General features: G+C 73.9%; 42 protein-coding genes and 1 tRNA gene. 26 read left to right on the plus strand and 17 right to left on the minus strand.

Annotated elements, in window-relative coordinates; genetic code table 11:
- From AB0K92_RS27510 to AB0K92_RS27520, 3 genes are all read left to right on the plus strand, one after another.
- On the plus strand, positions 1–1,441 hold a 1,441-nt coding region (locus AB0K92_RS27510; RefSeq protein ID WP_365927156.1), incomplete at its 5' end, for a CHAT domain-containing protein.
- Positions 1,442–1,619: 178 nt separating this feature from the next.
- A complete protein-coding gene (locus AB0K92_RS27515; protein WP_365927158.1) occupies positions 1,620–2,324 on the plus strand; it encodes a tRNA-dependent cyclodipeptide synthase in 705 nt (234 codons plus the stop codon).
- The gene (locus AB0K92_RS27520) at positions 2,321–3,511 is read left to right on the plus strand and encodes a cytochrome P450 (protein WP_365927160.1); all 1,191 of its coding nucleotides are present in this window, start codon (positions 2,321–2,323) and stop codon (positions 3,509–3,511) included. Before AB0K92_RS27515 ends, AB0K92_RS27520 begins: the two co-directional genes overlap by 4 nt.
- Positions 3,512–3,572: 61 nt before the next feature.
- Here AB0K92_RS27520 and AB0K92_RS27525 read toward each other — a convergent pair whose 3' ends face one another.
- Positions 3,573–6,275, minus strand: coding sequence for a LuxR C-terminal-related transcriptional regulator (locus tag AB0K92_RS27525; protein WP_365927162.1), 2,703 nt, complete (start codon positions 6,273–6,275; stop codon positions 3,573–3,575).
- A 98-nt stretch (positions 6,276–6,373) separates the two neighbouring features.
- On the opposite strand from AB0K92_RS27525, the gene AB0K92_RS27530 reads away from it, so the two are divergent.
- Positions 6,374–7,459: a M12 family metallopeptidase gene (locus tag AB0K92_RS27530; RefSeq protein ID WP_365927164.1), complete on the plus strand. Its 1,086-nt coding sequence runs from the start codon at positions 6,374–6,376 to the stop codon at positions 7,457–7,459.
- Between the two features lie 310 nt (positions 7,460–7,769).
- On the opposite strand, the gene AB0K92_RS27535 is transcribed toward AB0K92_RS27530, so the two are convergent.
- Positions 7,770–7,843 (minus strand) — tRNA-Pro (locus tag AB0K92_RS27535).
- Positions 7,844–8,049: 206 nt separating this feature from the next.
- A complete protein-coding gene (locus AB0K92_RS27540; protein WP_365927166.1) occupies positions 8,050–8,904 on the minus strand; it encodes a LysR family transcriptional regulator in 855 nt (284 codons plus the stop codon).
- Between the two features lie 69 nt (positions 8,905–8,973).
- Between AB0K92_RS27540 and AB0K92_RS27545 the strand changes: the two genes are divergently transcribed.
- Positions 8,974–9,882, plus strand: coding sequence for an EamA family transporter (locus tag AB0K92_RS27545; protein WP_365927168.1), 909 nt, complete (start codon positions 8,974–8,976; stop codon positions 9,880–9,882).
- Between the two features lie 835 nt (positions 9,883–10,717).
- Positions 10,718–11,062 (plus strand): cupin domain-containing protein, encoded by a 345-nt coding sequence (locus tag AB0K92_RS27550; RefSeq protein WP_365927170.1) that lies wholly within the window; start codon positions 10,718–10,720, stop codon positions 11,060–11,062.
- Here the strand turns inward: AB0K92_RS27550 and AB0K92_RS27555 are convergent.
- Entirely contained in the window at positions 11,052–12,056 is a 1,005-nt protein-coding gene (locus AB0K92_RS27555; protein WP_365927172.1) for a LacI family DNA-binding transcriptional regulator, read from the minus strand. The two genes, AB0K92_RS27550 and AB0K92_RS27555, sit on opposite strands and share 11 nt — an antisense overlap.
- Positions 12,057–12,167: 111 nt before the next feature.
- Here AB0K92_RS27555 and AB0K92_RS27560 point away from each other — a divergent pair, with 111 nt between their 5' ends.
- A complete protein-coding gene (locus AB0K92_RS27560) occupies positions 12,168–13,325 on the plus strand; it encodes a Gfo/Idh/MocA family oxidoreductase (protein WP_365927174.1) in 1,158 nt (385 codons plus the stop codon).
- 11 nt (positions 13,326–13,336) lie between these two features.
- Here the strand turns inward: AB0K92_RS27560 and AB0K92_RS27565 are convergent, their stop codons facing one another.
- Positions 13,337–14,371: a LacI family DNA-binding transcriptional regulator gene (locus AB0K92_RS27565; protein ID WP_365927176.1), complete on the minus strand. Its 1,035-nt coding sequence runs from the start codon at positions 14,369–14,371 to the stop codon at positions 13,337–13,339.
- A gap of 123 nt (positions 14,372–14,494) precedes the next feature.
- On the opposite strand from AB0K92_RS27565, the gene AB0K92_RS27570 reads away from it, so the two are divergent.
- From AB0K92_RS27570 to AB0K92_RS27580, 3 genes are all read left to right on the plus strand, one after another.
- Complete coding sequence (locus tag AB0K92_RS27570; protein WP_365927178.1) at positions 14,495–15,655, plus strand: phytanoyl-CoA dioxygenase family protein; 1,161 nt, start codon at positions 14,495–14,497, stop codon at positions 15,653–15,655.
- 15 nt (positions 15,656–15,670) lie between these two features.
- Positions 15,671–16,438, plus strand: a complete 768-nt coding sequence (locus tag AB0K92_RS27575; RefSeq protein WP_365927180.1) for an SDR family oxidoreductase — start codon at positions 15,671–15,673, stop codon at positions 16,436–16,438.
- A 97-nt stretch (positions 16,439–16,535) separates the two neighbouring features.
- The gene (locus AB0K92_RS27580; protein WP_365927182.1) at positions 16,536–17,540 is read left to right on the plus strand and encodes a Gfo/Idh/MocA family oxidoreductase; all 1,005 of its coding nucleotides are present in this window, start codon (positions 16,536–16,538) and stop codon (positions 17,538–17,540) included.
- 168 nt (positions 17,541–17,708) lie between these two features.
- On the opposite strand, the gene AB0K92_RS27585 is transcribed toward AB0K92_RS27580, so the two are convergent.
- Together AB0K92_RS27585 and AB0K92_RS27590 are read right to left on the minus strand one after the other, a co-directional pair.
- The gene (locus AB0K92_RS27585; RefSeq protein ID WP_365927184.1) at positions 17,709–18,743 is read right to left on the minus strand and encodes a GNAT family N-acetyltransferase; all 1,035 of its coding nucleotides are present in this window, start codon (positions 18,741–18,743) and stop codon (positions 17,709–17,711) included.
- Entirely contained in the window at positions 18,740–19,669 is a 930-nt protein-coding gene (locus AB0K92_RS27590; protein ID WP_365927186.1) for an alpha/beta hydrolase, read from the minus strand. The genes AB0K92_RS27585 and AB0K92_RS27590 overlap by 4 nt, the downstream gene beginning before the upstream one ends.
- 59 nt (positions 19,670–19,728) lie before the next feature.
- Here AB0K92_RS27590 and AB0K92_RS27595 point away from each other — a divergent pair, with 59 nt between their 5' ends.
- Both AB0K92_RS27595 and AB0K92_RS27600 read left to right on the plus strand, forming a co-directional pair.
- The gene (locus AB0K92_RS27595) at positions 19,729–20,409 is read left to right on the plus strand and encodes a CGNR zinc finger domain-containing protein (protein WP_365927187.1); all 681 of its coding nucleotides are present in this window, start codon (positions 19,729–19,731) and stop codon (positions 20,407–20,409) included.
- A 153-nt stretch (positions 20,410–20,562) separates the two neighbouring features.
- Positions 20,563–21,525, plus strand: coding sequence for a DUF3068 domain-containing protein (locus AB0K92_RS27600; protein ID WP_365927189.1), 963 nt, complete (start codon positions 20,563–20,565; stop codon positions 21,523–21,525).
- Positions 21,526–21,595: 70 nt separating this feature from the next.
- On the opposite strand, the gene AB0K92_RS27605 is transcribed toward AB0K92_RS27600, so the two are convergent.
- From AB0K92_RS27605 to AB0K92_RS27620, 4 genes are read right to left on the minus strand one after another with little or no spacing between them, the layout of a single operon-like run.
- Positions 21,596–22,498 carry a sugar phosphate isomerase/epimerase gene (locus tag AB0K92_RS27605; protein ID WP_365927191.1) on the minus strand — a complete coding sequence of 301 codons (903 nt, stop codon included), beginning with the start codon at positions 22,496–22,498 and terminating at the stop codon, positions 21,596–21,598.
- A gap of 1 nt (position 22,499) precedes the next feature.
- A complete protein-coding gene (locus AB0K92_RS27610) occupies positions 22,500–23,378 on the minus strand; it encodes an ATP-binding cassette domain-containing protein (protein WP_365927193.1) in 879 nt (292 codons plus the stop codon).
- A gap of 6 nt (positions 23,379–23,384) precedes the next feature.
- Positions 23,385–24,461, minus strand: coding sequence for an ABC transporter permease (locus AB0K92_RS27615; RefSeq protein WP_365927195.1), 1,077 nt, complete (start codon positions 24,459–24,461; stop codon positions 23,385–23,387).
- Positions 24,461–25,498, minus strand: a complete 1,038-nt coding sequence (locus AB0K92_RS27620) for a sugar ABC transporter substrate-binding protein (RefSeq protein ID WP_365927197.1) — start codon at positions 25,496–25,498, stop codon at positions 24,461–24,463. The genes AB0K92_RS27615 and AB0K92_RS27620 overlap by 1 nt, the downstream gene beginning before the upstream one ends.
- A gap of 233 nt (positions 25,499–25,731) precedes the next feature.
- Here AB0K92_RS27620 and AB0K92_RS27625 point away from each other — a divergent pair, with 233 nt between their 5' ends.
- A complete protein-coding gene (locus AB0K92_RS27625; RefSeq protein ID WP_365927199.1) occupies positions 25,732–26,493 on the plus strand; it encodes a GntR family transcriptional regulator in 762 nt (253 codons plus the stop codon).
- A gap of 31 nt (positions 26,494–26,524) precedes the next feature.
- Here the strand turns inward: AB0K92_RS27625 and AB0K92_RS27630 are convergent, their stop codons facing one another.
- From AB0K92_RS27630 to AB0K92_RS27645, 4 genes are all read right to left on the minus strand, one after another.
- Positions 26,525–27,163: a ScbR family autoregulator-binding transcription factor gene (locus AB0K92_RS27630; RefSeq protein ID WP_365927201.1), complete on the minus strand. Its 639-nt coding sequence runs from the start codon at positions 27,161–27,163 to the stop codon at positions 26,525–26,527.
- Between the two features lie 143 nt (positions 27,164–27,306).
- Complete coding sequence (locus AB0K92_RS27635) at positions 27,307–28,071, minus strand: glucose 1-dehydrogenase (protein WP_365927203.1); 765 nt, start codon at positions 28,069–28,071, stop codon at positions 27,307–27,309.
- Positions 28,061–31,486: a carboxylic acid reductase gene (gene car / locus AB0K92_RS27640; protein ID WP_365927205.1), complete on the minus strand. Its 3,426-nt coding sequence runs from the start codon at positions 31,484–31,486 to the stop codon at positions 28,061–28,063. The genes AB0K92_RS27635 and car overlap by 11 nt, the downstream gene beginning before the upstream one ends.
- A 381-nt stretch (positions 31,487–31,867) precedes the next feature.
- The gene (locus AB0K92_RS27645) at positions 31,868–32,776 is read right to left on the minus strand and encodes a zinc-binding dehydrogenase (protein ID WP_365927207.1); all 909 of its coding nucleotides are present in this window, start codon (positions 32,774–32,776) and stop codon (positions 31,868–31,870) included.
- A 204-nt stretch (positions 32,777–32,980) separates the two neighbouring features.
- On the opposite strand from AB0K92_RS27645, the gene AB0K92_RS27650 reads away from it, so the two are divergent.
- Positions 32,981–33,724 carry a ScbR family autoregulator-binding transcription factor gene (locus tag AB0K92_RS27650; protein WP_365927209.1) on the plus strand — a complete coding sequence of 248 codons (744 nt, stop codon included), beginning with the start codon at positions 32,981–32,983 and terminating at the stop codon, positions 33,722–33,724.
- Between the two features lie 153 nt (positions 33,725–33,877).
- Here the strand turns inward: AB0K92_RS27650 and AB0K92_RS27655 are convergent, their stop codons facing one another.
- Together AB0K92_RS27655 and AB0K92_RS27660 are read right to left on the minus strand one after the other, a co-directional pair.
- The gene (locus tag AB0K92_RS27655; RefSeq protein WP_365927211.1) at positions 33,878–34,690 is read right to left on the minus strand and encodes an aminotransferase class IV family protein; all 813 of its coding nucleotides are present in this window, start codon (positions 34,688–34,690) and stop codon (positions 33,878–33,880) included.
- A 66-nt stretch (positions 34,691–34,756) separates the two neighbouring features.
- Positions 34,757–35,383: a helix-turn-helix domain-containing protein gene (locus tag AB0K92_RS27660; protein WP_365927213.1), complete on the minus strand. Its 627-nt coding sequence runs from the start codon at positions 35,381–35,383 to the stop codon at positions 34,757–34,759.
- 294 nt (positions 35,384–35,677) lie between these two features.
- Between AB0K92_RS27660 and AB0K92_RS27665 the strand changes: the two genes are divergently transcribed.
- The 12 genes from AB0K92_RS27665 to AB0K92_RS27720 all read left to right on the plus strand — a co-directional run.
- The gene (locus AB0K92_RS27665; protein ID WP_365927237.1) at positions 35,678–37,087 is read left to right on the plus strand and encodes an MFS transporter; all 1,410 of its coding nucleotides are present in this window, start codon (positions 35,678–35,680) and stop codon (positions 37,085–37,087) included.
- A gap of 243 nt (positions 37,088–37,330) precedes the next feature.
- The gene (locus AB0K92_RS27670; protein ID WP_365927215.1) at positions 37,331–37,954 is read left to right on the plus strand and encodes a ScbR family autoregulator-binding transcription factor; all 624 of its coding nucleotides are present in this window, start codon (positions 37,331–37,333) and stop codon (positions 37,952–37,954) included.
- Positions 37,955–38,061: 107 nt separating this feature from the next.
- Entirely contained in the window at positions 38,062–39,273 is a 1,212-nt protein-coding gene (locus tag AB0K92_RS27675) for a transposase (protein WP_365927217.1), read from the plus strand.
- A gap of 125 nt (positions 39,274–39,398) precedes the next feature.
- On the plus strand, positions 39,399–40,592 hold the full coding sequence (locus AB0K92_RS27680) for a transposase (RefSeq protein WP_365927219.1): 1,194 nt from the start codon (positions 39,399–39,401) through the stop codon (positions 40,590–40,592).
- A 333-nt stretch (positions 40,593–40,925) separates the two neighbouring features.
- Positions 40,926–42,128, plus strand: a complete 1,203-nt coding sequence (locus tag AB0K92_RS27685; protein ID WP_365927221.1) for a 3-deoxy-7-phosphoheptulonate synthase — start codon at positions 40,926–40,928, stop codon at positions 42,126–42,128.
- A gap of 282 nt (positions 42,129–42,410) precedes the next feature.
- Complete coding sequence (locus tag AB0K92_RS27690; RefSeq protein ID WP_365927223.1) at positions 42,411–43,070, plus strand: isochorismatase family protein; 660 nt, start codon at positions 42,411–42,413, stop codon at positions 43,068–43,070.
- Positions 43,067–44,977: an anthranilate synthase family protein gene (locus tag AB0K92_RS27695; protein WP_365927225.1), complete on the plus strand. Its 1,911-nt coding sequence runs from the start codon at positions 43,067–43,069 to the stop codon at positions 44,975–44,977. Before AB0K92_RS27690 ends, AB0K92_RS27695 begins: the two co-directional genes overlap by 4 nt.
- A gap of 194 nt (positions 44,978–45,171) precedes the next feature.
- The gene (aroA, locus tag AB0K92_RS27700) at positions 45,172–46,473 is read left to right on the plus strand and encodes a 3-phosphoshikimate 1-carboxyvinyltransferase (protein WP_365927227.1); all 1,302 of its coding nucleotides are present in this window, start codon (positions 45,172–45,174) and stop codon (positions 46,471–46,473) included.
- Positions 46,470–47,654 carry a chorismate synthase gene (gene aroC, locus AB0K92_RS27705; protein ID WP_365927229.1) on the plus strand — a complete coding sequence of 395 codons (1,185 nt, stop codon included), beginning with the start codon at positions 46,470–46,472 and terminating at the stop codon, positions 47,652–47,654. The genes aroA and aroC overlap by 4 nt, the downstream gene beginning before the upstream one ends.
- Entirely contained in the window at positions 47,651–48,166 is a 516-nt protein-coding gene (locus tag AB0K92_RS27710) for a shikimate kinase (RefSeq protein ID WP_365927231.1), read from the plus strand. Before aroC ends, AB0K92_RS27710 begins: the two co-directional genes overlap by 4 nt.
- 243 nt (positions 48,167–48,409) lie before the next feature.
- Positions 48,410–49,159, plus strand: coding sequence for an FCD domain-containing protein (locus tag AB0K92_RS27715; protein ID WP_365927233.1), 750 nt, complete (start codon positions 48,410–48,412; stop codon positions 49,157–49,159).
- Positions 49,160–49,247: 88 nt separating this feature from the next.
- Positions 49,248–52,100 (plus strand): BREX system ATP-binding domain-containing protein (locus AB0K92_RS27720; RefSeq protein WP_365927235.1); only part of this gene is annotated, 2,853 nt, incomplete at its 3' end.

The following is a 52,100-nucleotide window of genomic DNA, read 5'->3' on the forward strand; positions in this document are numbered from 1 at the left end:
GCCGCCGCTGGCGCGGATGACGGGGTGGGCGGCGCAGGCGCTGCGGGCGCGGGCGGCGGGTTCGGCGCGCGGGGTGCTGGAGGCGTGCCGGCGCGGTCTGGACGTGCTGGACGACCACCGGATGACGCTGGGCGCGTCGGAGCTGCGGGCGCGGGCCACCGCGCAGGGCGCCGAACTGGCCGCGCTCGCACAGCGGGTGAGCCTGGACGGGGGCGGGCCGCGGCGGCTGCTGGAGTGGAGTGAGCGCTGGCGGGCGACGGTGCTGTCGGCGCCGCCGACCCGGCCGCCCGCCGATCCGGCGCTGATGAGCGGGCTGACCGCGTTCCGGGAGATCGCGGCCCGCGCGGAGGCGGCCCGCTGGGAGGGCCGTCCGATCCCGGCGCTGGAGCGGGAGCAGCGGCGGCTGGAGCGGGAGGTGCGGTCGCGGACGCTGCACATGCGGGGCGACGCGCCGGGTGACGGGCACCGGTTCGACGTGGGCCGGCTGCTGGACCGGCTGGGCGGGACGCGGCTGGTGGAGCTGGCGGTGCTGGACGGGCGGGTGCAGGTGCTGCTGTGCGGGCGGGGCCGGGTGCGGCGGTTCGAGGCGGGGCTGCTGGCGGAGGCGGAGGTCGAGGCCGAGCACGTGCAGGCCGGGCTGCGGCGGCTGGCCCATCCGGGGGCCGAGGGGCGGCTGCCGGTGGTGGAGGCGGCGGGCCGGCGGCTGGAGGAGCTGCTGCTCGGTCCGGCAGCCGCCCACCTGGGCGCCGGGCCGCTGGTGATCGTGCCGCCCGCGCGGCTGCACCGGGTGCCGTGGGCGCTGCTGCCGTCGCTGCGGGAGCGGGTGGTGAGCGTGTCGCCGTCGGCGAGCAGCTGGCTGCGGGCCCGCGAGACCGAGCCGCCGCCGGGCGGGCGCCAGGTGCTGGTGCGCGGGCCGGGCCTGGCGACCGGCGGCGCGGAGGTGCCGGAGGTCGCCGACCGGTACGCCGAGGCGCGGGTGCTGGAGGACGAGGAGGCGCGGGTGCCGCGTGTCCTCCAGGAGCTGGACGGGGCGGCGCTGGCCCATATCGCCGCGCACGGCACGTTCCGCGCGGACAGCCCGATGTTCTCGTCGCTGCGGATGGCGGACGGGCCGCTGATCGTCCACGACTTCGAGCGCCTGGCCCGCAGCCCGTACCGGATCATCCTGTCCAGCTGTGACACCGCCCGGCTGGCGTCGGTCGGCGCGGACGAACTGCTGGGTGTGGTCACCGCGTTGCTGCCGCTGGGCACGGCGGGGGTGGTGGCGAGCAGCGCGCCGGTGAACGACGCCGCGGTGGTGCCGTTGATGCTGGCCCTGCACAAGGGCCTCGGGGCGGGTCTGTCGCTGGCGGAGGCGCTGCGCGACGCGCGTGCCGCCCTGCCGGGGGACGCGCTGCACCGGGCGACGGGGTGGGCGTTCACGGCGTTCGGGGCGGCGTGAACGGGGGCCGCGCCCCTTGGCCGAAACTGTGCGGAGTTCAACCGTCCATATCTACCGCTGAGTTACTTGCCGATCATGCTGCGTCACGCCCGGAGCTGGGCTACGTTCTCCCCCTGAGCCGCCACACCTGGGGCACGGGGCCCCATGGGACTAGTGGCTCGATAAGGGAATCGTCCTCTTGACGACCATCGCGACCCACATATTCACCGTGCGGCCGTACACCTCTCACTGCCGGGTCATCGAACAGGAAGCGCGGCACGCCGTGATCGGCGTCTCGCCCGGCAACAGCTTCTTCACCGCGGAGACCGTGACCGGCCTGGCCCACTGGGCCGCCGAACGGTTCGCCCGCGTCGACATCGTCTACACGGACCTGTACATCGCCGACCTGTACGAGGCCCTCGGCTACGCGCCGGACGACGCGCGACGCAAGGCGGTCAAGAACCTGCGCGGGGTACGCGCCAAAGTCTCCAACGCCGCCCTGGCCGTCGACCCCGACGGGGTCCGGGTACGGGCGCTGCCCGTCTCCGCGCTCACCGGCAGGCCCGAGTACCAGCGCCTCGGCCGTCACGTCGAGACGCTGTTGACCGACGACGCCGCGCTGGCGGCCACGGTCTCCGGCCTGGTCGACCGGTTCCTGCGGGACAAGGTCACCGGCCGGGACGCCACGGACCGGCAGCGTGAGGTGTGCACCCGCTACATCCTGTCCGAACTGCCCCTCTTCATCGACTCCCCGGCGATCTTCGGTGTCGCCTCCTCGCTCAACTGCTACCACCAGGTGCTGCCCTTGGCGGACCTCCTCTACGGGCCGGGGCACGGACTGCGCGCCTCCCGTAACCAGGGCCACGGCATCATCGCTCTCACCGCTTTGGAGGACGCCCAGTGACCACCGCCACCGACACCGGCCTGCCCTGCTTCCCGTTCACGCCGCGCGGTGACCGCCTCCCGGACGAGGTGCCCGCCCTGCTGCGCGACCGCCCGGTGACCCGGGTGCGCACCATCGCCGGGGACGTCGCCTGGCTGGTGTCCTCGCACGCCCTGTGCAAGCGGGTGCTGGAGGACGACCGGTTCAGCCTCAAGAAGACCTCCGCCCCCGGGGTGCCGCGCCAGTACGCGCTGACCATTCCGCCGGAGGTCGTCGACAACATGGGCAACATCACCGGCGCCGGGCTGCGCCGGGCGGTGATGCGCGCCCTCAACCCCAAGGCGCACGCCGACTGGCTGGAGCGGTACGCCGGACGGCTGGCCGACCGTATGCTCGCCGACGGCCCGCCCGCCGACCTGCGGCGGGACTTCACGGTGCCCTACTCCACCGGGCTGCACTGCCGCCTGCTCGGCATCCCCGTGGCGGACGCGGACCGCCTCTACCGCAGCCTGCACGTGGCCTTCATGAACAGCCCCCGCCCGATCCCCGCCGCCGCGCTCAACTGGGACCGCGACATCGCGTACATGAAGGAACGCCTGGACGACCCGGACACCACCGGGCTGATGGGCGAACTCGCCGGGCTGCGCGGCACCCCGGAGTACGCGCACGTGTCGGACGAGATGTTCGCCACCGTCGGCGTGACCATGTTCGGCGCCGGGGTGATCTCGGTCATGGGCGCGCTGACGATGATGTGCGTGACGCTGCTGCTCGACCCGGAGGTCCGGGACTGGCTGGCCGCCGACCCCGGCCTGGTCCCTACCGCCGTCGACGAGCTCCTGCGCGTCAACCTGTCCATCGCCGACGGGCTGCCGCGGATCGCGCTCGACGACGTACGGCTCGGTGACGTCACCGTGCGCCGGGGCGAGCTGGTCCTGGTCCTGGTCGAGGCCGCCAACCACGACCCGGCCCAGTACGACGACCCGCACGCGATCCGCCTGGACCGGCCCAACGCGGGCACGCACCTGTCGTTCGGCGCCGGCGGCCACTACTGCCCCGCGACCGCGCTCGGCAAGAAGCACGCCGAGGTCGCGCTGCGCGTCCTGCTGGAGCGCGTGCCGCGGCTGGACCTGGCCGTGCCCGTCGAGCAACTGGTGTGGCGGACCGGGTTCATGAAGCGCGTCCCGGAGCGGCTGCCCGTGCGGTGGTGACGCGCCGGCCGTGACGCGCCGGACCCCGGGGTGGTGCCACGCCCCGGGGTCCGGCGCGCGGTCACGCGGACCGGGCCTCGGGCAGCTGCACGAGCCACGGCAGCGCGCCGCGGTCGCTCGCGCCGAGGCGGGCGTAGGCGCTGTAGAGGTGGTTGCCGACGGTGCGGACGGACAGGGTGAGCCGTTCGGCGATCTGCCGGTTGCTCAGTCCGGCGGCGGCCAGGGTCACGATCTGCCGCTGCCGTGCGGTCAGTTCACCGAGCACCAGTCCCGAGAGCGCGGGCGTGCGCGCGCCGGGGCAGCGGCGGGCCAGGCCGACGGCCCGGGTGCGGGCGGTGCGGGCGGCGCTCGGGTCGCGGTGCGCGGAGACGGCCTGGGCGTACGCCTCGGCGGCGAACAGCAGCAGGCCGCGCTCCTCCAGACGGGCGGCCACCCGGTCAAGGGCGGGCCCGTCGCGGCGGGCGAGGGCGGCGGCGTGCTCGGCGAACACACTCCCGGCGGGCAGCCGGCCCAGCACCGGCCCGGGGTCACCGCGCCGGACGGCTTCGTACAGGGCGAGGACGTCGTCACCGGGGATGCCGCCGCTGGGGGCATTGCCGCCGGGGGCGCGGTCGCTGGGGGCATCGTCGCGGGGGACGCCGCCGGGGACGCCCCTGCCAGGGGCATCGTCGCCGAGGACGCGGTCGCCGGGAGCGCCGCCGCTGGGGACGCCGCCACCGGGGGCACCGTCGCCGAGAACACCGTCGCCGGGAGCGCCGCCGCTGGGGACACCGCCGCCGAGGGCGCCGTCGCTGGAGGCACCGTCGCCGGGGAATCCACCGCCGAGGGCACCGCCGCCGGGAGCGCCGCCGCTGGGGACACCGCCGCCGAGGGCGCCGTCGTTGGAGGCACCGTCGCCGGGGAATCCACCGCCGAGGGCACCGTCGCCGAGGACGCCCCCGCCGGGGACGCCCCCGCCGGGGACGCTTCCGCCGGGGACACCGCTGCTGGGGACAGCGTCGCGGAGGACCCCGCCACCAGTAACCTCGCCACGGAGGGCGCCATCGCCTGGGACGCCGCGACCTGAGACTCCGCCACCAGAGACGCCATCACGGAGGAGCCCACCACCAGGGACTCTGTCGCCGGGAACGCCGTCACGGAGGACGTCACCACCAGGGAGACCGGCACCGGGAACGCCGCCACCAGGGACGCCACCGCCCCGGGCACCGCCACCGGCGACTCCGCCACCAGAGACGCCATCACGGAGGAGCCCACCACCAGGGACTCTGTCGCCGGGAACGCCGTCACGGAGGACGTCACCACCAGGGAGACCGGCACCGGGAACGCCGCCACCAGGGACGCCACCGCCCCGCGCACCCCCACCGGCGACTCCGCCACCAGAGACGCCATCACGGAGGACCCCGCCACCGGGAGCACCGTCACCGAGCACACCGTCACCGGTGACGTCCCACCCCGCGTCCGCTGTCTCCTCCAGGCCGCTCGCCGCCGCCGGACCCGCCGACACCGGGCCGGGTGCCGTACGCCCGCCGGCAGCGTTCCGCGCCGCCGCGGGGTCGCCCGACTGGGCCAGGGCCAGGGCGAGTTCGCCGCGGCAGGCGGGGTCGTCCGCGGCGGTCCGCAGGCCCTCGCGGGCCCACGCCGCGGCCTCCGTCAGCTCGCCGCGCAGCCGGGCGTAGCGGGCGCGCACGGCGGCGTAGCCGGGCGGCACCGGGTGGTTCTCCGCCGCCAGCCACTCCCCCACGGGGGCGGGCAGCGCCCGGACGTCCGCGGCGGCGATCCGGCGGGTCAGCGTGGCCGCCTCGGCGGCGAGCGCGGCGGCGTACCGGTCGGGGGTGCCGGCCAGCCTGCGGGCCCGCAGCCGGCCGGCCGTGGCCCGCAGTACCGGGCCGTGGAGGGGGTGGGCGAGCCGGACGTGGTGGCGCTCGTCGAGGTGGATGAGGCCCGCCGCCTCCAGGCGTTCGAGGACGCGCAGGTCGAACGTGCCGGAGTCGGCCGCCAGGGGCTCGGCGAAGGCCAGCCGGTCGAGGGTCTCCCGCTCGTCGGGGTCCGTGCGGTCCAGGACCGGGGCGGTGTGCTCGCGGACGGCCGGGGTGACCGGCACCGGGCCGCGCCACGCCCAGGTGCCGCTGTCCGGTACGGGGCTGAGCAGTCCGCCGTCGCGCACCGCGTCCAGCAGTTCGCGCAGCAGCCGCAGATCGCCCCGGCACAGCCGGTGCAGCCGGCGCACGGTGAGCGGTTCCAGCGCCCGGCCCGCGCCCGCGGCGACCAGCTGCGCGGTCTCCTCGGCGGGCAGCGGTGCCAGGCCGAGCCGGGGCAGCAGCTCGCCGGTCCGCAGCCGGGCGATCGCGGCGGGCGCCGGGGCGCCGTCGGTGACGACGACCACCAGCCGGGTGCGGCCGTGCACGGCGAGCTGGTGGACGAGGGCGGCGGAGGCGTCGTCCAGCAGATGGGCGTCGTCGACCACCAGCAGCCGTACGCCGGAGAGCAGGCGCACCGCGCGGTGCAGCGTGACGGACTCGGGCAGCAGGTGCGCGAACGCGGCGAAGGGGATGCCACGGGACTCGGGGGTGCCGGTGGCGCGGGCACAGTCGGTACCGCGTACGGCCTCGGTGACCAGCCGGGTCTTGCCCACGCCCGCCGGTCCGGTGACCACGATGCCGGGCCGGCCGGCCGCCTGGGAGCGGCGGACCAGTTCCAGTTCCTCGTCCCGGCCGGTGAACGGCCAGGGCAGCCGAAGGGTCTTCGCGTGCTGTTCGTAAGTCATCACGTCAACAGGAGCGCCCCTACTCAGTCCTGATACAGGGGCACTTGAGTAGACCCCGACTCAGGCGCCCGGGGCAGGTGCGACGGCACTCTGAGTCCATGACCGCACGCTACTGCTCCCTCGCGCAGCAGCCCGCCCCCGCCTTCGCGCCGGGGCTGGCCGCCGAGCGGATCGGTGCGCTCGTCCGGGGCCACCGGATGTGGGTCAACAACACGGTGCTGCACTACTGCTTCTTCACCGACGACACCGACGGCTCCGTGATTCCCGTGCCGGGGACCGGGGAGACCCGGCGGGTGCCGTGGGCGGGCACCAAGGAACAGCAGGACGTGGTCCGGGAGTGCTTCGACGAGTGGCAGGGCCTCGAGATCGGGCTGACCTTCACGGAGGTGACCGACCGGTCGGAGGCCGAGCTGCGCATCGGTTTCCAGCCCGGCGGCGGCTCCTGGTCGCTCGTGGGGCGGGACGCCCTGCGGGCCGGGCTGCACGAGCGCACCATGAACTTCGGCTGGGACCTGACCGCGCCCGGGGAGCGCGCGACGGTCCTGCACGAGATCGGGCACGCGCTGGGCATGACGCACGAGCATCAGAACCCGGGCGCCGGCCTCCACTGGGACGACGAGGCCGTGTACGAGGAACTGGCCGGTCCGCCCAACTTCTGGAGCCGGGACCGGACGTACGTCAACATTCTGCGCAAGCTGGACCGGGACGAGGTGAACGGCGCGGTCTGGGACCCGCAGTCGATCATGGAGTATCCGTTCCCGCCGGGGCTGATCCTGGAGCCGGAGCAGTACCGCGCGGGCCTGCATCCGCCGGGCACGCTGTCCGCCGCCGACCAGGAGTTCGCGCGGCGCTGGTATCCGCCGGCCGCCACTGGGGACCCGCCCGCGCTGGTGCCCTTCCGTTCGGCGGCGCTGCGTCTGGCGCCCGGCGGGCAGGCCGACTTCACCGTCGAGCCGCCGGAGACCCGTGAGTACCGCGTGGGGGTCTTCGGCGCCGCCGACACCGTCGTCGTGGTCTTCGAGGAACGCGACGGCGAACCGCGCTATCTCACCGCCCACGACGACGGCGGCACCCCCGCCAACGCCACCGTCCGGGCCCGGCTCGTCAAGGGCCGCCGCTACTTCGTCCGCGTGCGCCTGTACTCCGCGTGGGGTTCGGGAGAGACGGCCGTCATGTGCTGGTGACGGTCCGTGCCCGCGCACACGGACGGCAAGACCGCAGTCCGGCACCGGGGGAGCGGTCGAGCACGTCACCCCTTCGGGGGAGGGGTGACGTGTTCGACCGCGTCAGGTCACGGGGGAACGGCCGGGGGAAGGGCACGGGGGAACGACACGGGGAAGAGCACGGGGGAAGACGGGGGGTGACGGGAAAGGGGGCACGGGGGAAAGCGGGGGAACGCGGGGAAGCACCACGGGGGGAAGTAACACGGGGGGAAGCACCACGGGGGAATGGAAAGGGCCCTCACAGGTTCGCCTGTGAGGGCCCTTCGCCGTGTCGGGACGACAGGATTTGAACCTGCGACCCCTTGACCCCCAGTCAAGTGCGCTACCAAGCTGCGCCACGTCCCGGCGGCCGACACGCGGTCTCCGCGTGATCGTGCAGGTCAAGCCTACCTCATGCGCGACAGGGGGCCGGTTCCGGGGCAGCGGGTCAGTGACCGGCGGCCAGGGACGGCCGGGGACGGCCGGGTGTGGCCCGCCGGCCGCCGCGCAGCGCGGCGGCGCCGATGAAGACGGTGGAGCAGATTGTCCCTTTGGTTGATTGGCTCACCACCTCATTGCCCGCGGTACAGCCCGGTGAGCAGTTCCAGGACCGCCTGGCCGGCCGGGTGCGGATCGTCCCGCCACCACGCCAGGCGTACGGCGACCGGCTCGGCGTCGCGCACCGGGCGGTAGACCACGCCGGGCCGCCGGTACTGGTTCGCGGTGGACTCGGCGGTCACGCCGATGCAGCGGCCGGTGGCGATGACGGTGAGCCAGTCGTCCACGTCGTGGATCTCCTCGGTCGCCGGACGGGCGTCCGGCGGCCACAGCTCCGGGGTGGTCGTGCCGGTACGGCGGTCCACCAGCAGCACCCGCGCGGCCAGATCGGCCAGCCGCACCGAGCGGCGCCGGGCCAGCGGGTCGTCGGCGGCCAGCGCGCACAGCCGCCGCTCCAGGCCGACGATCGCGGAGTCGAAACGCCGGTCGTCCAGCGGCCGGCGCACCACCGCGAGGTCGCACATGCCCTCCAGCAGCCCGGCGGTGGGCGAGTTGACGCGCACCAGGTGCAGCCCGGTCTCCGGGTGGGCGGCGCCCCAGCGGCGCTGGAAGGGCAGGGTGTGGCGGCCGAGCGCCGCCCAGGCGTAGCCGATCCGCAGCTCGTCCCGGCCGGTCGTGGTGTCCCGGACCAGGTCGTCCACCTCGGCCAGCACCCGCCGGGCGTGCGCCAGCACCCGCTGCCCGGCCGCCGTCGGCGTCACCGCGCGGGACGTACGGCGCAGCAGCCGCACGCCGAGGGCGCGCTCCAGCGCGGCGAGCGTCCGCGAGACCGCGGCCTGGGAGACGCCGAGCGTGAGCGCGGCGTCGGTGAAGGTGCCCTCGTCGGCGATGGCGACGAGGCAGCGCAGATGACGCAGTTCCACATCCATGCGTCCAGCGTATGGATCGCGCGTCCCATGCATTTTGCGCAAGTCCCGGTCGCGCGCACGATGCGGTGCATGCGCACAGCTTCCGCGTCGCGTCGGTACGGCGTGTCCCCCGACGCCCCCGACGCCCCCGACGCCCTCTCCTCCGGGCGCCGGCGACTGGCCGGCGTCGCCGCCATGCTCGGCAGCGGTCTGTCCAACCAGACCGGCGCCGCCGTGGGCGCCCTCGCGTTCCCCGTCCTCGGCCCGGTCGGGGTGGTCGCGGTACGGCAGTACGTCGCCGCCGCCGTCCTGCTGCCGCTCGCCCGGCCCCGGCTGCGGGAGTTCACCTGGCGGCAGTGGTGGCCGGTGCTGCTGCTGGCCGTGGTGTTCGGCACGATGAACCTCAGTCTCTACAGCGCCGTCGACCGGATCGGCCTCGGGCTGGCGGTGACCCTGGAGTTCCTGGGCCCGCTGACCATCGCGCTGGCCGCCGTACGCCGCCGGCTGGACGCCTGCTGCGCGGTGCTCGCGGCGGCGGGGGTGGTGGTGCTGATGCGCCCGCGGCCCTCCGCCGACTACCTCGGGATGGGGCTGGGACTGCTGGCGGCTGCCTGCTGGGCGTCGTACATCCTGCTCAACCGGACGATCGGCACCCGGCTGCCCGGCGCGCAGGGGGCGGCCGCCGCGGCCGGGGTCTCGGCCGTACTGTTCCTGCCGGTCGGGCTGCTGGTGGTCGCGCACCGGCCGCCGGGCGCGGCGGCGGTGGGCTGCGCGGTGGCCGCCGGGGTGCTGTCCTCCGCCGTGCCCTACCTCGCCGACCTGCTGACCCTGCGGCACGTCCCCGCCCAGACCTTCGGCCTCTTCATGAGCGTCAACCCGGTATTGGCCGCCCTGGTCGGCTGGCTCGTCCTCGGCGAGGCCCTCGGTGGCTGGGAGTACGCCGGAATCGGCGCGGTGGTCACCGCCAACGCGGTGAGCATGGTGTGGCGGCGGGGGTGAGCGGTGTCGGGTCGGGGGGTGTGTTCGGGGTGGGGCGCGGGTTGGTGGGGCGGGGGTGACGGGTCGGGGCGCGGCAGGGAGTCGTGAGGCGCGGGTGACGGGGCGCCCGTCCGGCGCGCGTGAGAGGGCGCCTGTCCGACGCGCGTGAGAGGGTGCCCGTCCGGCGCGCTTGGCGGGGCGCCCGACGGGCCGCGGGACGGGGAGCCCATACGGCCCGCGGGGCAGGGAGCCCATACGGCCCGCGGGACGGGCTGCCCGCTCGGTCCGCGGGACGGGAGCCCGCACGGCCGGCGCGACGTTGCCCGGCCACCACACGGCGGCGCCCTCCCGGCGCGGGCACGGTCCCCGACCGGCACGGCTGAGGTGCCCGCCGCGCGCCACGAGTCGCCCTTTCGGCGCCTGCCCAGGCCCGTCCGCGCGCGCAAGAGTCCCGCCCGCCGCGCGACCGGCGTCACCCACCGCAGGCCAAGCACCCCGCCTACCGCGTCGCAGGCGTCATCCACCGCGCGCCGGGGAGTGTCCTCCGCGTGGCGACGTGGGCGTGCGCCGTGTGGCGAGGTGGCGTCCGCCGCGTGGCGACGTGGGCGTGCGCCGTGTGGCGAGGTGGCGTCCGCCGCGTGGCGACGTGGGCGTGCGCCGCGTGGCGAGGTGGCGTCCGCCGCGTGGCGACGTGGGCGTGCGCCGCGTGGCGAGGTGGCGTCCGCCGCGTGGCGACGTGGGCATCCACCGCGTGGCGAGGTGGGCATCCGCCGCGACGGAGTGTCCGTTCGTGGGGGCCGATCTCGCACACTCTGTCGGCGTCGGGGCGGGGTGGGGGCTGGCTAGGGTCGGTCGTATGAGCGACAGTTTCGTTGTCCGCATTCCCGACGCCGTGCTCGAACCCGAGCCGCTGACCCCCGACCAGATCGTCTCGGGGACGCCCGAGGTGACCGGGAAGGTGGTGTGGGAGTCGGCGGACGGCCGTCAGGTGCGCGGCATCTGGCAGATCACGCCGGGCGTGGTGACCGACACCGAGGCGGACGAGCTGTTCGTGGTGATCAGCGGGTCCGCGACGATCGAGGTCGAGGGCGGGCCGACGCTGACGGTCGGGCCGGGCGACATGGCGGTGCTGCGCGAGGGCGACCGTACGACGTGGACGGTGCACGAGACGCTGCGCAAGGCGTACGCGATCACTCTGTGAGCGGTGGGGCGGTCGTGCCCCTGATCTCGAGTGCCGGCCCGGCCAGGTGGGTGCGGCCCGCGCCGCCCGGCCGCTCGAAGCGGTCCAGCAGGCAGCGCGCCGCACGGCGGCCGACCTCGTGGCTGGTGTCGTCGACCGTGGTGAGCCAGACGTGTCGCAGCCGGGCGATGCTCGTGTTGTCGTAGCCGGCGACGGACACGTCGCGCGGGACGCGCAGACCGAGTTCCGCGGCCGCCGACAACGCGCCGATCGCGGTGATGTCGTTGACGGCGAAGACGGCGGTGGGCCGCTCCGGGCGGCTCAGCAGCCGGACGGTGCCGCGGTAGCCGCCCTCCTCGGTCATGTCGCCGGGCTCCACCACCGCCCGCTCCGCGAGGCCGTGCTCGCGCATCACCGCCTCGAAGCCGCGCCGGCGCAGCTCACCCACGGCGCCGTAGCCCGCGATGTGGGCGATGCGGCGGTGCCCGAGACCGATGAGGTGCTCGGTGACCAGGCGGGCGCCGTGCTCGTCGTCGCCCGCCACGACGTCGACGCCGGCCGGCACCGGTTCGCGGGCGCCGGCCACGACCACCGGGATCCGCTCGGCCGCCGCCCCGAGCGCGGCCGGGTCGGGCAGCGTGCCGACCACGACCAGGCCGTCGACGCGCAGGTCGAGCAGGGGACCGGCCGGGTCCTGGCCGGCCCGGCGGTTGAGGCGGGCGTCGGCCAGCAGCATGTGCAGGCCGTGGTCGTGCAGCAGCGAGTTGAGGCCGTCGAGCAGGTCGACGAACCAGGGGTTGCGCAGGTCGTTCAGGAGGACGCCCACCGTGCGGGTGCGCCGTTCGCTGAGGCTGCGCGCGGCGGCGTTGGGGCGGTAGCCGAGCTCCCGGGCGGCCCGCAGGACGGCTTCCCGCTTCTCGGGCCGCACCTGCTCGGAGCCGCGCAGCACCAGGGAGACCAGCGACTTGGAGACACCGGCCCGGTCGGCCACGTCGCGGATCGTCGGCGGTCGCATGGGATGGACCGTTCCATGACGCGACACACTCTGTCAAAGGGTTGACAGTCGGCCGACATGCCGCCCAGGGTGGGCCGCCAGGGAAATGGACCGGTCCAAAGAGGGGTTCCCATGGTCGACTCGCTCGGTGTCGCCGTCGTCGGTTTCGGCTGGATGGGCCGGGTGCACACCCAGGCGTACGCGCGCGTGCCGCACCACTATCCGCGACTGCCCCTGCGTCCGCGGCTGGTGACGGTCGCCGAGGACGTGCCGGGCCGGGCGGAGGAGGCCGCCGCGCGGTTCGGGTTCGCCTCGACGACCCGTGACTGGCGCGAGGTGGCCGCCGATCCGCGCGTGCGGGCCGTCAGCATCACCGCCCCCAACTTCCTGCACCGCGAGATCGGCGTGGCGATGGCGGAGGCCGGCAAGCACATCTGGATCGAGAAGCCGGTGGGTCTGACGGCCGCGGACGCCCGGGCGGTCGCCGACGCCGTCGCCAGGGCCGGCGTGCAGGGCGCGGTCGGCTTCAACTACCGCAACGCGCCCGCCGTCGAGACGGCCCGCGACCTGATCGCCGCCGGCGAGATCGGCACGGTCACGCACGCCCGCGTCCGCCTCTTCAGCGACTACGCCGCCCACCCCGAGTCCGCCCTGACCTGGCGCTACGAGAGGGAGCGCGGCGGCAGCGGCGTGCTGGGCGACCTCGCCTCGCACGGCGCCGACCTCGCCCGCTTCCTGCTCGGCGACATCGCCTCCCTGACCGCCGACACGGCCGTCTTCATCCCCGAGCGGGCCCGCCCCGCCGGCGCAACCGCCGGCCACGCCCGTGCCGCCGGCGGCGAGCTCGGGCCGGTCGAGAACGAGGACTACGTCAGCTGCCTGCTGCGCTTCGCCTCCGGCGCGCGCGGAGTCCTGGAGGCCTGCCGGGTCTCGGTCGGCGAGCAGAACAACTACGGCTTCGAGGTGCACGGCACCAAGGGCGCGGTGTTCTGGGACTTCCGCCGGATGAACGAGCTGGGCGTCAGCCGCGGTACGGCCTACCAGGACCAGCCCGTCAGCACGGTGTACGCCGGCCCCGGCGACGGCGAGTTCGGTGCCTTCCAGCCCGGCGCGGCCAACGCGATGGGCTACGACGACCTGAAGGTCATCGAGGCGTACCGCTTCCTGCGCTCCATCGCCGAGGACAGGCCGTACGGCGCCACCCTGACGGACGCGGTGCACAGCGCGGCGGCGCTGGACGCGATGAGCGCGTCGGCACGCGGCGGGGGCTGGGTGCCGGTGCGGGCGTGAGTCCGCCCGGCTCAGCCCGTCGCCGGCCGCGGCGGCATGTTGTACGGGGTGACCACCTGGATGGGGGACGGCAGGGGCGGGGCGGCGGGGGGCAGGGCGCCGTGGGCCCGCATGATCAGGTGGCAGGCCTCGCGCAGGTCGTGGCGCAGGTCGTGGTGGAGGACGGCGGACAGGCGGTGCTCGCGCAGCAGGCGGGTGTTGTCGTGGTCCAGGTCGTGCGCGATGAAGACGGCGCACTCGCGGCCGAGGTCGTGGAAGGCGCGGAGCGTGGCGACGTTGCCGCCGCCGATCGAGTAGACCGCGCGGATTGCGGGGTCGCGTTCGAGGGCGGCGCGGACGAGGTCGTACTGGGTGGCGTCGAGGCCCTGGCCCTCGGTGATCTCGACGAGGGTGCGGTCCGGGCGGCGGGCGCGCAGGGTGGCGCGGAAGCCCATCTCGCGCTCCTCCTCGTTGCGGAAGAAGCCGCTGCTGAGGCTGGTGAGGACGTGTGCCGGACGGTCGCCCAGCCACTGGTCCATGAGGTAGGCGGCGGTGGCGCCGGCCGCGCGGTTGTCGATGCCGACGTAGCCGACGCGGGCGCTGGCGGGCAGGTCGGTGGCGAGGGTGACCACGGGGACGCCCGCGGCGGACAGCCGGGCGACCGCCGCGGTGACCTCGGGGACGTCCGGCGCCTTGAGGATCACCCCCTGCGAGCCGCGCCGGGCGATCCGGTCCAGTGTGCCGAGTTGTTCCCCGACGGGGCCGGTCTCGCGGAAGTGGAAGCGGCAGCGCACCACCGCCGGGTGCAGTCCGGGCAGTTCGGCCTCCAGCGCGGTCCGCACGGCGGTGGTGAACCGCTCCGGCGCCTGCATCACGATGTCGATCATGAAGGTGCGGCCGACGAGCCGGACCTGGGTGCGCTGCCGGTCCAGATCCGCGATGGCCCGGTGCACCTCCTGCGCCGTACTCGGGCGCACCCCGCCGCGCCCGTTGAGCACGCGGTCGACGGTGGCCTCGCTCAGCCCCGCCTGACGTGCGATCTCCCGGAGGGGGAAGGGGTGGCCCACGCGCGGCTCCTCGGGTTCGGCTTGAGGGGTTTTTGATGGCTTCCTGCTGGTTGTTCGAGGGGTTTGTCAGGACAAGAATGACAGCACTTCCCCGGCCGTGTCACCGGCACCGAAAGGACGACGATGGCCGCTGCCCCCTGGCTGTCCGCGCGTGACTGCGACCTCGGCGCGTTCCGCGCGCTGGTCGAGCGGACCACCGATCCCGCCGACGTGCCGCACGCCGCCGCCGTGGAGCACAACGTGCCGGTGTACGACGCCGGCCGCCTCCGTGACCGCCCTGACCGGCCCGCCCGTCGCGCCCTGCAGGCCGAGCTGGTCCGGGTGCTCGCCGACGGTCCCGGAATGGTGGTGTTCCGCGGGGCCTTCCCGGACCGGGCGGTCGTGGGCCGGGTCGGCGAGGTGTTCGACGCGCTGATCGCCGGGCAGCGCGCCGCGGGCACCGCGGCCGGGGACCACTTCGCCGCGCCGGGCGCCAACGACCGGGTGTGGAACGCGCTGGAGAAGACGGCGCTGTACGACCCGGAGGCGTTCGCCGACTACTACGCCAACGACGTGCTCGCCCTGGTCGCCGAGGCCTGGCTCGGACCCGGCTACCAGGTCACCTCCCAGGTCAACGTGGTCAACCCCGGCGGCGCGGCGCAGACCCCGCACCGCGACTACCACCTGGGCTTCCTCTCCGACGAGGCCGCGGCCGCCTACCCGGCGCACGTCCACCGCCTCTCCCCCGTGCTCACCCTGCAGGGCGCCGTTGCGCACCGCGACATGCCCGTGGAGTCCGGGCCGACGATGTACCTGCCGTACTCGCAGCGCTACGAGCCGGGCTATCTGGCCTGGCGGCGCCCGGAGTTCCAGGAGTACTTCGCCGCGCACCACGTGCAGCTGCCGCTCGCCGAGGGCGACGCCGTCTTCTTCAGCCCGGCCCTGCTCCACGCCGCCGGAAGCAACCGCTCCGCCGGGATCCGGCGCATGGCCAACCTCCTCCAGATCTCGTCCGCGTTCGGGCGGGCCATGGAGACGGTCGACCGTGAGGCGGTCGTGAACGCCGTCTATCCGGTGCTGCTGAGGCGGCGCGCCGAGGGGGCGGACGAGGCGTGGCTGGACCGCGTGATCGCCGCGAGCGCCGAGGGCTACCCCTTCCCCACCGACCTCGACCGCGACCCGCCGGTCGCCGGACTCGCCCCGCCCGCGCAGGCGGACGTCGTCCGGCGAGCGCTGCGCGAGACCTGGACGCCCGAGGCGCTGCGGGACGCGCTGCGGGCCTGCGCCGAGCGGCGCCAGAGCTGAAAGGACCCCGTACGTATGGGACTTCTCGACGACAAGGCCGTCCTGGTCAACGGCGGCAGCCAGGGTGTCGGCGCGGCCGTCGCGCGGGCCGCCGTCCGCGAGGGCGCGGCCGTGGCCGTCACCGGGCGGCGCGCCGGTCCCGGCGAGGCGCTGGTGGCGGAGCTGGGCGGCGGGGCGAGGTTCATCCGGGCGGACCTGGCCGACGCCGAGCGGGCGAGGTCGGTCGTGGCGGAGGTCGTCGACGCGTACGGCCGGATCGACTGCCTGGTGAACGCCGCGGGCCTCACCGACCGCGGCACCCTGCTCGACACCACGCCCGAGCTGTTCGACCGGCACATCGCCGTCAATCTCAGGGCGCCGTTCTTCGCGATGCAGGCGGCCGTCGCGGACATGGTGGCGCGCGGAGCGCCCGGCACGATCGTCAACGTCATCACGTCGTCGGCGCACGGCGGCCAGCCGTTCCTCGCGCCGTACGTCGCCGCGAAGGCCGGTCTCGCCGGTCTCACCCGGAACGCGGCGCACGCGCACCGCTGGGACCGCATCCGGATCAACGGCCTGAACATCGGCTGGACGGCGACCGAGGGCGAGGACGCGACGCAGCGGGCCTTCCACGGCGCCGGGGACGACTGGCGGGAGCGGGCCGCCGCCCGGCTCCCGATGGGCCGGCTGGGGCAGCCCGACCAGATCGCCGACTTCGTGGTGTTCCTGCTGTCCGACCGGTCCGGCGTGGTCACCGGATCGGTGATCGACTGGGACCAGAACGTCCTCGGCGCCCTCGACTGAGGACCCGCGCCCGACACCCCGCACCCCGCGCCCGACAACCGCTCATCCTCCTCATCAAGACCTCGCACCCCCGCACCCCCCGCAAGGAGCAGTCCCCATGCGTATCGGAATCCTCGGCCTCGGCCGCATCGGCGCCTTCCACGCCGAGACCCTCGCCGGACTCGACGCGGTCGAGTCGCTGGTGCTGACCGACCCGTTCGCGGACGCCGCGAAGAGTGCCGCGGAGCGGCTGGGCGGCGAGGTCGTGGACTCGCCGGAGGCCCTGTTCGCCGCCGGTGTGGACGGCATCGTGATCGCGGCCGCGACGGACGCCCACCCGGCGCTGATCCGGGCCGGGGCCGCGGCCGGCGTCCCGGTGTTCTGCGAGAAGCCCGTCGCCCGGACGATGCGTGAGGGCGTCGAGGTGCTGGAGGCCGTGCAGGACAGCGGCGTGCCGGTGCAGATCGGCTACAACCGCCGTTTCGACGCCGGTTTCGCCGCCGCCCGCGCCGCCGTGCGTGGCGGCGAGCTGGGCCGGCTGCACACGGTGCGGTCGACCACCCTGGACCCGGCGCCGCCGCCCGCCGCGTACATCGCCGCCTCCGGCGGCATCTTCCGTGACTGCTCCGTGCACGACTTCGACATCATCCGCTGGGTGACGGGCCGTGAGGTGACCGAGGTGTACGCCGCCGGCGGCAACCGGGGCGCCGGCTACATCCGGGAGGCGGGCGACGCGGACACCACCGGCGCCGTCCTCACCCTGGACGACGGCACGCTCGCGGTCGTCTCCAACTCCCGCCACAATGGCCGGGGTTACGACGTCCGGATGGAGCTGCACGGCTTCGAGGACTCCATCGCGGTCGGTCTGGAGGACAAGCTGCCGCTGCGCTCGGTGGAGCCAGGGACGGTCTTCCCGGCCGGTCCCCCGCACGACTTCTTCATGGACCGCTTCGCCGCCGCCTACCGCGCCGAACTCACCGCGTTCACCGAGGTCGTGGCCGGTAGCCGGCCCTCGCCGTGCACGATCGGGGACGCCCTGGAGGCGGGCTGGATCGCCGAGGCGTGCACGCGGTCGCTGCACGAGCACCGGCCGGTGACGGTCGACGAGGTCCGCGCCGCCTGACCCGGTGGCGGGCGGCGGGTGAGGGAGGCCGGGGGCGAGCACCCGAGCAGCACTTTTGTGGGGGACAGCGAGCCCGCACCCGGCCTCCTCAGTCCGCAATCTTCCACACCGGCCGCCCGGCCGCCCGCCGAGCGCGTCCGGACGGCGGTCACCCGCGCGGGGTTGCGCTCAGGGCGCCGAGAGCACCAGGCGGCGGGCGAAGTTGCGGTAGCCGAGACGGGTGAACGCGGCGGCCATCGGGGTGTTCGCGAGATCGGTGTCGGCGCGTACGACGTGCGCTCCGGCCTCCTCGGCGAGGAAGCGGGTGATCTCGGCGAGGAGGTCGTCCGCGTAGCCCCGGCCGCGGTGCTCGGGCAGGACGCCGAGGTAGCCGACGACGTGGACGCTGGGGTTGCGGGAGGGCAGCGCGAAGCCGACCGGCCGGCCCCGCGGGGTCTCGGCGATCCGCCACCAGGCGCGGTCGCCGGCCATCTCGTCGCGGTAGAAGGCGACGTCCTTGCGGGCCTGCCGCTCGGCGCCCAGAGCCGCGGCGCCGGAGCCGGACCCGGCGTCGAGGGTGCCTTCCAGGACCCGGCGGAACAGGTCGACGAAGACCTCGTCGTCCGGTTCGGCCCGGAATTGCAGCCGGCCGGAGGTCCGGGGGACGCCGGTCTCGGGGGTCCACTCGAAGCGCAGCCGTTCGAGGGAGGCGGTGAGCCCGGCGCGGCGGGCGGCCTCCCGGCGCCAGCCGAGGGCGGCGACCGCCTCGGGACGCTCACGCCAGTCGCCCGGAAGCAGCACGTGGTAGTCCGGCGGACCGTCCAGCCCGGCCTCGGCGAAGGCGGAGTGCGCGGCGGTGAGCAGGCGGACCGCCAGGTCCGTACGGCTGTCGTCACCGGTCCCGGTGTCACGACGGTCCTCCGGGGCGCGGAGGTCCGCCGGAGCTGGGGCATCGTCCGGGGCGCCGGAGTCCTCCGCGTCGCGGACGTTCAGTACGTCGAGGGCGGCGGGCAGGGGGTCGTCCGGGCCGCCCCACCAGGTGGCGAGGGCGTACGGCTCGCCGCTGTCCTCGTGCTCCGCGAGCCAGGTCCACTCGGGCCGGTACTCGCCGGTGGCGAGCCGTGCGCGGAAGGCGTCGGCGTCGGCCCAGACGCCGATCCGGCCGGCGGGCAGCAGCGGCAGGACGCGCTCGACGTCGGCGTCGGTCAGGGTGCGGATGATCACGAGGCCTCCCGGCCGGCCGGGGCGGCGGACCCGTGCCCGACCCGGTCGAGGAAGCCGGCGATCAGCGGGGCGATCTCGGGCAGGTGGTCCTCGAGGGCGAAGTGGCCGGTGTCGAACAGGTGGAGTTCGGCGTCGGGCAGGTCGCGCAGATAGGCGCGGGCGCCGTCGGGGGTGAAGAAGGGGTCACGGGTGCCCCAGACGATGAGGGCCGGCGGGCGGTGGGCGCGCAGCCAGGCCTGCCAGTCCGGGTAGGCGGCGAGGTTGCTCCGGTAGTCGTAGGCGAGGGCGAGCTGGGCCTGCTTGCGGCCCGGCTGGTCGAGGAAGTACTGGTCGAGCAGCCAGCCCTCGGGGGCGACGAGCGCCGGGTCGGCCGTGCCGCCCTCGTACTGGGCGCGGGTGGCGGAGAGGGTGAACAGGTCCAGGACGGTCTGCTCGGCGCCGGGGGTGTCCGGGGTGAGGGCGGTGAACGCGCGGGCGGCTTCGGAGACTCCGTCGAGGTAGGCGTTGCCGTTCTGCACGACGAGGCCGGCGACCCGCTCGGGGTGCCGCCGCGCGAGGCGCAGGCCGACCGGGGCGCCGAAGTCGAAGAGGTACAGGGCGTACCGGGTCAGGCCGAGCCGTTCGGTGAAGCCCTCGACGACGTCGGTGAGGCGGTCGAAGGAGTAGGTGAACCCGTCGGGGGCGCGGGTGTGGCCGAAGCCGGGGTAGTCCGGGGCGATCAGCCGGTAGTGGCTGCCCAGGGTGTCGATGAGCCGCCGGAACTGGTGGGAGGCGGACGGGAATCCGTGCAGGAGCAGCAGCACGGGGGCGTCGGGGCGGTCGGGCAGGGACTCGCGGTAGAAGACGTCGACCCCGTCGACGTCCAGGTGCCGGTGTGCGGTGCGGGCGGGTGGGCTGATGCGCGGCGTGGTCACCGAGGCTGTCATGCGTCAGTCATACGCCGACGCCTTCTAATGCGTCAATCGCTTTATGTAGCATTAGAGTTGTGTACGCCAGCGAACCGCCGATTGGCGAGCCCCTGCCCCTCGACCTCGTCAACACCCGTTTCGGGACCGGCGCGAGCCATACGGACCTGCTCGCGACGCCCGACGGACTGGCCGCCTGGCTGACCCGGCAGGCGGACCGGCTGGGCCGGGAAGCGCTCGCCCCCGCCTCCCCCGAGGCCGGGCTTCCCCCCTCCCCCACCGAAGCGGACCGGCCCCTCTCCCCCACCGAAGCCGGCCTGCCCCTCGCTCCCGCCGAGACCGACCTGCCCCTCCACGTCACCGAGGCCGACCTCCCCCTGGTGCACGCCGTGCGCGACCACACCGAGGCGGCGCTGCGCGCCCTGATGGCGGGGCGGCGACCGCCCGGGGCCGCGCTGCGCGGACTCGCCGACGCCCAGCGCGCCGCACCGGCGGTGCGCGTACCGGTCTGGGACGGGACGGCGGTCGTCGCGCCGCCGCGCCGTACCGGACCGCTCGGCGTCCGGCTGGCCGCGCTGCTCGCGGAGTCCGCCGTCACCCTGCTGGCCGATCCGGCGGTCGCCCGGGTCAGGCAGTGCGCGGCCGACGACTGCGTCCTGCTGTTCCTGCCCGCGCATCCGCGCCGCCGCTGGTGCTCCCCCACCCGCTGCGGCAACCGGGTCCGCGTCGCGCGGCACTACCGGCGGCGGAAGGAGGCGTGACAGCTCCCCGGCGCTGAGGGCCCTGCGTCACCGGCACCCCCGTCAGGGCGCCCTTTTGTCACGCGGATGCGTAGACGTGCCGTACCGCCGCTCGTACGGTCTGCGCAACCGTGGGGCCGCCCCGCCCCGGAGCCCTGGAGTGCCGGAGTGCCGATGCGCCGTCGCAGTTCGTCCCTCTCCCTGGTCCTGCTGGGCCTGGGTGTCTTCCTGCTGGTTCTCGCGCCGATGCTGGTGTGGTACGTGAAGCCGCGCGCGGCGGTGAACCCGGTCGACATCGACGTCACGGCCGTCTACACCGGCACCGGCAGCTACTTCGACGTCGGTGCGGCCGAGACGGTCCACGACCGGCGGATCACCGTCACCCAGCGGGTGCGCGGCGACGTGGCGGACAGCGAGCGCAGCGGACGCGCGGTGTGGGACATCGTGACCACCGTCGACACGGACGCGTCGCTGCCCGCCGCCGACCCGCACGACGCGCTGGACTTCTCCACCGACCGCTGGGTCACCGACCGCACCACCAACCGGCCCGCCCACTGCTGCGACGAGCAGCCGTACCACGAGGGCGAGGCGTACCTGAAGTTCCCGTTCGGCGTGGAGAAGCGCCCCTACAGCTGGTGGGACAGCCAGCTGGGCTCGACGGTCACCCTCTCCTACCGGGGCACCGAGGAGATCCACGGCCACCGCGGCTACGTCTTCACCGGAACCGTCCCGCCGACGAAGGTCGGCACCCGCCAGGTGCCGGGCGCGCTGGTCGGCCGGCCGGGCGCCGAACAGGTGCTCGCCGAGGAGTGGTACGCCAACCACGGCATCCGGCTGGTCGTCGACCAGGTCACCGGCCGCACCCTGTACGCCCGGCTCGGCCCGCGCCGCACGCTGCGCGCCCCGGGCGGCGGCAAGGACGCCGTGGTGCTGCTCGACGTCCCGAAGCTCACCCACACCGAGGCCACCCAGGAGTTCGCGGTGAGCCGCGCGAAGGAGGACAACGCGCGGCTGCGCGCGGTGGGGTGGACCGTGCCGGTGGCATCGGCCGCCACGGGGAGCGTGCTCGCGGCGGGCGGCGGGCTGCTGCTGGCCAGGGGCGGACGTCGGCGCCCGGAGGCGCACGACGGCGCCTGAGCGCCGCCCGGCGGGCGACATCCGCCGAACCGGTGACGGCGGTCCACGCCGCGCTGCCACAATCGGGCGGTCAGGCGCCGCAGGAGCGCAGGAAGCGGCGGGTGCGGATCGCGATGGGCAGCGGCTTGTCCGGTTCGCAGGGGTACATGTCCTGCTCGACGATCGCGAACAGTTCCACGCCGAGGCCCTGGGCGGCCGTCAGCACCGGTTCCAGCTCCGGCACCCCGGAGGGCGGCTCGCACATCACACCGCGCCGCACGGCGGGCCCGAACGGGATCTCGTGGGCGACGACGTCGGCCAGGATCTCCGGGTCGACCTGCTTGAGGTGGAGGTAGCCGATGCGCTCGCCGTACGTCTCGATCAGCTTGACGCTGTCGCCGCCGCAGTAGGCGTAGTGCCCGGTGTCCAGGCACAGGTTGACGAGGTCGGCGTCGGTGGAGTCGAGGAAGCGCTCGACGTGCGCCTCGGTGTCGATGTGGGTGTCGGCGTGCGGGTGGACGACGATGTCCAGGCCGTAGGTCTCCTTGACCTCGTGGCCGAGGCGTTCCATGCCCTTGGTCAGGTACGCCCACTGCTCGCCGGTCAGCTCCGGCGGCTCCAGGATCTCGGCGGTCTTGTCGTCCCGCCAGAAGGAGGGGATCACGACGAGGTGCCTGGCGCCCATCGCCTGGGTGAGGGCGGCGACCTGGGCGACGTGCTCCCAGGTGGCGTCCCAGACGGCGGGGCCGCGGTGCAGGCCGGTGAAGACGGTGCCCGCGGAGACCTTCAGGTTCCGCTTGGCCACCTCGTCGGTGAGGCGGGCCGGGTCGGTCGGGAGATAGCCGTACGGGCCGAGTTCGATCCAGGAGTAGCCGGCCTCGGCGACCTCGTCGAGGAAGCGTTCCCAGGGCACCTGGCGCGGGTCGTCGGCGAACCAGACGCCCCAGGAGTCGGGGGCGGAGCCGACCCGGATGCGGTCGAGCACAGGGGCCATGTCAGGTGTTTCCTTCCGGACGGGACGCGGGGGCGGACGCGGGGGCGCCCTCGGGACCGGGCTCGTCGGGGAGTTCGCCGACGTCGACGCCGCGGACCTGGGCGAGTTCGTGCTTGAGGGCGGCGAGTTCGGCTCCGCCGGCCATGTGGTTGGTCAGCTCCTCCAGGGTGACCTGGCTGCGGTCGGCGGACAGTTCCAGGGTGCCGAGGCGGAGCACGCTGAAGTGGTCGCCGACCAGGTAGGCGTGGTGGGGGTTGTGGGTGATGAAGATGACGCCGAGGCCGCGGTCGCGGGCGGCGGCGATGTACTTCAGCACCACCCCGGACTGCTTGACGCCGAGGGCGGCGGTGGGCTCGTCGAGGATGAGGACGCGGGCGCCGAAGTGGACGGCGCGGGCGATGGCGACGCACTGGCGCTGGCCGCCGGAGAGGGTGCCGATGGGCTGTTCGAGGTCGTCGAGGACGATGCCCATGGCGCGCAGTTCCTCGTCGGCGGTCCGTTTCATCGTCTCGATGTCGAGGCGGCGGACCGGCCAGGGCCCCTTGGTGATCTCGGAGCCGAGGAAGAAGTTCCGCCACACCGGCATCAGCGGGACGGTCGCGAGGTCCTGGTAGACGGTGGCGATGCCCCGGTCGAGGGCCTCGCGCGGGGTGGAGAAGCGGACCGGTTCGCCGTCGACCAGGAACTCGCCCTCGGTGTGCTGGTGCAGCCCGGACACGATCTTGATGAGGGTGGACTTGCCGGCCCCGTTATCGCCGAGCACGCACGTCACCCTGCCCGGCCGGACGGTCAGGTCGACGCCGTGCAGGGCGCGGATGTTGCCGTACGACTTGCCGGCCGCGCGCAGTTCGACGAGGGGGGTCTCGGTCGCGGTGGTCATGGGTGGCTACCTCCGGGTCGCGGTCCTGCGGACCCACAGATTGATCAGGGTGGCGCCGAGCAGCATCACGCCGAGGAAGGCCTTGAACCAGTCGGGGTTCCAGCCGGCGTAGACGATGCCCTGCTGCACCATGCCGAACATGAAAGCACCGAAGACCGGGCCGATCGCGGAGCCGTAGCCACCGGTGAGGAGGCAGCCGCCGATCACCGCCGCGGCGATGTAGATCAGCTCCTGGCCGACGCCCTCGCCGGACTGCACGGTGTTGAAGGAGAACAGCTGGTGCATGCCGACGAACCAGGCGCCGAAGCCGACCAGCATGAACAGCGAGATCTTGGTGAAGGTGACCGGCACGCCGACGGCGCGGGCGCTGTCCTTGTTGCCGCCGACGGCGAAGATCCAGTTGCCGTACTTGGTGCGCAGCAGGACCCAGGTGGCGAGGGCGGCGAAGACCAGCCACCACACCACGGTGATCTTCACCTGGACGCCGCCGACGTCGAAGGAGGAGGCGAAGAGCGCCTTGGCCTGGCCGAAGCCGTCCATGTCGCTGATGTCGTCGGTGGCGACGTTGCCGGTGATCAGCTTGGTGACGGCGAGGTTGACGCCCTGGAGGATCAGGAAGGTGCCGAGGGTGACGAGGAAGCTCGGCAGCCCGGTCCTGACCAGCATCCAGCCGTTGAACAGGCCGATCGCGAGGGAGGCGACGAGGGCGGCGATCACGCCGGCCCAGACGTTCATGGTCAGCTGATAGCTGATCATGCTGGCGGTGAGCGCGGAGGTGATGACCGCGACGCCGGACGACAGGTCGAACTCGCCGCCGATCATCAGCAGCGCCACCGGCAGGGCCATGATCCCGATGGTGGACGACTGGTAGAGGATGTTCGCCATCGAGCTGCCGTCGCGCACCGCGGGCGCGGCGACCAGGAAGAACACGAACACGGCGACGGCGCCGAGGAAGACGCCGACCTCCGGGCGGGCGAGCAGGCGCAGCGCCGGCGGGCGCCGGGCGGTGCGCCCGTCGGACTGCTGGGAGCCGGGGGCCGGTGGGGTGGTCACCGCCGGCGCGGCCTGCGGGGTCGTGCTCATCACCGGGTGCCCTTCGCGGCGAACTGCGCGATCTGTTCGACGTTGGACTTGTCGACGAAGGCCGGTCCGGTGAGCACCGGCTGCTCGCCGCCGCCGCTGTAGTTGCCGTTGTTCTCGTAGAGCCACAGGGAGTCGACCGCGAGGTAGCCCTGGAGGTAGGGCTGCTGGTCGACGGCGAACTCGATGGAGCCGTCGCTGATGGCGCCGGTGAGCTGCTTGTTGAGGTCGAAGGTGGCGATCTTGGCCTTGCTGCCGGACTCGGACACGGACTGCGCGGCGGTGAGCGCGAACGGGGCGCCGAGGGTGACGACGTAGTCGATGGCGTCGTCCTCCTTGAGCTTGGCGCTGATCGTGGACTTGACCGAGGGCATGTCGGTGCCGTTGACGTAGAGAGTCTCGGTGTCGCCGGAGAAGGTCTTCTTCACGCCGTCGCAGCGCTGGGTGAGGCCGATGTTGCCCTGTTCCTGGATGACGCAGACGGCCTTCTTCGCGCCGGTCTCGTTCAGCCGCTTGCCGAGCGCCTCGCCGGCCACGTTCTCGTCCTGCCCGAAGAACTCCATGAGGCCGAGTTTCTGCCACTCGCTGACCCCGGAGTTGAGGCCGACCACGGGTATCCCGGCGGCCTTCGCCTTGGCGATCACGTCCTTGAGGGCGTCGGGCTTGGCGAGGGTGATCGCGATGCCGTCGACCTTCTGGTCGATCGCGTTCTGCACCAGGTTGGCCTGGTTGCCGGCGTTGGGGTCGGCCGAGTAGACGAGCTTGACGTTGTCCTTGTCGGCGGCGGTCTGGGCGCCCTTGCGGACGATGTCCCAGAAGGTGTCGCCGGGCGACTGGTGGGTGATCAGGGCGACCGTCATCCGGGGTGTGCCGGCCTTGCCCGCGGCGGCGCCCCCGGTAGCCGGCTCCTCGGCCTTCTTGCCGCCGGAGCTGCTGGAGCAGCCCGCGAGGACCAGGGCCGCTGCCGCTGCCACGGCCAGGGCTGAGGTGATGCTGCGGGAGCGGGAGCGGGACGAGCGGTCCCGAGGAGTGCGGTCCATCTTTCCTGCACCTCACTGTGCGACGGGGGAAGCACGGCTCTTGCCTTGCGGCTGTTGCGTCGAGGCCTTGCGGCTCTTGCGTTGAGACCGGATTCCATCCCTTGGCGCGCTCCCTGTCAATACTTTGTTAAGACATCATTTCACGAGCAGGTCCGAATGTAAGTACAAATGATGGACAAGGGTCGCGCCCACCGTCTACACCTGGTGACCGACCGCCCACCGGAGGTGTCCCCGTGGCGAGCACCGTCTCCGCACTCGATGCCGTGCGCCTCACCCTCGACCGCACCAGCCCGGTCCCCCTCTACCACCAGCTCGCCCGGCAGCTGGAGGAGGCGATCGAGCAGGGGGCGCTCGCCCCCGGGAACCTGCTCGGCAACGAGACCGGCCTCGCCGCCCGGCTCGGACTGTCCCGGCCGACGGTCCGTCAGGCCATCCAGTCCCTGGTCAACAAGGGACTGCTGGTGCGCCGCCGCGGGGTGGGCACCCAGGTGGTGCACACCCAGGTCCGGCGCCCGCTCGAACTGAGCAGCCTCTACGACGACCTGCGCGCCGCGGGACAGGATCCGGCCACCCGCGTGCTGCGCAACGAACGCGCCCCCGCACCCGCCGACGCGGCCGCCGCGCTCGGCGTTCCCGAGGGCACCGAGGTCGTCGTCCTGGAGCGGCTGCGGCTCACCCACGGCCGGCCGGTGGCCTTCCTCCGCAACCACCTGCCGCCGGACCTGCCCGGCCCGGACACCGCCCGGCTGGAGACGACCGGCCTCTACCGCCTGCTGCGCGCCGCGGGCCGCAGCCCGCGCAGCGCCCGCCAGACCGTCGGCGCCCGCTGCGCCACCCCCGCGGAAGCGGCCCTCCTCGACGAACCCGCGGGCGCGGCCCTGCTCACCATGCGACGCACCGCCTACGACGACACCGGCCGCCCCGTCGAGTACGGCAACCACGTCTACCGCGCCTCGCGCTACGCCTTCGACTTCCGGCTGCTGGTGCGCGCGTGAGCGGGTGAAGTGCGCCCCGAGCGGGGGCGGTTCAGGACGCCTGCTGCTGTGACGTCAGGAGCCGCTCGGCGCGGTAGGGCGAGGCGTCGAGTTTGGCGAGGACGCCGACGCTGGCCACATTGGGCAGGATCAGCTGGTACAGGCGGGAGATCTCCTCGGCCAGGCCGAGCCGGTCCGGCAGCGCCTCGGTCACCAGCTGCACCCCGGTCCAGGCGCCGACGGTCAGCCGTGCGATCTCCTCGGGGACCGCGTGCGGCAGCAACTCGCCGCGCCTCTTGGCCTCGACGAGCAGATCCCGGCCGACGTCGATCCAGTCGGGCCAGCGGGTCCCGAACAGGCTGCGCGCCCGGGGATCGACGGACAGCTGGACGGCGGCCCGCAGCATCGGCTCCCTGGGCAGGCGGTGGGCGAGCAGCAGTCCGAGGTCCACCCACTCCTGGAGCTTGTACGTCTGCGGGATGATCCCCTCGCGGGTCACCGCGCGGGCGAGCACCCCGTGCGCCATGGCCTCCTTGGTCGGGAAGTGGAAGTAGAGGGCGCCGCGGGTCAGCCCGGTCCGCTCCACCAGCGCCGCGATGGTGGCGGCCTCGTAACCGACCTCGATGAACAGGCTCGCCATGGCCTCGAGAATGGAATCACGCGTGCGGATCGCACGCTCCTGCCGCGCCACTCGGCCGCCCCCAGACTCGCCCCCACGTCCAGGGAACGCTGATCACATCAACTCCTACCGAAGGTTCGGTATGTTACCAAGACCGGTACGCGGAGCCGGAGAAGGGGGAATTCTCCGGCTCCGCGTACCGCGGCGGGCGTCCGTCACTGGTTGACGAAGCCGCCGTCGACGGGCAGCACCGTTCCGGTCAGGAACGGGCAGCGATCGCTCAGCAGCCATGCCGCGGCGGCGGCGATCTCCTCCGGATCGGCCGTACGGCCCTGCGGGGTCATCGAGTTGACCGTCTGCTCCAGGCCCGGGTTGCGCCGGAACCAGTCCTCGGTGATCTCGCTGCGCGTGGTACCGGGGGCGATGGCGTTCACCCGGATGCCCTGCTGGGCGTACTCGTCGGCCGCCGCCCTGGTCAGGCCGACCACCGCGTGCTTGGCGGCGACGTAGGGGGCGGCCGCGGGAATCGCGACCAGCCCCGCCACGCTGGAGTTGTTGACGACGGCGCCCCCGCCGTGCCGCAGCATGGCCGCGATCTCATGGCGCAGACAGTTCCACACGCCGCGGACGTTGACGTCCATGACGGTGTCGTAGACGTCGTCGGTCATCAGGTGCAGCGGAGTGCGGTCCCCGCCGATGCCGGCGTTGTTGAACGCCCCGTCCAGCCGCCCGTACTCGGTGACGGCGAACTCGACGGCCCGGGCCGCGTCGTCGGCGACGGTGACGTCGCAGCTCACGTACGCGGCCTCGGCACCCTTCGCCCGCAGTTCCCCGGTGAGCCGCGCCAGCCGGTCCACCCGGCGGGCGGCGAGCACGACCGTCGCCCCCTCCTGGGTGAACACTCGTGCCGCGGCCGCGCCTATGCCACTGCTCGCTCCGGTGATCAGGACGACTTTCCCGGCGAGGAGATCACTGTTCATGGCGTGTGCCTACCACAGGCCGCGCCAGTGCCCTCAGGTCCGCCGCATACTTCGCGACAAGATCGCGGGAGAGGCTGGGGATGTCCCGGTGGGCGCCGATCCCGCCGGCCCGCACCGCGGCGCGGAACCGCTCGGAGGGGATGACCGATCCGGGCACCGGCTCCTCGGGCTCCTTGAAGCCGTGCAGGATGGGCAGCGCGGCGTATTGCCGCTGGTCCTCGGGCAGGGCGCGCATCGCCGCCTCGAACCGGACGTACCAGTCGGCGTAGTCGTCGACCCGTTCGATGCGGTGCCCGGACTCCGTCAGCCAGTCGACGAAGGTGTCGAGGGAGACACCGTCGTCGTGGGGGTTCACGAGACTGAACGTCCGGTACTCGTCGGTCGCCCCGTCACGGCCGCCGAGGGCGACGACGGCGGCGGCCGTGAAGTCGACGGGCAGACCGTCGTAGTGGGCCCTCGCGCCGCCGGCGCGGTAGAAGCTGCGCGGCGCGATCCCGGTGGCGAGCACGCTGAACAGCAGCCGGCTGAACATGTCGGGGACGTTCAGCTGTCCGCCGTACCGGCTGTGCGCCAGGATCATGTTGGACCGGAACGTGGTCACCGGCAGCCCGCACAGGTCGTGCGCCTCCCGCAGCAGCACCTCACCGGCCCACTTGCTGGCGGCGTAACCGCCGGCGTAGCCCCCGTCGACCGGCAGCGCCGGCATGGCCTCGCGGACGTCGGAGTCCTCGTCGAGCGCGGGCTGTCCCGGGCGGGCGGTGGCGACGGCGACGCTGGAGATGTAGGTGACCGGCTTCATCCGGCGGGTCAGCGCCAGCTGGATCAGCTCGGCGGTGCCGACCACGTTGGCGTCGAACAAGTGCGGGTACGGCAGCACATGGTTGACCAGGGCGCCCGCGTGGACGATCAGGTCGACCTCGTCGGCCAGCCGGTCCCAGGTGGCCTGGTCCAGCCCGAGCCGCGGCTCGGCCATGTCGCCCGCGATCACCTCCAGACGGTCCGCGGCGAGCTTCTCGTAGGTGCGGACCAGCTCCGGGTCGCCGCTGTCGAAGGCCGCGTCCAGGCGGCGCCGGGCCGCCTCGGCGTCCTTGCCGCGCACCAGGGCGATCAGCCGGCCGCCGGCCGGTGCCAGTTCCTCCAGCCACTGCAGGGCGAGGAACCGGCCGAGATAGCCGCTCGCCCCGGTCAGCAGCACGGTCCGCGGCGCCCCCTGCGGCCGGGGCAGCGCCGCCGCGTCGGTGAGGGTGCGCGCGTCGATGAACCGGTCGAGCGTGAGGTCCTTGGCGTACACCTCGGTGGAGTCCGCGCCGTGCACCGAGGCGAAGGTGGGCCGGTCGGCGGCCTCCCCGCGCCTGGCCTCGATGTGCTCGGCGAGGTGCCGCAGGTCGTAGGCCGGGCTGATGACCATGTCGACCGGCACGCGGACGCCGAAGGTCTCCTGCAGCAGGTTGGCGAAGGACACCGCGGACAGCGAGTCGCCGCCCAGGTCGCGGAAGTGGGCGCCGGGGCTCACCTCGGCGGCCGTTCCGGCCAGCAGCGCCCGCGCGGCCCGCTGCACCGTCTCCAGCACCGGCCGGTCCGCGCCCGAGCGGCGGATCTCCCGCAGCTCCTCGTCCTCGCGGCGGGCGGTCTCGGCGTAGAGCTGTTCCAGCCGCTCGCCGTACCGCTCCACCAGCCGGGGCCACAGCAGCTTGCGGTGGTCCGAGAGCAGGCCGTTGGCCTGGCTGAACGGTTCCGTCTCGATGAGGACGTCACGGGGGATCTCGTACGAGTTGAGCCCGGCCTCCTTGGCCAGGTCCTGGAACGACACGCTCAGCCGCCGCTTCAGCTCCCGCTCGTCCGCGCCGAACTCGCGCTGCGCGTCGGGGGTGGGGACGACCACGGCGAGCAGGTACGAGCGCTCGCTGTTGCCGTACACGAAGATCTGCCGCACCAGCGGGCTCGCGGCGAAGACGGCCTCCAGCCGGGAGGTGGCCACGAACTCGCCCTGCGACAGCTTCAGGACGTTCTTGCGGCGGTCCACGATCGCGATCCGGTCGGGGCCCAGCTCCGCGACGATGTCGCCGGTCTTGTAGTAACCGTCCTCGTCGAAGAGTTCGGCGGTCAGCTCGGGCTGCTTGTAGTAGCCGGGGATGATGGCGTCGGTCTTCAGCAGGAGTTCGCCGCGCGGGTACGGCGAGTCGGTGCGGAAGTAGCCGAGTTCGGGCACGTCGGCGAGCTTGTAGTCGGTGACCGGCGGGCGCAGCAGCACGCCGTCGACGGACACGCCGGCGGCCTCCGTGGAGCCGTAGACGTTGTGCAGTTCCAGGCCCAGCAACGACTCGGTGAACGCGGTGAGTTCGGCGGACAGCGGGGCGGAGCTGCAGCTGGCCCAGGTGACCCGGCCGCCGAGGACGTTCTCGCGGATGTCGGTGCGCACCTCGGCCTCGGCCGCCTCGCGGTCGGCGCCGGCGGCGACCCGCCGGTCGACCTCGCTGCGGAACCGCTGGTGGAGCATCTCGCACACCCGCGGCACCAGGGACAGCTCGGTGGGGCGCGCGAGGGCGATGTCCTCGAAGAACGTCGACAGATCACTGCTCGCGGTGAAGTAGCTGGTGCCGCCGCGCACCATGGTGGCCTTCAGCGAGGAGTGCCCGGCGACATGGCTCATCGGCATGTAGTGGAAGGTGACCGCGTAGCTCTCGTCGAACAGCTTCGCCCACGCGCCGCCCCACATCGCGCCGGCCAGCCGTTCGGTGTACATGGCGCCCTTGGGGGTGCCGGTGCTGCCGGAGGTGTAGATGAGCATCGCCAGCGGGTCCTCGCCCTCGGGCGCCTCGTACAGCGGGGCCTCGGGCAGGGCGGTGCCCCGCTCGACGAGGTCGGTGAGGGAGTCCACGACGACGCCGGGGCGGGTCTCGGCCAGGCGCGCGCGGGCCGCGGCGTAGGTCTCGCGGTGGTCGTCCGCCTCCGGGTGGTAGTCGAAGACCACCACCCGCCGCACCGACGCGTTGTCGCGTATCAGGTCGACGGCGGCGTCGAGCCGCTCCAGGCTGGTGGCCACGACGAACGGCTCGGTCTCCGCGAGGATCGACCTCAGCTGGGCCGGCGCGGCGCTGGTCTGCAGCGGGACGGTCACGGCGCCGAGGTGGATGCAGGCGAGGTCGATCGTCGTGTAGTCGCGGCTGGTGAAGCCGAGGATGGCGACGCGCTCGCCGGCCCTCAGCGGGTGTTCCGGGTGGTGGTGCCACTCGCCCGCCACGGCGCGGACCCGCGCCCACAGGTCGCGGTAGCTGGTCGTCTCGTAACGGGGCAGCAGCCGGATGACGGTCCGGCCCGTCTCGGCGTCCCGGGCGTACTCCTTCACACGTTCGCCGATGGCGGGCCGGTCCGCGTGGCGCTCCATGACGGATGCCACCACCTGGGCAAGTCGCATTTCTGGGTCTCCGCGTCGCATGGTGGGCCGACTTCAGGGCTGGGGAAGCGTGACGGCTGGGGTGCGCGACGTCCGTGTGCCCGAGCGGGCGGCGTCGCGGGACTCGCGGGCCGCCGGTGCGGATCGGCCCGTGCCGTTTCCAGCTCTCACCCGATGCTAGGCACGGTGCACGCGATCCCCGAGTGATCCACCGACGATCTGTCAGGTCGCGACGACGATCCGTCAGGTCGCGCGGACGATCCGTCAAGTTGCGGGAAAGGTCCGTCAGGTCCGTCGCTGGGATCCGTCAAGTCCGGGGCCCGGTCGACGTGTTCGCCATGTCGCGGTGTGCCCGGCCGGCCGCGGGATCCGGCCGCTGCGCCGGGCGCAGACCCGCCGCGGTCAGGGGCGCAGCAGCACCTTGCCCGTGGTGCGCCGGGCCAGCAGATCCTCGTGGGCCCGGCGGGCCTCGGTCAGCGGGTAGGCCGGGTGCACCACCGGCTTGAGCCGGCCGCGCGCGGTCAGGTCCAGCAGTTCCCGCAGGGGTTCGGCGAAGGCACCCGGCCGGGCCAGCGTGGGGCGCAGCCAGAAGCCGACGACGGCGGCGTTCAGCCGGCTGAGGCGAGCCGGGTCGACGGGGGTGAAGCCGGTGCGCGCGGAGTTGCCGTAGGTGACGAGGCGGCCGCCGGAGGCCAGGGAGTCCAGCGCGCGGTCGAACAGCTCACCGCCGACCGCGTCGAGGATCACGTCGGCCCGTTCGGGCAGCGGGTGGTCGACGACGGCGTCGGCGCCGAGGTCCAGGGCGAGCTGCCGTTTCCCGGGCGAGGAGGTCTGCGCCCAGACCCGTCCGGCCCCGAACTCCCTGGCCAGCTGCACGGCGAGGCTGCCGACGCCGCCGGCCGCGGAGTGCACGACGACGGTCTCCCCGGAGCGCAGCCGGGCCGCGGTCCGCAGCAGGTGCCAGGCGGTCAGGCCCTGCACCAGCAGGGCGAGGGCCGCCCCGGCGTCCAGGTCGTCGGGGATCTCCACGAGCGCGGACCGCTTCGCCACGGCCTGTTCGGCGTAGCCGTGGGAGACGCGGGCCAGTACGCGTCTGCCGTCCTCGGTACGGCCGACGACCTCGCTGCCGGGGATGTACGGCAACTGGTCGGCGGCGAGGTAGGAGCCGTCCACCTGGTGGGTGTCGGCGTAGTTCACTCCGGCGGCCTCGACGGTGATCAGGACTTCGTCCGGTCCCGGCCGCGGGGCGGGGACATCGACGGCGGCGAGCACTTCCGGACCGCCGAAGCGGTCGAACTGGATGGCGATCATGACAGGTACGATATTCCGCCAGGGTCGGTAACGTGCCGTCCATCTCCCCTTGGTGACGTGGTAAGAGTGAAGCGGTGCACGGGGACGTGCGCCCGCGGGTCCTCTGTGTCCGGTGCCCGGCGTCGCCGCCCGGCACGTCCGCGTGCGGGTCACCGCTCCTCGCCCACCACTCCTCTTCCTCCCTCTCCCGGAGTGCGCAACGTCATGCAGGACCGTGCCGCAAAGACGCGTCGTCAACTGATCCAGTCCGCCGCCGAGGTCTTCGACCGGTCGGGCTTCGCGGGATCCTCGATCGGACAGATCTGCGCCCTGGCCGGGGTGAGCCAGGGTGCGCTGCACTTCCACTTCCGCAACAAGCGGGCCCTGGGCGAGGCCGTGGAGTCGGCCGCGGCCGAGATCCTGTGCCGTATCACCGCGCCGGATCCGCACGCGCAGCACGCCCAGCACGCCCAGCACGCGCAGCACGCGCCGCTCCAGCTGCTCGTGGACATCTCGCACCGGCTGGTCCGGCGCGTCTGCCAGGACCCGGTGCTCAGGGCCGGTTTCGGTCTCGCGCACGACGCCGCCTGGGGCAGCGGGTCGGTTCTGTGGCCGCTGTGGCGCGACCGGGTGCGCGGGCTGCTCACGGCCGCCCGGCACCAGGGCAGTCTGGCCCCCGGCGTGGACGTCGACGAGGTGGTCGCCACCGTGACGGCGGTGACGGCGGGGGTGGAAGGGCTGGAGCGGGGCCGTAACTGCCCGCCGTCCGCGTCTCCGATGACCCCGTTCTGGCGGCTGGTGCTGCCCCAGCTCACCGCGGAGGGCGTGCGCGACCGGATCGACCCGACGGGCAGCGGTGTCGCCCTGACCGTCGAACCGCCCGCGCCGGACTGGCGGTTCGACGACTGGCCGGTCTCCGAGGGCTGCGCCACCGCCCCGGCCGGGCGGGAAGTCTGCTGCGTTCCTTAGGGGTGTCCGCCAGGGGTGTCCGCCAGGGGTGTCCGCCAGGGGTGTCAGCCGGCTCGCGGTGTCCGCCACCTCGCGTCGTCCCCCACAGGGACAGGCCTGGCTGGGCACCGGCGCCCCGTCGTGTGCCCCGCTCCCAGGGTGGCGTCGCGCGCCCTACAGGGCGACGAGCGGTTCGGCCTCGTAGGCCCGGTGCAGCAGGGCCAGGAAGTCCGGGGCGTCGGGCAGGTGTGCGGTGCCGATGCGGTGGACCGCGACGCCGGGCGTCCAGGAGTTCATGACGGCCGCGCCCGCCAGGCCGGGCAGGTCCGCGGCCCTGATCTCCCGGTCGCGCTGGGGGACCCCGAGGCGCTCCAGCTGCCGGCGGACGATCCCCATGGTGACTCCGCCGAGCATCTCGGCCACCGGCCACACCACGCAGGAGCCGTCCCAGAAGGCCAGGTTCCAGATCGAGGCCTCGCTCAGCCGGCCCCGGCGGTCGGTGAAGGCGACGTCGTCGTAACCCTGGCCGGCGGCCCGCCGCAGGAAGTAGGTCTTGGCCGGCTCGCCCACGTGTTTCACCCGGGGCAGGAACCGCTCGTGCTCCACCACCGCCAGCGCCAGCGGACCCCGGGGGCCGGTGGCCGGCGGGCCGGTACGGACGAGGAGTTCGGGTTCCTCGTCGGGCGCGGCCACGGTGAACTCGCCGGACGGTGAGTAGACGGTCGCCGTCAGCGAGAGGTCGGCCGGGGCGTCGGCCAGGGCCGCGCGCAGCCAGGACCGCACCCGCTCGTCGGGCAGGGCCCGGCCGAACAGTTCGGCCGAGCCGTGCCGCAGCCGTTGCAGGTGAAGGTCGAGCCCGCGCACCCGGCCGGCGCGCACCTGCATCGCGGTGAAGTGGGCGTATCCGGCGAAGGCGAGCGGGGCCAGGTCGGCGGCGGTGGCCGGTCGTTCGTTGCGCCTGGAGTTCATCGCATGGGTGGTCGTCATACCGTGCCAAACGACCCCGCTCCCGGACGGACACCCGAGGTGCCGGCCGGGCAGCGGGTGTCCCGGTCAGCCTCGCGCGACGACCGGGAAGGTGCGCAGGAGAAGGGGCTCGGCCCGGCTCGGCGCGGCCCGCAGCGCGCGCTGCTCCATCCCGTCGAGCAGGGTTTCCAGCCCCATCTCAAAGTCCTCCTCCGTGGCCCGCAGCGGGGACTGCTCCGGCTTGCCCGCGCCGGGAAGCAGTTGCTGCGACAGGTGCTGGATGCACACGCCCTGGACGTACGACCACACGGCGATCGAGAAGGACCGCGCCAGGTCGGGGTCGTCGGTGAGCCCGGCGAGCGCGTCCACCATCCAGTCGAGGCACGTGGTGTCGGAGAAGTGCCGGGCGGAGCTCGAGGTGACCAGCGCCCAGGGATGGCTGCAGTACACCTCCCAGTCCAGTCGCGCCGCGAGCCGCATCGCCTCCCGCCAGTCCGGCGGCGCGGGTTCGGGGTAGGGGTGCTCGTCGCACGCCGCCTGGGTGATCGCGGTGAGCAGCGCGTCCTTGTTCGCGACATGCCGGTACAGCGACATGACGCCCGAGTCGAGCTCGGCCGCGAGGCGTCGCATCGAGAGCGCGGCGACCCCTTCGGCATCGGCGATGCGCATGGCGGCCGCCACGATCGCGCCGCGCGACAGGCTCGGTGAACTCACTTGCCTGCCTTGTGTCTTGATGGCCATGGGGTAGTATAACCGGCAGCTTGCGTACGACGTACGCACAAAATTCGCGTACGATGTACGCCACCTCTCGCGTACTATGTACGCACCCTGATCGCGTACGACGTACGCTGGGCAATTCGCGTACGCCGTATGCAGCGTTCGAACCTCTTCGCACCTTCTCCTGGAAAGGTTGCCCCCGTGACCTCCCTCGACTTAGTCGCGGAGCGTGCCGACCGGCGGGCCTGGCTCGGCCTCCTGATCGTGCTCGGCCCGGTCGCACTCGTCGCGATGGACGGCTCCGTCCTGTATCTCGCGATGCCGAGCATCACGTCCGCGATCACACCGAGTACCGATCAGGCTCTGTGGATCCTGGACATCTACGGCTTCGTGGTCTCGTCCCTGCTCATCGCCTTCGGCAACCTCGGCGACCGCTACGGCCGGCTCAAGTTCCTGCTGAGCGGCGCGCTGGTGTTCGGTCTCGGCTCGGTCGGCGCGGCGTTCTCCCCGAACCCCGAAGTGCTCATCGCCTGCCGCGCGCTGATGGGTCTCGGCGGCGCGACGCTGCTGCCCTCCGGCCTGGCGATCATCAGCAGCCTCTTCCACAACCCGAGGCAGCGCTCCCAGGCCATCGGCATCTTCGCGGCGACCTTCGCCGCCGGGTTCGCCGTCGGCCCCGTCCTCGGCGGTCTGCTGCTGAGCCGGTTCGACTGGGGTGTCGTCTTCCTCATCAACATCCCCGTCGTGGTGCTGTTCCTCGCCTTCGCGCCGGTGCTGCTGAAGGAGGTGCGCACCACCAACCCCGGCCGGGTGGACGCCCTCAGCGTCGTCCTGTCGGCCGTCGGCATCCTGCTGGTCGTCTACGCGGTCAAGTCGGCCGCGGCGGAGGGCTTCTCGTCGACGCAGGCCGTCACCGGTGTCGTCGGTCTGGCGATCCTGACGTGGTTCGTGCGCCGGCAGCTCACGCTGGAGTACCCGCTCGTCGACCTGCGGCTCTTCAAGGACCACGTGTTCACCGTGGCGATCCTCACCGGCCTGCTGTCGCTGGTCGCGTGGGCGGCCGCCGGATACCTCACCGGCGTGTACCTCCAGTCGGTCCTCGGCTACACCGTGCTGACGGCGGCCCTGCTGGTCCTCCCCGGCGCGGCCGTCCTCACCGCCGCGTGCATCGGGGCCAGCGGCGTGGTCGAGCGGATCGGCATGCGGTCGGCGCTGATCGCCTCGCACTTCTTCATGGGCATCGGCCTGCTGCTTCTGCTGCTGACGACCACCGAGCACGGGGTGGCGGCGTTCATCGCCTCCTCGGTCGTCACCGGCGTCGGCTACGGCTTCTCCTTCAGCCTGGTCGCGGACACCGCCGTCGCGGCGGTGCCGTCCGAGCGGGCCGGGTCGGCGGCCTCGCTCGCCGAGATGAGCAACGAGCTGGGCAACGCGCTGGGCATCTCCCTGCTCGGCTCGCTCGCCGCCCTCTGGTTCCGGCTGACCGGCCCCGACGTGGCGGGCACGCTGAACGAGACGCTGGACAAGCCGGGTCTGACCGCAGGCACGATCGCGGAGGCCAAGGACGCCTTCCTCAACGGTATGCACGTCGCGATCGGCGTGGCGAGCCTGCTCTGCCTGGCCCTGGGCGTGCTCGCCCTGCGCTGGGTGCCGAAGGAGCAGCCGGCGGCGGAGGCCGAGAAGGTCGCGGCCGCGCAGTAACGGCCACACAGCGGCGTGCGGACACTCCCGCCCCGCGGACCGGCCCCCTCTCGCGGGGGCAGGCCCGCGGGGCCGTGTCGTGTCACCGCGACCGTTCGGGCCTCACGCCGATATTCCGAGCCGTACACTTCGTGCGGTGTTAAAGTACCGGATCACCGTTCGGTTTTGGCCATGAAGAAGTGGAACCCGGGTCCGGGTCAGGGGCGTTGCGGGAGGCGCTGCGTGGGGAGGCAGGAACGGGCGGTGCACACCCGGAGGTTGATCCTGGAGGCAGCCGCCGAGCTGTTCAACGAGTACGGGTACGACGCCACCACCATCGGCGGCATCATCGAGCGCACCCGGCTCACTCGCGGCGGCCTCTACTTCCACTTCGCCTCGAAGGAACAGCTGGCGCGGGCCGTCCTCGACGAGGCGGCGGCGCTGGACCGGGTGCCGGCGCAGGCCCTGAAGCTGCAGGAATGGGTGGACCTGGCGCTGCTGCTCGCCGTCCGGCTGCCCGAGGACCCGCTGCTCGGGGCGGCCGTCCGGCTGTCGGTGGACCTCAGGGCGCGCCGGCTGCTCGGCAGCCGGTGGCCCCAGTGGGTGGGCGCGGGCGAGTCGCTGCTGGTCGAGGCCAAGGAGCGGGGTGAACTGCTCGACCATGTCGAACCGCCGGAGGTGGCACGGCTGCTGGCCGGGGCCTGGACGGGCATCCATCTGATCACCGAGACGCTGCCCGACGGCGGCCTGCCCCAGGAGATCTCCTCGTTCCTCGAGCTGATCCTCCCCAACGTCGCGCACTCGGGCGTGCTGGCGAAGCTGGACACCTCTCCGCACCGCGCCGCGGCCCTGTCCTCCGGGCGCACCGCCGCCCGGCTGTCGCCCTGAGAGTGGCCGGTCTGCCGTCAAGTGGCGCAAACATGTCGTTGCCCGGGCGGCTCCCCTTATAAAGAAACAGGACGTCGGTCCTGTTTCTCTGACTCGGGGGGGCGGTCTTGGAGAGATTCGGCGAGCACGGGGACGCGGCGGGCGCGTGCCCGGCGGCGGCTCTGGACGCGGAGGCCTGCCGGCAGCTGTTCGGGTCACTGCATCGCAACGGGCAGCGGCTGAAGGCCGAGCAGTACGTGCGCGGGCTGCTGTCCGTGCCGGGACGCAAGACGCTGCGGAACCTCGCGGCGCGGTTCGACGGTGCGGCGGCGCAGCAGAGCGTGCACCACTTCATCACCACCTCGCCCTGGGACTGGCTGCCGGTCCGGCACGCCCTGGCCCGGCAGACCCAGCGGACCCTGGCCCCGGAGGCGTGGGTGATCGGCACCACGCTGATCCCCAAGGCCGGTCCGTACTCCGTCGGCACCGACCCGCAGTCCACCGCGCTGGGCACCGTCAACGGCCAGCAGGCCGTGGGGACCTGGCTGGCGTCGGAGCGCACGGCGGTGCCCGTCGACTGGCAGCTGCGCCTGTCCGACCGCTGGCTGGCCGACCCGCTCCGGCGGCGGGCCGGTGTCCCCGGGGACGCCGCGCTGGGCACGGTCGAGGAGTGCGTACGGCGGGCCGTGACCGGGCTGCTGGACATCGCGGGGATGACCCGGTTGCCGGTGGTGGTGGACGTCGCGGAGCTGGACGGCGTGTCGGTCGCGCGCTTCCTGCTGTCCACCGGCCTGCCGTTCGTGGTGCGCACGAGCCCGACGGCACCGGCCCGCATCGACCGCTCGGAGCTGCCCAGTTACGGCAATCTGCTGCGCAGCGCGGGGGAACTGGCCGAGTCCCTGCCGCAGTTGCGGCAGCGCGCGAACCCCGGCGACGGCTGCACGACCGCCATGGCGGTGCCCGTGCTGATGTCACGCTCCCCACGGGACGCGATGACCCTGCTGGTGGAGTGGCGTCCCGGCCGGCGCGTCGACCGCAGGCTGTGGCTGACCAACCTCGACGCCTCCCGTCTCGTACCGGCGTTACGGCTCACCCGGCTGCCCGGCGTGGTCGCCCGGGTCTTCGCCGAGGTCTCCGACGACGTCGGCCTGCGGGACTTCGCGGGGCGGTCGTTCCCCGGCTGGCACCGGCACATCACGCTGGCCTCCGTCGCCCATCTGGTGGCCGCCTGGGCGCGCGAGGACGCGGAGCGGCCCGCCGAGCGCCAGGGCGGCGGGCCCGCCGTGCCGGATTCCGGAAGGATGTCACCCGGTCAACGGGACTACCATCCGGTAACTTGACACTCTCGCCCGGTCGGTCATGACTCACGCACCCCACAGCCCCTTACCCTCTGTGCGGGCTCCACCGAGCACCCCCCTGCGATCACGTGCCACAGCACGGGTAGGACCGGTAATTTAGGAGTTTCATGCTCAGCCTCGACCTGCGCCCCACGACCGCACAACGAGGGACACCCCCCACCCCCCTTCCACCCGGCTCCCATGACGCAGTCCTCACCGAGATCTCCTCGGTCCTCTTCGCCTCGCTCTCCAGAAGCGACCAGTGCAGAAAGGCCATGCAGTACCTCCGCGGTCTGCTGGAGACACAGGGACGGAAGTCCATACGCAACATCGCGGCGCTGCTCGGCGAACAGGTCTCGGAACAGAACCTCCACCACTTCATCTCGTCCTCGACCTGGGACTGGAAGCCCGTCCGCCAGGCGCTCGCCCGCCACTGGATCAATGTCGCCCCGCCGCGGGCCTGGGTGGTCCAGCCGGTCATCATCCCCAAGACCGGACGGCACTCGGTGGGCGTGGACAAGCACTTCTTCCCCACCCTGGGCCAGGTCCTCAACGCCCAGCGCGCGATCGGCGTGTGGGCCGCGTCGGACCACATGAGCGCCCCGGTCAACTGGCGCCTCCACCTGCCGCGGACCTGGCTCCAGGACGAGCTGCGCCGCAGCCAGGTGGCCATCCCCGACGGGGTGCCCGCGGAGACGATGAGCGAATGCGTGGTCCAGGCCTGCCAGGACGCGGTGACGCGCTGGCGGCTGCCGGTGCGGCCGCTGGTGCTCGACTCGTGCGAGGTGCACGCCGTCCCCATCTTCGAGCGGCTGCACGCCGCGGGCCTGCCCCTGCTGGTGAGCGTCTGTGAGGACCAGCCGCTCACCGTGGCGGACCCGGCCGTGCCCGGCTCCGGCCGGGAGCCGCTGACCGCCGAACAGATCATGATCACGGCCAGGGGTCTGCGCCGGCCCGTGGTGGCCGGGGGCCACGCTCCGGGCACCGCGCCCCGGACCCACTGGGCCGCCACGGTACGCGTCGGGCTGCCGAACCAGCCGCGACCGGACTCCGGGCCGGGCGAGGTGATGCTCCTCGGCGTCGGCGACGAGAACGGGCACTGGCCCGCCAAGCTGTGGCTGACCAACCTCCGCACCACGGCGCCCGCCTCCCTGGTGCGGCTGAGCAAACTGGCCGACCGCGTCGACCGGGACTTCGCGGAGATCGCCGACCGGGTGGGCATCCGGGACTACTCCGGGCGTTCCTTCGGCGGCTGGCACCGCCATGTGACCCTGGCCTCCGCCGCGCACGCGGTCGTCGCCCTCGCCCGCAACGCTCGGTGACCCCAGCCTGAGCATCCGTTCCGCCGGTCCTTTCGCGTGTTCCCCCGCATACTCGCGAGTACCGGGAACTTCACGGGAATTCGACCGGCACGCTGCGGCCGGCCTACGGCACGGTGCGCGCCGACCTGACAGATCGACGATCACTTGACGGATTCCGCGTCACCTGACGGACTACCGCCCACGTTGTTGGTGACGCCGCGGATTTCATCGGACGATCGGTGGCGCCCGGGGAATTCCGGCTTTCGGTCCGCTCTCCCGGCCCCCTTCCCCGGCTTTCTTCTTCCCTCTCTTGCGTCCCGTGTCGCCTACGCCTCATCGCGATTGGAGAAACCAGTGGACAACGCTCTGCTCGATATTCGTTATGAACAGGCGTTGCAGCAGCCACCGTGGGAGGACGAGGAGCAGTTGCTGCGGGTGCGCAAGGAACTCGCCGCGCGGCCCCCGCTCGTCGGCGCCGAGGACGTGCGCACCCTGCACTCCATGCTGGCCCGGGTGGCCGCGGGCGAGGCCCACGTGGTGCAGGCGGGCGACTGCGCCGAGGACACCGCCGAGTGCACCCCCGGCTATGTCGCGCGCAAGGCGGGCCTGCTGAACCTGCTCGCCGGGTCACTGGAGATGGACACCTGCCTGCCGGTGGTCCGCGTCGGCCGGCTGGCCGGCCAGTTCGGCAAACCCCGGTCGCGCCCGACCGAGCGGGTCGGCGACCGGGAACTGCCGGTCTACCGCGGCCACATGGTCAACAGCCCGGAGCCCGACCCCGAGGCGCGCCGCCCCGACCCGCAGCGGCTGCTGTCCGGCTACGAGGCGGCCCGCGACGCCATGGGGTACCTCGGCTGGCTCGGCGCCCCCGGCACGGCCCGCATCGGCGCTCCCGTATGGACCAGCCACGAGGCGCTGCTGCTGGACTACGAGGTGCCGATGCTGCGCCGGCAGGAGGACGGGCGGCTGCTGCTCACCTCCACGCACTGGCCCTGGATCGGCGAGCGGACCCGGCAGCTCGACGGCGCCCACGTCGCCCTGCTCGCCGAGGTCGTCAACCCGGTGGCGTGCAAGGTCGGCCCCGGTATGACGGTGGACGAACTGCTGGCCCTGTGCGAGCGGCTCGACCCCCGTCGCGAGCCCGGCAGGCTCACCCTCATCTCCCGGATGGGCGCGGGGACGGTCGCCGAGCGACTGCCCTCGCTGGTGGCCGCCGTACGCGCCGCCGGACACCCGGTGATCTGGCTGACCGACCCCATGCACGGCAACACGGTCAGCACACCCGACGGCCTCAAGTCCCGTTACGTCGAGACGGTCACGCGCGAGGTGGACGAGTTCCAGCACGCGGTCGCCGCGGCGGGCGGTGTCGCGGGCGGACTCCACCTGGAAACCACCCCCGACGACGTCACCGAGTGCGTCCGCGACGCCTCCGAGGTCGCTCTCGTCGGCGAGCGCTACACGAGCTTCTGCGACCCGCGGCTCAACCCGGCCCAGGCCCTGTCCGTGGTCTCGGCCTGGTGGCTGACCGGCCGCGGCACCCAGCCGGCCGCCGCGTAGTCCCGTACGGCCGCGCGGGGCCGCAGCCCGGACCGTACGCCGACGCCGACGTACGCCGACCTCCGAGCCGTACGCCGACCTCCGAGCCGTACACCGCGCCCCGGACCGTACGCGGACGCCCGAGCCGTACGCCGTCGCCCGAGTCGCACGGTCGTCGCGCCGACCACCGCCGCGGCCGTGCGGCCCCGGCCCTCGGACTCCGGTCCCCGGTCCCGGCCCCCGCCGGCCACCCCACAGCCCTTCGCCCTGGGCCCACGGCCCCTGCCCGAGGAGAGGAAAGACATGGCGGGCATACCCCCCATCGAGTCGTATCCGCTGCCGTCGGCGGACGACCTGCCCCGCAACACCGCCCAGTGGTCCGCCGACCCGGACCGCGCGGTGCTGCTCGTCCACGACATGCAGCGCTACTTCCTGCGCCCGTTCCCCGCGTCCCTGCGCGACCCCCTGGTGAGCAACGCCGCGCTGCTGCGCGAACGCGCCGTCGCGGCGGGCGTGCCGGTCGCGTACACCGCGCAGCCCGGCGGCATGACCGAGGAACAGCGCGGTCTGCTCAAGGACTTCTGGGGTCCCGGCATGCGCGTCGACCCCGCGGACCGCGAGGTGGTCGAGCCGCTGGCGCCGGGCCCGGACGACCGCGTCTTCACCAAGTGGCGCTACAGCGCCTTCTTCCGCTCCGGGCTGCTGGACTGGATGCGCGAACTGGGCCGCGACCAGCTCATCGTGTGCGGGGTGTACGCGCACGTCGGTGTGCTGATGACCGCCGTCGAGGCCTTCACCCACGACATCCGTCCGTTCCTCGTCGCGGACGCGGTCGGGGACTTCTCCGCCGAGTACCACCGGCTGGCCGTCGATTACGCCGCCCAGCGCTGCGCCGTCGTCACCACCACCGGCACGGTCCTCACCCAGCTCGGCACCCGCACGACGGCGGGAGCGGCCGCATGACCGCGCCCGCCGACCTCCTCGCCCGGGTGCTCGCCCCGCACCCGCCCGCCTTCGCCCTGCTGTACCGCCCGGAGACCGCCGGCCGCGACACCGTGGACGTCCTGCTCGGCGACATCTCCACCCCGCGGACCCTGGCCGAACTGCCGCTCCTCGAGCACCCGCAGCCCGCCGTCGGCCCCCGGCACGAGCTGCTGACCCTCATCCCTTACCGGCAGATCACCGAACGCGGCTTCGCCGCCCCCGACGACGGCGAACCGCTGATCGCGATGACCGTCACCGACCAGGCCCCGCTCCCCCTCGACGAGGTGCTGCGCCGGCTCCCGGACACGCCGATCGAGCTGACCGGCGGCCACTTCGACGTGGACGACGACACCTACGCCGAAACGGTCCGCCGGGTCATCGCCGACGAGATCGGCACCGGCGAGGGCGCCAACTTCGTCGTCAAGCGCTCCTTCGTCGCCGACATCACCGGCTACACCCCGCACAGCGCGCTGTCGTTCTTCCGCCGGCTGCTGCGCGGCGAGTCCGGCGCCTACTGGACGTTCGTCGTCCACACCGGCGACCGGACCTTCGTCGGGGCGACCCCCGAGCGGCACGTCAGCCTCTCGGACGGCACCGCCGTGATGAACCCGATCAGCGGCACCTACCGTTATCCGCCCACGGGCCCCGCCCTGCCCGAGGTGCTGGACTTCCTCGCCGACCGCAAGGAAGCCGACGAGCTGTACATGGTCGTCGACGAGGAGCTGAAGATGATGGCCCGGATCTGCGACTCCGGCGGCCGGGTCGTGGGGCCGTATCTGAAGGAGATGGCCCGGCTCGCGCACACCGAGTACTTCATCGAGGGCCGCAGCACCCGCGATCCGCGCGAGATCCTGCGCGAGTCGATGTTCGCGCCGACGGTCACCGGCAGCCCGCTGGAGAGCGCCTGCCGGGTCATCAGCCGCTACGAGCCGGAGGGCCGCGGCTACTACAGCGGCGTCGTCGCCCTCATGGGCCGGGACGCGCGGGGCGGCCATGCCCTGGACTCGTCCATCCTCATCCGCACCGCCGACATCGACGCCGCGGGCCGGGTGCGGATCGGCGTGGGCGCCACCCTCGTCCGCCACTCCCGGCCGGAGTCCGAGGTGGCCGAGACCCGGGCGAAGGCGGCCGGACTGCTCGCCGCGCTCCAGACCGGCGCCCCGGCGGACCGGACGCCCTCCGCCGCCGTGCGCTTCGGCGACCACCCGGACGTCCGGGCCGCGCTGGAGCGGCGCAACACCTCGCTGGCCGACTTCTGGCTGGCCGGGGACAGCGACCGGACCCGCACCGTCCCGGATCTGCCGGTCAGCCGGGTGCTGGTGGTGGACGCCGAGGACACCTTCACCTCGATGATCGACCACCAGCTCCGCTCGCTGGGCCTCGACGTGACGGTCCGCCGCTTCGACGAGCCGTACTCCTTCGACGGCCACGACCTCGTCGTCATGGGCCCGGGGCCCGGCGACCCGCGCGACACCGGCCACCCCAAGATCGCCCATCTGCGCTCGGCGATCGACACCCTGCTCGCCGAGCGGCGGCCGTTCCTCGCCGTCTGCCTCAGCCACCAGGTGCTGAGCATGCGGCTCGGCCTCCCCCTGGTCCGGCGGGACGTGCCCAACCAGGGCGTGCAGCACGAGATCGACCTGTTCGGCTCCCGTGAACGGGTCGGCTTCTACAACACGTTCGCCGCGCGCAGCGCCGAGGACAAGGCCGACTGCCCGGGCGTGGGCGTGGTGGAGGTGAGCCGCGACCCGGGGACCGGTGAGGTGCACGCCCTGCGCGGTCCGCACTTCGCCTCGATGCAGTTCCACGCCGAGTCGGTGCTCACCCAGGACGGCGTGCGCATCGTCGGCACCCTGATGAACGAGGTGCTGGGCGCCCGGCTGTGAACCACGCGGGCCGGCCGGCCACCGCGCCGGCCGGCCCGCGGGCGACGTCACCCGCCACCGCCCCGGATGCTCACCGGCACTTCACCCGGCACGTCACCCGACCCCCGTCGTCCCACCCGACGTCCCACCCGACGTCCCGGCCGACATCCCTACCGACATCCCACCGACAGTTCGCCTGATAGGACGACCTGCCCATGCCCCCGGACGCCCCGCTCCCCCGCACCGCCCGCATTCCCGGATCCAAGAGCCTGACGAACCGCGCGCTGCTGCTCGCCGCGGCGGCGCCCGGCACCAGCCGCCTGTGGGCGCCCCTGGTCAGTGACGACACCCTGGCCTTCCGCACCGCGCTCACCGACCTCGGCCTCACCGTGGACGCCGGTCCGGAGGACGCCTACTGGGACGTCACGGGCACCGGCCGGGGCCCGGCCGGGCAGGCGGCGGCGCGCGTCTGGTGCGCCGACGCCGGTACGGCGGCCCGCTTCCTGCCGCCGTTCGCCGCCACCGGCGACGGCACGTTCCGCTTCGACGGCTCCGCGCAGCTGCGCGCCCGGCCGCTGCGGCCCCTGCTGGACGCCCTCGGCGAGCTCGGCGCCACCGTACGGGCGGCGGAGGAGGGCCGGGCGGTGCCGGACGCCCTGCCGTTCGAGGTGACCGCGGCCGGGCTGGACGGCGGCCGCATCGTCGTCGATTCCGCCATGAGCAGCCAGTATCTGTCCGGACTGCTGATGGCGGCCCCGCTGATGCGGCAGGGCCTGGAGGCCGACGCCCGCTCGCTGGTCAGCCGCCCGTACGTCGACATGACCCTGGCGCTGATGCGCCGTTACGGCGCGCAGGTCGAGGCCTCGGCGGACCGCATCCGCGTCCTCCCCGGCCGCTACCGCCCCACGGACCTGGCCATCGAGCCGGACGCGTCCACCGCCTCGTACTTCTTCGCGGCCGCCGCGGTCACCGGGCGCGCCGTCACCGTGCCGGGTCTCGGCACCGGCAGCCTCCAGGGCGATCTGCGCTTCGTGGACGTGCTGGCGAAGACCGGGGCGCGGGTGAGTATCGGGGCCGGCGCCACGACTGTGAGCGGCGGCGGGCCGCTGCGCGGCGGTTTCGACGTCGACATGGGCGAGATCTCGGACACCTTCATGACGCTGGCGGCGATCGCGCCCCTCGCCGACGCCCCGGTGACCATCCGCGGCATCGGCCACGCCCGGCTGAAGGAGTCGGACCGGATCGAGGCCATGGCGGCCAATCTGCGCGTCTGCGGCATCCGGGTCGAGGAGGGGGCCGACCGGATCACCGTCCACCCCGGCCGTCCGGCCCCGGCCCGGATCGCCTGCCGCCGCGACCACCGGATCGCCATGTCCTTCTCGGTCCTCGCCCTCGGCTCCGGCGTCCCGCTGGAGCTGGACGACCCGGGCTGTGTGGCCAAGACGTTCCCCGGGTTCCACGCCGAGTTCCGGCGGCTGTTTCCCGAGTTCACCGCGAGCAGTGAGGAGCACCGTTGAGCAGGTTGCGGTGGCTGACCGCAGGAGAGTCCCACGGCCCGGCGCTGGTGGCGGTCCTGGAGGGCCTGCCGGCCGGTGTGCCGGTCACCACGGAGATGGTGGCGGATCACCTGGCGCGGCGGCGGCTCGGCTATGGGCGCGGTGCGCGGATGAAGTTCGAGCGGGACGAGGTCACCTTCCTCGGTGGCGTGCGGCACGGCCTGACGCTGGGCTCGCCGGTGGCGATCATGGTCGGCAACACCGAGTGGCCGAAGTGGGAGCAGGTCATGGCGGCCGATCCGGTCGACCCGGAGGTGCTGGCGGGGCTGGCGCGCAACGCGCCGCTGACCCGGCCGCGACCCGGCCACGCGGATCTGGCGGGCATGCAGAAGTACGGCTTCGAGGAGGCGCGGCCGATCCTGGAGCGGGCCTCGGCGCGGGAGACCGCGGCGCGGGTGGCGCTGGGCGCGGTGGCGCGGTCGTACCTGAAGGAGACGACCGGGATCGAGATCGTCTCGCACGTGGTGGAACTGGCCTCCGCCAAGGCGCCGTACGGGGTGTACCCGACGCCCGCGGACGTGGAGCGGCTGGACGCGGACCCGGTGCGGTGCCTGGACGCGGACGCGTCGAAGGCGATGGTCGCGGAGATCGATCAGGCCCACAAGGACGGCGACACCCTCGGCGGTGTGGTGGAGGTGCTGGCGTACGGCGTGCCGGTCGGCCTGGGCTCGCACGTGCACTGGGACCGGCGTCTGGACGCGCGCCTGGCCGCCGCCCTGATGGGCATTCAGGCGATCAAGGGCGTGGAGGTCGGCGACGGTTTCGAGCTGGCGCGGGTGCCCGGCTCGAAGGCGCACGACGAGATCGTCGGCACCCCGGAGGGCATCCGGCGCGTCTCCGGGCGGGCCGGCGGCACCGAGGGCGGCCTGAGCACGGGCGAGCTGCTGCGGGTGCGCGCGGCGATGAAGCCGATCGCGACCGTCCCGCGCGCGCTGAAGACGGTGGACATCTCCACCGGCGAGGCCGCCCAGGCCCACCACCAGCGCTCCGACGTCTGCGCCGTGCCGGCCGCCGGCATCGTCGCGGAGGCGATGGTCGCGCTGGTGCTGGCGGACGCGGTGGCGGAGAAGTTCGGCGGTGACAGCGTCTCCGAGACCCGCCGCAACGTCACCGCCTACCTCGACCGTCTCCCGGTCCGATGACGGGGCCGCTGGTCGTCCTCGTCGGTCCGATGGGCGTGGGCAAATCCACCGTCGGGCGGCTTCTCGCCGAGCGGCTCGGGGTGGGCTACCGGGACACCGACGACGACATCGTCGCCGAGCAGGGACGCGCCATCGCCGACATCTTCGCCACCGAGGGCGAACCTCACTTCCGCGCCCTCGAGAAGCAGGCCGTACGCCGGGCGCTCGCCGGGCACGACGGCGTCCTGGCGCTCGGCGGCGGCGCGGTCCTCGACCCGGACACGCGCGCGCTGCTCGCCGGGCAGCGGGTGGTGTACCTGACGATGGAAGCCGGGGAAGCGGCCCGGCGCATCGGCCTCGACACCACCCGGCCCCTGCTCGCGGTCGACCCGCAGGAGCGGTGGCGGGCGCTGGCCGAGTCCCGCCGGCCCCTCTACACCGAGGTCGCCCGCGCGATGATCGCCACGGACGGCCGCACTCCCGCCGAGGTCGCGCGAGCCGTCCTCGACGCGCTGGAGCTTAAGCACGCATGACGGCGGTACGGCGAGGCGAGCGCCGCCGCGCGTGCCGCCGCATGACGGCGGTACGGCGAGGCGAGCGCCGTCGCGCGTGCCGCCGCATGACGGCGGTACGGCGAGGCGAGCGCCGCCGCGCGTGCCGTTCATGGCGCGTTCATCAACCCCCTTGGCCGGAGCCGAACTTGTGGTGTCCGACAACCGTTGACTAGCCTGACGTCAGTTGTCAGACAACCAAGGATTCCACGAGGGGGCTGCCCTATGCCTCTGCGCCCGATCGCCCGGTCCTCGACGGCCCGTGAGGTCATCGCGCTGCTCCACAAGGAGCTGGCCGACGGCACCTGGCCCATCGGTTCCCGCATCCCGTCGGAGACGGAACTGGCGGCCGAGCTGGGCGTGAGCCGGCCCACCATCCGGGAGGCCGTCAGCGCGCTGGTGCACACCGGGATGCTGCGGGCGCAGCGCGGCAAGGGCGTCTTCGTGCGGTCGGTGTCCGACCCGGCGCCCATGCTGCAGAGCATCGAACTCGCCGACGTCCGCGACGTGTTCGAGGTCCAGCTCTGCTTCGACGTACAGGCGGCCCACTCGGCGGCCCGGCGCCGCACGCCGCAGGACATGGCGCGGCTGTGGGAGCTGCTCCGGGCGCGGCGGGAGGCGGCCGGGCGGGACGACGCGGAGTTCGGCCGGCGGGACGCCGCGCTGCACCTGGCCGTCGTGGAGGCGGCGCACAACGTCACCCTCGCCGAGTGCTACCGGTTCTTCGTCGGGCGGCTGCAGGAGAGCCTGGATCTGTTCGCGGGTGAGGACACGTACCTGGAGTGCGGCATCGAGGCCCACGAAGCGCTCGTCCAGGCCATCGAGGACCAGGATTCCGAGGCCGCCGCCGCGGCGGCGCGGCATGTCGTCCAGACGAGTCTGCACGCCCTGGAAGGACTGCTGGCGGTGCGCGCCGGCCGGCCGGGGCCGGCGGTGGACCCCCGTGGCCGGGACCGGGCGCGGCCCGGTGGCTGACCACGCGCACGGCGGCAGCGGCGGCAGCCGCGGTCGCGGCGGCGACGGCGGGCACGTGTGAGGCGGCGAGACAGGGAGGAAGCGCTCCATGCCGGCACCTGGGGACCAGCGACTCGTCGGGCGTGAGCGGGAACGGGCGGCCGTGCGCCGCGCGCTGGACAGGGCGGCGGCGGGCAGCGGTGCCCTGCTGGTGTTCCACGGGCCGTCCGGGTCGGGCAAGTCCCTGCTCCTGAGCGCCGCCGCCGAACAGGCCGCGGGGCGCGGGATGACCGTGGCGACGGCCCGGCTCGCCCGGCTCGACCAGCATTCCGCGATGGCCCCGCTGCTCACCGCGCTGAGCGCCGGGCCGCGTCCCGTGGTCAGTGCCGTGCAGGCGGAGTCGCTGGCCGCGTTCGCCGACCGGCCGACGCACTGGAGCCGGCTGATCGGGCTGCTGCACCGGTTGATCGAGCGGCGCGCGGCCGACCGCCCGCTGGTGATCGTCCTGGACGATCTGCAGTGGGCGGACCAGCTGACCCTCGCCGCGCTGGAGACCCTGCTGCCCCGCCTCGCCGGGCTGCCCGTGCTGTGGCTGGCCGCCTACGCCGACTTTCCCGTCGTACGGCCCACCCGGGACGCGCTGGACCGGCTGCTGGCCGCGCACGGCGAGGTGGTGACGCTGTCCGCGCTGGACGAGTCGGCGGCCGGGGAGCTGGCGGCCGGGCTGCTGGGCGCGGCGCGGCCCGAGGACGTCCGGCGCGTGGTGGCCTCGGCGGGCGGCAACCCGTCCCTCATCGAGCGCCTGGTCCACCTGCTGCGGGAGGAGGGACGGATCCGGGCCGAGGACGGCGTGGTGCGGGTGCTGGGCGGGCATCCGCCCGCCGATCTGACGCGGGCGACCGCGCCGGTGCTGTCCGGGATCTCCCAGCAGACGCGGGAGCTGTTACAGGTCGGCGCGGTGCTGGGGCGGCGGTTCTCGCTGCCGGACGCCGCGGCGCTGACCGGCCGGTCGACGATGGAGCTGGCGACGGCCGCGCAGGAGGCCGCGGCGGCGGGCCTGCTCGCGGACGACGGCACCGCGTTCCGCTTCCGCGCCCCGCTGGTCCACCGGGCGCTGCACGACAGTCTGCTCGGCCCGGTGCGGCGCGCGCTGCACGCGGAGGCGGCGCGGCTGTGCGCGGCGGAGGACCGGCCCTGCCCGCGGAGCGTCGGGCATCTGATCCTCTCCGGCACGCCGGAGGACCTGGAGCAGGGCGTGGCCCAGCTGGAGTGGCTGCTGCGGCACGAGGACGCGGTGCCGTCCCGCGAGCGGGCGGACCTGCCGCGGGCGCTGGTGGCCCAGCTGCGCCGGTACGAGCCGGTCGCGGCCGGGCCGGTGAAGACGGCCGTACGGCTGCTGCTGGCCACCGGGCGGACCGGCGCGGCGCAGCGGCTGCTCGACGCGGCGCTCGCCGCGGCGGGCTGGGAGACCGACGCGGAGGCCGTGGCGTTCGCGGAGCTGGTGGAGGTGCTGCTGCGCCTGGGCCACTTCCACGACGCGCTGCGGCATCTGCGGCGGGTGGCGAAGGACAGCCCTCCGCCCGCCCGCCGGCAGGCCTGGTTCGCGCTGCTGGAGTCCCGCTGCCTGCTGGCGTACTCCGGGGACGACACCGCCCGCGCCGCCGCCCTGGCCCGCGCCGCCGTCGACACCGCCCGGCGGAGCGGGGACGGGGCCTCCGTGACCCTGGGCACGGCGCTGCTCGCGCTGTGCGCCCAGCGCGCCGGCGACGTCGCGGAGGCGCTGCGGCTGGCGGAGGAGGCGGTCGCGGCCGGGACGCAGGGCACGGAGCGCAGCTTCGGCTGGGAGCGGGCGGTGCCGGCGCTGATCATCAGCGCGGCGGGGCGCCCGCTGGACGCCGCCGAGGTGCTGAAGGCGTGGCGGGACGACACCGGTGAGCAGGGCTGGGTGTGGGCGGCTCCGCGCTGGCATCTCGCGCGGGCCGTGCAGCTGTGGCACTGCGGGCGGCTGGAGGACGCCGAGCAGGAGGCGGGGGCCGGTCTGGAGGCCTGCGAGCGGTTCGCGGACGCCGGCACGCGGGCGGCGCTGCGCGCCCTGCTGGTGGTGGTGGCGACCGTGCGCGGTGACCTGGAGCGGGCCGCCGCGCACCTGGATCCGCCCACGGGCACGCCGCCCGGTCCGTTCGGCGGGCTCTGCGCGTTCGCGGCCGCGCTGCATCTCGACGCGGCGGGCGACCCGGAGGCGGCCGTACGGCGGCTGGCGGACGTGTGGGACGACCCGGGGCGGCACACCTGGTTCCTGGCCGCCGATCCGCTGGCGCTGCCGCTGCTGGTGCGGATCGCGCTGCGGGCCGGCGCCCACGAGCAGGCCGCGGAGGCCGCCGACCTGGCCCGCCGCCTCGCCCGGCGCAACCCCGCCGTCGCCCCGCTCACCGGGGCCGCGCTGCACGCCCAGGGTCTGTACCGGGGGCTCGCCGCGCCGCTGCACCGGGCGGTGCGGGCGTTCCGCGGCGGGTCCCACCCGCTGGCGCTGGCCTCCGCGCTGGAGGACGCGGCCGACGCCACCCGCGCCCAGGGCGAGCCGCTGCGCGCGGCGGAGATGCTGCAGGAGGCGCAGCGCATCTACGTGGCCGCCGGGGCGGGCCTGGGCGCCGAGCGCGTGCGGCACCGTACGCGGCCGGCGCGCGGCGGGATCGTCCGGGACGTCCCCGGCGGGGACCGGCGGACCCTCGATGACGGCCGGGACGCGCCCGCGGGCCGCGCGCCGGGGCCCGGCAGCGGCAGACCGGCGCCCGGTGGCCGCGGGCCGGGGCCGGGAAGCGGCAGACCGGGGCCCGGTGGCGGCCGGGGAGCACCCGGCGGGGACCGGGGAGCGCCCGGCGGGGGCCTGGGAGCGCCCGGAGCCGGTGGCGGCCTGGCGGCTCGCGGACCGGGTGCCGGTCTGCCGCTGCCGGGCCCCGGCGCG

This window comes from Streptomyces sp. NPDC052687, assembly GCF_040678395.1.
GTDB lineage: Bacteria > Actinomycetota > Actinomycetes > Streptomycetales > Streptomycetaceae > Streptomyces.

Coding starts and splice junctions, on each gene's coding strand:
- AB0K92_RS27525 (WP_365927162.1), bottom strand. CDS start 6,275: ATGACTTACGAACAGCACGCGAAGACCCTTCGGCTGCCCTGGCCGTTC.
- AB0K92_RS27580 (WP_365927182.1), top strand. CDS start 16,536: ATGCGTATCGGAATCCTCGGCCTCGGCCGCATCGGCGCCTTCCACGCC.
- AB0K92_RS27665 (WP_365927237.1), top strand. CDS start 35,678: ATGGACGGCTCCGTCCTGTATCTCGCGATGCCGAGCATCACGTCCGCG.
- AB0K92_RS27560 (WP_365927174.1), top strand. CDS start 12,168: ATGGTCGACTCGCTCGGTGTCGCCGTCGTCGGTTTCGGCTGGATGGGC.
- AB0K92_RS27715 (WP_365927233.1), top strand. CDS start 48,410: ATGCCTCTGCGCCCGATCGCCCGGTCCTCGACGGCCCGTGAGGTCATC.
- AB0K92_RS27710 (WP_365927231.1), top strand. CDS start 47,651: ATGACGGGGCCGCTGGTCGTCCTCGTCGGTCCGATGGGCGTGGGCAAA.
- AB0K92_RS27680 (WP_365927219.1), top strand. CDS start 39,399: ATGCTCAGCCTCGACCTGCGCCCCACGACCGCACAACGAGGGACACCC.
- AB0K92_RS27570 (WP_365927178.1), top strand. CDS start 14,495: ATGGCCGCTGCCCCCTGGCTGTCCGCGCGTGACTGCGACCTCGGCGCG.
- AB0K92_RS27610 (WP_365927193.1), bottom strand. CDS start 23,378: ATGACCACCGCGACCGAGACCCCCCTCGTCGAACTGCGCGCGGCCGGC.
- AB0K92_RS27650 (WP_365927209.1), top strand. CDS start 32,981: ATGCAGGACCGTGCCGCAAAGACGCGTCGTCAACTGATCCAGTCCGCC.
- aroA (WP_365927227.1), top strand. CDS start 45,172: ATGCCCCCGGACGCCCCGCTCCCCCGCACCGCCCGCATTCCCGGATCC.
- AB0K92_RS27690 (WP_365927223.1), top strand. CDS start 42,411: ATGGCGGGCATACCCCCCATCGAGTCGTATCCGCTGCCGTCGGCGGAC.
- AB0K92_RS27605 (WP_365927191.1), bottom strand. CDS start 22,498: ATGGCCCCTGTGCTCGACCGCATCCGGGTCGGCTCCGCCCCCGACTCC.
- AB0K92_RS27655 (WP_365927211.1), bottom strand. CDS start 34,690: ATGACGACCACCCATGCGATGAACTCCAGGCGCAACGAACGACCGGCC.
- AB0K92_RS27615 (WP_365927195.1), bottom strand. CDS start 24,461: ATGAGCACGACCCCGCAGGCCGCGCCGGCGGTGACCACCCCACCGGCC.
- AB0K92_RS27590 (WP_365927186.1), bottom strand. CDS start 19,669: ATGACAGCCTCGGTGACCACGCCGCGCATCAGCCCACCCGCCCGCACC.
- AB0K92_RS27575 (WP_365927180.1), top strand. CDS start 15,671: ATGGGACTTCTCGACGACAAGGCCGTCCTGGTCAACGGCGGCAGCCAG.
- AB0K92_RS27620 (WP_365927197.1), bottom strand. CDS start 25,498: ATGGACCGCACTCCTCGGGACCGCTCGTCCCGCTCCCGCTCCCGCAGC.
- AB0K92_RS27540 (WP_365927166.1), bottom strand. CDS start 8,904: ATGGATGTGGAACTGCGTCATCTGCGCTGCCTCGTCGCCATCGCCGAC.
- car (WP_365927205.1), bottom strand. CDS start 31,486: ATGCGACTTGCCCAGGTGGTGGCATCCGTCATGGAGCGCCACGCGGAC.
- AB0K92_RS27550 (WP_365927170.1), top strand. CDS start 10,718: ATGAGCGACAGTTTCGTTGTCCGCATTCCCGACGCCGTGCTCGAACCC.
- AB0K92_RS27530 (WP_365927164.1), top strand. CDS start 6,374: ATGACCGCACGCTACTGCTCCCTCGCGCAGCAGCCCGCCCCCGCCTTC.
- AB0K92_RS27645 (WP_365927207.1), bottom strand. CDS start 32,776: ATGATCGCCATCCAGTTCGACCGCTTCGGCGGTCCGGAAGTGCTCGCC.
- AB0K92_RS27545 (WP_365927168.1), top strand. CDS start 8,974: ATGCGCACAGCTTCCGCGTCGCGTCGGTACGGCGTGTCCCCCGACGCC.
- AB0K92_RS27555 (WP_365927172.1), bottom strand. CDS start 12,056: ATGCGACCGCCGACGATCCGCGACGTGGCCGACCGGGCCGGTGTCTCC.
- AB0K92_RS27600 (WP_365927189.1), top strand. CDS start 20,563: ATGCGCCGTCGCAGTTCGTCCCTCTCCCTGGTCCTGCTGGGCCTGGGT.
- AB0K92_RS27695 (WP_365927225.1), top strand. CDS start 43,067: ATGACCGCGCCCGCCGACCTCCTCGCCCGGGTGCTCGCCCCGCACCCG.
- AB0K92_RS27635 (WP_365927203.1), bottom strand. CDS start 28,071: ATGAACAGTGATCTCCTCGCCGGGAAAGTCGTCCTGATCACCGGAGCG.